This is a genomic window from Bacillus cereus group sp. BfR-BA-01408 (assembly GCF_022663305.1).
Lineage (GTDB): Bacteria > Bacillota > Bacilli > Bacillales > Bacillaceae_G > Bacillus_A > Bacillus_A pacificus.
The window spans coordinates 1-53264 of record NZ_JAKUFF010000025.1 but is presented as its reverse complement, the minus strand read 5'-3'; the positions used below and the strand labels follow the sequence as shown (position 1 = coordinate 53264).

Here is a 53264-nt window from a genome sequence, read left to right as displayed (position 1 = left end):
ATATATCGTTATTGCTCATTGCCATTGGGTTTCCTCCTGAAATGTTGATTATCATAATGCTTTTAGCATGTGTAAATGAATGTCGTCAAATTACTACTTTAACACTTTAGGGGAAGGTTTTGTAGTCTTAGATGGATTAATGCTTGTGGAGATGATTTTAAAACAGCAACATATGCTTTTAGGCACTTTAAATTATCTATTTAAAACCAATTGGATTATAATGATACTAGAGTTCATATAGGAGGGAATCAATAATGAATTATCTAATTGGTTATAAAGATGCTGAACGAAATTTCGGACATGAGGACCCGATGCTAACAGAATATACATATGGAGAGTCAGGGGCTAATACCGACAAACTCCAAAAAGTACAAAAGGGAGATTTTCTATTCTTTCATAAAACAATACATAACAAGCGCTATATAACCGCATATTATCTGGTCGAAGAAGTCGTGATTGTAAAAGATATCAAACAGAATCGTTTAATCATGAATAAATATGATAATCCCCACCTAAAGAAAGAGATACACCAACTAACACCAAGCGAATGTATTGCGTTTGGAAATCCTATTCAATCTAAAGCCCTTCAAGTTCCTTTGGAAATTACCCCTGAATTATTGAGTAAATTATCCAGACCTGCAAACCTTAATCCTAATCAATCTTTATTAAGTGCAATTTCTTCTGCTCTTCGTACTTGGAAAGAATTGAATCCATCTGATATCAATTTATTGTTAGATTTAATTGAGCAAAATGAGTCCAAGGGTAGACTTACTAATAGAGTTTTAACCGCTGAAGAAGTATTTCAAATTTTAGAAAGAGATATCGAGAAATTCATCATTTCTAACCCTTCAATACTTGATGTAAACTATAAAATTGAAAAATCACAACATATCTTCTCAGATGAATCACGTTTAGATTTGTTATTAAGAGATACTACTAATAACGAATTTATTGTAGTAGAAATTAAGAAAGGACCTATTGATAGAAACGCTTTAAATCAAATTAAACATTATATTAAACTATGTAAAAAAGAATTAAAATTAAATACTGTAAAAGGTATTTTAGTTGGTAGTGGGATAGCACCTTCCTTTGAGGATGATATTAATAAAGCAAAAAGGGATGGAATAACCGTGCGAAATTATGGTTGGGGCTTTACTATTAATTAACACACTTAAAAATGGACAAATCTAATATAGGTTTGTCCATTTTTTTATACTACTCAAATATAAATATTTGTAATACAGTTCAACAAAACTAATCTAAATAAGATTAGTTTTTATTATTTTCATAATTAAATTTAACAAAAAAGGTAGTGCCTTCGGATCCTGTTTGAATTTCTATTTTTGCATTATGACGGGCAGCAATGGCATAACATACGCCTAATCCCAATCCAGTTCCATTATCTTTGGTTGTGTAAAATGGAGTCCCCAGTTTCTCTAATACTTCAGGCCTGATACCATTCCCTTCATCCCGCACTGCAAGCACCACACATTTTTGCCCTTCTTTATAGGTGCTAATGGTTAGAGTTTTCCCTGTACTCATCGCTTCTAAGCCATTACGGTATAGGTTCATTAATAATTGCCTGATCTCATTACGATTTAAGAGTAATTCTGGAACGTCATTTGTATCGACTTGAATATATTTATTTTGATTATGCGTATCAATCTTTATTAAAGGAATAATATCACGGATAATTGAGTTTAAATCTAACATCTGCAAATCTGATTTCTTTGTATTACCTATTGAGAGAAATTCAGTAATAATAGAATTGGCACGATCAAGTTCTTCAACCATTAAATTAAAGTAGTTATTATGTTTCTCATAGTTGTTCTCTTCTTTTAATAACTGCAAAAATCCTCGTACTGTTGTCATTGGATTTCTAATCTCGTGGCTAATACCTGCTGCCATTTGCCCTATTAACTCTATGTTGGATAACCTTTTCAATTCCTGCTCATATTGCTTTTTTTCCGTTATATTTTTACAAATACAACAAATGCCATCATCATACGGATATGCAATAACTTCATACCAATATTCATCAGAGGTAGAAAGAAATTCGAAATGAACTGTATTTCGCTCTGACATTACACGATGAAGCTCCTTATATATAACTGTATCGATGCTACTTGGGAAGACCTCCCATATATTCTTACCTAATACATCTTTTGCTGTTTTTCCTTGCGGGAAATGTTGATGCTTATTTACGTACGTAAATTCCCATTTATTATTCAAAGTCAAGAATCCATCCGTAATACTTTCAATCACACTTGTAACTTTTTCATTAGCAACAGCTAGTTCTCTCGTTCTTTCTTCCACCATACTTTCAAGTTGATCCATATATAACAAGTTTGAAAACGTAGGAGCTGTAGCATCAACGATAGACTTTGCCAGTTGAATTCGGGAAGCATCGTAATTATGAGCTTTTGCCCCTTTACCAACGACGATTACCCCTAATACTTCTCCCATCGAAACTAATGGCAGCATCAGTAGGCCCTTACTATCTATATTTTTTGTTTGAATAACCTTTCGAAGCTTGGCTTCATAGGTTTTCTCCATCCAGTCAGTTTCTGCCCAATCACAGTCCGCGCTTAATTTCGTTGTTTTAATCGTTGTTTTATCTAGCCGGTCTAAAAGGTGGGCAGCCATGTTTTTACTCTCTAAAATCTGTCCTAAGTAAAAAAAACATTTATCAAAAATCTCCTGTACCGAGGAACACACTGATAAATCACGGGTAACATTTAGTAACAGCTGCTTCTCGGCAATAAGATTTTCTTTTTGGGTTAAATTTTTTGCGTTTTGAATGGCGACCGCCGCCATATTTACATAAGCTTCAACACTTTGAATTTCTGAATCTGTTAAGTTCATTGGAACTCCATAATCAAATAAAAAAACAAGACCAAATAACTCTTGCCCAAATGAGATAGGCAGAGCTAATAAAGACTTAATTTTGAACGCATCGACTGGTCTCGGATCCGGTCGATAATCCTTTGAGGTATCAGGAATATAGATCGTTTTTTTAGTTTCAATAACTTCTTTTGCCAGTAAGTCTATTTCAGGATCAATTACCTGCGTATCGAGCGTTACGCCATTTATGGTCTCTGGTTTTCCCGCAAACCCTCTAAATGTTCCATCTTCTTCAGGTAAATAAATTCCAACAGCGTCACACCTAACAATCTCCTCTGATATCGCCATTGTTACACGCTGCAATACTTCACGTAGTTCTAATTTTGTATTTATTATTTTTGTTATATTTGCGAGCCTAGAATATCTCGTCTGATCACTTAACATTTACATAGCCTCCAATTATAGGCGTAATAAAGTGAAACTTTATTTAATAAGTGGGGGTTTTGTTCATCCCCCACTTATTATTAGTTGAACCAATCAGGCTTTTATGGGCAGTCCGACCCCCACCTAACTTCTTTGCTTCCGCTGAATTTTGAGGTGGGGGTCTTACTGCTCGTTAATGCGGGATAAAATTGCTACACTCCATCCCTTCTAACTTTCAAAAGTTACACAGTTTCACTCCCCTGTGTCTCACTAACACTCGCCTCAAACTGATTAAGCAATGTACGCACTTCATCCGTCGACTTCGTACTCATCAACTGATTTCTCAATTCAGCAGCTCCAGGGAAGCCTTTTACATAAATTTTGAAGAAGCGATGTAGTCCTGTGATAGAGCGTGGTAATACTTCTGCATATTGATCTTGAAGATCGAGCTGTAGTCTTAAAAGATCTAGATGTTCTTTACTACTATGCTCTCTTGGTTCTTTTTCAAAGGCAAATGGATTTTTAAAGATGCCTCGTCCAATCATAACACCATCAATACCGTATTTTTCAGCAAGTTCCAGCCCAGTTTTACGGTCAGGAATGTCTCCGTTTATCGTTAGGAGCGTATTTGGTGCAATACGATCACGTAATTTTTTAATCTCCGGAATTAGCTCCCAGTGTGCATCTACTTGGCTCATCTCTTCTCTTGTACGTAAGTGAATAGAAAGGTTTGCAATATCTTGTTTGAAAATATGCGTTAACCAATCTTCCCACTCACTTAATTCTTTAAAGCCAAGTCTTGTTTTTACGCTGACAGGTAGTCCGCCTGCTTTTGCAGCTTGAATAAGTTCTGCCGCAACGTCTGGACGTAGAATAAGGCCACTACCTTTTCCTCTTGATGCTACGTTCGGTACAGGACAGCCCATATTAATATCAATACCTTTAAATCCTAACTCTGCCATACCAATACTCATTTGACGGAAATATTCAGGATTATCTCCCCAAATATGTGCCACCATTGGCTGTTCATCTTCTGTAAAAATTAAACGACCACGTACGCTTTTCATACCTTCTGGATGACAATAGCTATCTGAGTTTGTAAACTCTGTGAAGAATACGTCCGGACGACCAGCTTCACTTACTACGTGACGGAAAACAACGTCTGTCACATCTTCCATTGGTGCAAGTACGAAAAATGGTCGTGGTAAATCACGCCAAAAATTATCTATCATTTCAAATTCAAATCCTCTCACTATGAATACAATTTCAAACTCTCAATAAACCAAAAAGCAGATGGTATAGTTTTTCCTATATCAACTGCTTTCCTATTATACCAACTTCAGCCAAGCTACACACTCCACATGAGTCGTATGCGGGAACATATCAACAGGTTGTACTTCCTGCGTCTTATATCCGCCTTCTTCTAGTACTTTTAAGTCACGTGCTAATGTTGCTGGGTTACATGATACGTATACGACGCGTTTTGGTTTCATGTCGATGATTGTGTTAAGTAGTGCCTCATCACAACCTTTACGCGGTGGATCTACGACCATTGTGTCAGCGATTACGCCTTCTTTGTACCATTTTGGAATAACTACTTCTGCTTCTCCTACACCAAATTCAGCGTTTGTCATGTTGTTTAGTGCTGCGTTACGCTTTGCGTCTTCGATCGCTTCTGGGACGATTTCAACACCGTACACTTTTTTCGCTTTTTGTGCTAGGAATAAAGAGATTGATCCAATTCCACAATAGGCATCAATTACTGTTTCATTGCCATCTAATTTTGCATATTCTAACGTTTTATCGTATAACACTTTCGTTTGTTCTGGGTTTACTTGGTAGAATGAACGTGCTGAAATCGCAAATTTAATATCGCCGATAAAGTCATAAATATATTCTGATCCGTACAGTACTGTCGTTTTGTCTCCGAAGATTACATTTGTACGTTTCGGGTTTACGTTTTGAACAATTGATTTTACTTCTGGGAATTTCGTAGCAATTTCTTCAATGATTGCTTTTTTGTTTGGCAGTTCTGCTGTACGAGTAATGAAGACAAGCATAATCTCCCCTGTTACTTGTCCGTAACGAGCCATTACGTGACGAAGTGTTCCTTTGTTACGCTCTTCGTTGTACGCCGAAATACCGTGTTTTTCACAAATACGTTTTACTTCTTGAATCAATGTATCGTTTTCTTCTGCTTGAATTAAACATGATTCCATATTAATAATGTCATGCGTTCCTTGACGATAGAAACCAGCTACAAGTCCGCCTTCACGTTCTCCAATTGGTACTTGTGCTTTATTACGGTATACCCACGGATTCTTCATGCCGAGTACAGGGTGAACAGGAACATCGCTTAGTCCTCCGATGCGCTGCATAACGTCGCGTACTTGTTTTTCTTTCGCTTGTAATTGTCCTTCATATGTTAAATGCTGAAGCTGACAACCGCCGCACTGATTGTACACTGGGCATTCGGCATCTTTACGATATGGGCTCTCTGTATGAAGCTTCATTAAACGACCGAATGCGAAGTTTTTCTTCACTTTAATAATTTTAATTTGCGCTTCTTCACCTGGTAATCCGTTCTTAACGAAAATAGGATAGCCTTTTACTTTCGCAACACCGGCACCATCATGTGTTAAATCTTCAAATACTACATCTATAAACTCGTTTTTTTCAACTGGTGGCGTCATTTTTGTACTCATTTTCCGACCTCTCTTTTTCATAACACTGCGTTACATTTTATCATACTTATATGGTCTATTTCTATTGGAAGAAAAAAAGCTATTGACGATAGTTCTCTGTTAATGTTACGCTACTACTAATTTAATACGGACGATGTTACCTCATATATACTCGATAATATGGATCGAGAGTTTCTACCCGGCAACCTTAAATTGCTGGACTATGGGGAAAACTAATGAATATTAGCCTATGTGCAAAAAAGGACTCATATTGATTAGCTTTCTCTCATAGATGAAAGTGAATCCATATGGGTCTTTTTTTATTTCCATTTTTCTAAAAGGTCAGACATCTTACGTATGACATAAAGCCTCTTTGTTTTATTTTTAGTAATACAACGAGCGTTTTATGTACAAACTTTATACGAACTTCTGAAAGGGGCAACTACATGCAATATGTAATGAGCATTATCGGTATTCTTGTCGTTTTAGGTTTATGTTTTGCTTTGTCAAACAACAAAAGTAAAATCAACTTCCGTGCAATTGCTATTATGATTGGTTTTCAAATTTTAATCGGTTGGTTTATGTTTGGCACAAAGATTGGTCAACAAATCATTATTTTCATTGGTAAAGTTTTCAACAAACTAATTAAACTTGGTACGACAGGTGTTGATTTTCTCTTTAATGGAATTCAAAGAGACTTTGTCTTTTTCTTAAACGTACTATTAATTATCGTATTCTTCTCAGCACTACTTTCTATCTTTAGTTATTTAGGTGTTTTACCATTCATCGTTCGTGTTGTCGGCGGTGCGATTTCAAAAATTACTGGTTTACCACGCGTTGAATCGTTCCATGCGGTAAACTCTGTATTCTTCGGTTCAAGTGAAGCGTTAATCGTTATTAAAAATGATTTACAACATTTCAATAAAAACCGTATGTTTATCATTTGTTGTTCTGCAATGAGCTCAGTTTCTGCTTCTGTTACAGCATCATACGTAATGATGTTAGATGCAAAATACGTACTAGCAGCTCTTCCGCTAAACTTATTCTCAAGCTTAATCGTTTGTTCGTTATTAACACCAGTTGATACGAAAAAAGAAGACGAAGTGATTCAAAAATTTGATAGAACGCTATTCGGAGACAGCTTTATCGGTGCGATGATTAACGGCGCGCTTGATGGTTTAAAAGTAGCTGGTATCGTTGCAGCATTAATGATCGCCTTCATCGGTGTGATGGAAGTTGTAAACTACGTAATTAGTGCAGCTTCAGGGGCAATGGGACATGCTGTTACGTTACAACAAATCTTCGGTTACGTACTTGCTCCATTCGCATTCTTAATGGGGATTCCAGCTCAAGATATTATCCCAGCTGGCGGAATTATGGGTACGAAGATTGTATTAAACGAGTTTGTAGCAATCCTTGATTTAAAAGGTGTTGCAGCAACATTATCTCCACGTACAGTTGGAATCGTTACAGTATTCTTAATTAGCTTCGCGAGTATTAGCCAAATTGGTGCGATTGTTGGTACAATCCGTGCCCTTTCTGAAAAACAAGGAAGCGTCGTATCGAAATTTGGTTGGAAAATGTTATTTGCATCAACACTTGCTTCTATTTTATCTGCTACAATCGCTGGATTATTCATTTAATAAAAATCACCTTACTCGTTGAAGTAAGGTGATTTTTTTATCTATTGTTACTTTTCTCATTCCATCCATTTTATTCAAATGATATGATGAACAAGGGTATATCCCCACCTCTCTTACAGCGGTGGGGATTTTAAATAGAAGTATGTAACATAATACACAATAGAAGGTGATTTTATGAGAAAATATGCTGCAATCGCTTTATGTACATCTGCCATTTTAGCAGGTTGTAATACTAACAATGTAAGTCAAGAACCTAAAAAAGAGAAAAAAGTTCAAGAAACTAAGAAACAAGAAGAGACCGTGAAAGAACAAGGGAAAATTTCTTATAACCAAATTACACATGAATCTACAAACACTACTATTCATATGACAGATATAAAAGATGCTTTAACTGAAGTACAATATAAAATTTGGCGTACTGCTGATGGAAGGGAACACACTAAATCTTTTTCTTCTAAAGAAAAGGAGAAACAGTTTACACTTCCTTTTGATATAAAAGAATTTGAAGGAAAACGCGGTGAGTTTCAAATTGAAGCAATAGGTATAAAAGAAGATGGGAAAACCATTCCACTCACAAAATCTGCTATTACTTTCGAGCAAAAAGTTCCCGTTCTTATGTACCATGCAATCGATGATTATCACGGACAAGGCATTAAAGACTTATTCGTATCACCTGCTAACTTTGAAGCCCAAATGAAATATTTAAAAGACAACGGCTATACATTACTAACTTTTGAACGTTGGGGTGATATTAATAAAGTAAATAAACCTATCTTTGTTACATTTGATGACGGTATGAAAAATAATATGAATGCATTCCATGTTTTACAAAAGCTAAAAGACGATACATTTAAACCAACAGCAACAGAATATATGATTGTTGATAACGTTGATGTAGAAGGATCACTGTCTACTTCTGAAATAAAAGAAATGGTCGATTCCGGCATTTTCTCAGTGCAATCTCATACAGCGACGCATGCAGACTTACCGAAAATTACAAACTATGAAGAGGAATTAAAAGGATCAAAAGAAAAGTTAGAAAAAATAACAGGTAAGCCCGTTATCGCAGTTGCTTATCCATTCGGTCATGTAGATGATAAAGTCGTTGCAGAAACGAAGAAATATTATCAATTTGCGACGACAACAAAACCCGGAAAATTCATTACAAAAGGTGAACCCGATGAATTGTTAAAAATGAAGCGTGTTCGCATACACCATACGACGACCGTAGAACAGTTTGCTTCTTCGATTCAATAACGATGAGGGCTCAATATATTTTGAGCTCTCTTTTTACGCTATATTTATATATATTTTTTGAATTTTCTTGTATTATATATAGTAAGAAATCTTTCAAATTAAAGGAGATTATACATATGTCATTTGAACAAACGTTAGAGAAATATGCTGCCCTTGCAGTCAATGTTGGTGTTAATATTCAACCAGGACAAACATTATCAATTAGCGCACCTCTTGAAGCTGTACAATTTGTACGCCTCGTTACAGAAAAAGCATATAAATCTGGTGCAAAACACGTATATGTGGATTGGAATGATGAGACGTTAACACGCTTAAAGTTTGATCTAGCTCCTGAAGAAGCATTCGCTGAGTTCCCATCTTGGAAAGCACACGCTCGTGAAGAATTAGCAAAAGAAGGCGCTGCATTTATGTCTATTTATGCAGAAAACCCTGATTTATTAAAAGGTGTAGAACCAACGCGTATCGCAACAGCTCATAAAGTAGCTGGTGAAGCAATGAAAGTATACCGTGATTACGTACAAGCTGATAAAGTAAGCTGGTGTGTCATTTCTGTTCCTACGAAAGAATGGGCTGCGAAAGTATTCCCTGACGTTGCACCAGAAGAACAAGAAGCAAAACTATGGGATGCTATTTTCAAAGCTACTCGTGCTGATTTAGAAAATCCTGTGGAAGCATGGAAAGAACACGATAAAACATTACATACAAAAGTTGATTACTTAAACGAAAAGCATTATAAAGCTCTTCACTATACAGGTCCTGGAACAGATTTAACGATCGAACTTCCAGAAAAACATGTATGGGCTGGTGCTGGTAGCTTAAATGAAAAGAACGTACCATTTATGGCGAACATTCCAACTGAAGAAGTGTTTACAATGCCACTTAAAACAGGTGTAAACGGCCAAGTATCTAGTACAAAACCGTTAGCATTTGCAGGTAACATTATCGATAACTTCACGTTAACATTTGAAAACGGACGTATCGTAGATTATAAAGCTGAAGTTGGAGAAGAAGCTTTAAAACATTTAGTAGAAACAGATGAAGGTTCTCACTTCTTAGGAGAAGTAGCTTTAGTACCTCATGATTCACCAATTTCAAACACAAATATTTTATTCTACAACACGCTATTTGATGAAAACGCATCTTGCCACCTTGCAATCGGAAATGCTTATGCATTTAACTTAGTTGGCGGAAAAACGATGTCTAAAGAAGAACTTGCTAAAAATGGCGCAAACGCTAGTATTACACACGAAGATTTCATGATTGGATCAGCTGAGCTTGATATTGACGGTATTACTGCTGATGGCAGACATGAGCCTATCTTCCGTAAAGGTAACTGGGCGTTTTAAATTTATTACCATAAAGAAACACATTGGATAATCCAATGTGTTTCTTTATTTATTTGGTTTCAATTCAAATTTTATTGTTCTATTTTCACGCGTAAACTCTGGTCTATACGTAGCGATATACGTATTTTCTTTCGCTACGTCAAATAGCATGATATCTTGAATTTTTTCTTCTGGTGCTAACTTTTTACTAATAAAGCTATCAGGGTTATTATATTCTTTAAATCTTGTACCTTTCTTATCGGTAATCTCAAATTCATAAAATGCAAAAGGTATTTCCTTTTTACTATTATTTTCTACTTTGAAAATAATCCCCAAAATCTCCTCTTTCTTTTTATCCTCATCATAATCCGGATATCCTAATTTAACTGAATCGATAGTTACTTGCAAACCATCTACGTCTACTGTCTCCCCTATTTTATACACTTTATCTTGAACATCTTCTTGTTTACTTTCATTACTATCTTTAGTCTCAGTGCAAGCACTTAAACTAAAAGCTATGCCAAAAATTAAAACAATTTGACTTACCTTTTCTAACATACTCTTTCCTCCACATAAGACAAAATTCCATATATATCATAACAAAACGCTTTACTCTTTCTTGTCATATTTTGTCGTATTAATTGCTAACTGCACAAATAGAAAAAAGCTATCTTCTACAAAAGATAGCTTTCATGATGCCGATGAAACCTTAAGCCCAATTACTCCTAACACGATGAAAAGAATACAAAATGCTTGGAATAGGCTAATGTGCTCTTTAAAAAAGTACACACTAATAATCGTAATAAGTAACGTCCCAACACCAGACCAAATTGCATAAGCAATACTTAAATGAATCTTTTTTACAACGATGGCGAACACGCTGAAACAAATTCCGTAAAATACAAAAATAAGTACACTTGGAACGAACTTTGTTAAACCGTTTGATAATTTCATCGCAATTGTTCCAGCTACTTCAAAAATAATTGTTACAAGTAATAATAGCCAATATACCATACTAGAATCTCCTTCTCTGTTACCTTATAGAGATTCTAGTATACTACTTATAGTCCTAATGAAATATATTTAATTTCTAAATATTCCTCGATACCGAAATGACCTCCTTCACGGCCAATACCACTTTCTTTAAAGCCACCGAACGGTGCTTGTGCAACTGATGGAAGTCCATCATTTAATCCGATAATACCGTACTCTAACGCTTCGCTAATTTGGAATGCTTGACTAATATCTTTCGTGAAAATGTACGCTGCTAAACCGTATGGCGTATTGTTTGCACGTTCAATTACTTCTTCAACCGTTTTAAATTTCGCAACAGGTGCAACTGGTCCAAATGTTTCTTCATTCATACAAAGCATCGTATCGTTCGCTAATCCGATTACAGTTGGTTGCATAAAGTGTCCATCTAGCTCTGCAACCTTTTGGCCACCATATAAAACTGTTCCACCCTTTTGAATAGCATCTGCAATATGTTCCTGTACTTTCGAAACTGCATTCTCGTCAATAAGTGGTCCTACAGTCGTTCCGTCACCGAAACCGTCTCCTACTTTCAACTGCCCTACTGACTTTTGAAACTTCTCTGCGAATACTTCGTAAACTTCTTCCTGAACAAATACTCGGTTTGTACATATACACGTTTGTCCTGCGTTACGGAATTTCGAACCGATTACTGCCTCTACTACTTTATCTAAGTCTGCATCATTCATAACAATAAACGGTGCGTGACCACCTAACTCTAGTGAAACTTTTTTCATCGTTTGTGCAGCACTGGCCATTAACTCTTTCCCAATTTCCGTTGATCCTGTAAAGGAAACTTTTCGAACACGTCCATCTTCCATCCACGTATCAGCAATTGCTTTTGCACTACCTGTTACAATGTTTATTACACCTTTAGGAATGTCCGCTTCATGGGCTAATTCAGCTAATTTCAACGCAGTTAACGGCGTTTGACTTGCAGGTTTTACAACCGCTGTACAGCCTGCTGCAAGCGCCGGAGCTACCTTTCTCGTAATCATAGCAGCAGGGAAGTTCCAAGGCGTAATAGCTGCCATAACTCCGACTGGTTGCTTCATAACTAAAATACGTTTATTTGGATGAGAAGCAGGAATCATTTCACCATACACGCGTTTTCCTTCTTCTGCATACCATTCGACAAAACTATTTGCATAATTCACTTCACCAAGCGCTTCTGCAAACGGCTTTCCTTGTTCTCTCGTCATAATCGCTGCAATCTCTTCTTTATTTTCATCGATAAGTGTAAACCATTTTTTTAATTTCACTGCACGGTCTGCCGCTGTTAACTTAGACCATGATTTAAAAGCTTCATGTGCAGCATCAACGGCTTGCTTTGCCTCAGTTACCCCACCCTTTGGTACAGTCGCAAATATTTCCTTCGTTGCTGGATTATTTACTTCGATTTGTTCTTGCAATGTAATCCACTCACCATTTATATACATCGCCTTTTTCTCTACATTTACAAACGTCGCTTTTTTATCCAATGTTCTCTTCCTCCTCTATAAGTTTCTTTATTTTCCTCGTGGCAGCAGATTGACTTATTTTTAAAAACTCCGCTACTTTATAACTCGATCCATATGTTTTATATGCTTTCAAAATAATATTCCGTTCTACTTCTTCTAACATTTTATAGAGACTTTGACCAGACTGTTCAACTGTTGATTCTTGCATCGCTATTGGCAAATCCTCTATCGTAACGATATCATCAGCAGTTATAACAATTCGCTCAATCACATTTTCAATTTCTCTATTATTTCCTTCCCACGGGTAACCAACAAACATTTGCAATGTGCTAGGCGCTAATTTTACATTCCGACCATATTTCTCGTTAAAGTGTTGTAAATAATGATAAATAAGTGGCAAAATGTCTTCTGTTCTTTCCCGTAGTGGCGGGATTACAATGGGAATGACATTCAGACGATAATATAAATCTTTCCGAAATGTTCCTTGTTTCACCATCATACTTAAATCTCTATTTGTTGCCGCTACAATTCTAACGTCCACCTTTTTTAATTCTCTTCCGCCTATAGGGCGAAACGTTTTTTCTTGCAACACTTGCAAAAGCTTCGCTTGAATTTCAAGCGGCATTTCACCAATTTCATCTAAGAAAAGAGTTCCTTTATGCGCTGATTCTAATAGTCCCTTTTTCCCTTCACGATTCGCACCTGTAAAAGATCCGCCTGAGTATCCAAAAAGCTCTGATTCAATTAAATTCGTTGGCAATGCTGCACAGTTAATTTCATAGAAACTTTCATTCTTCCGGTTACTCACTTCATGTAAATGACGCACCAATCGACTCTTTCCTACTCCTGTCTCACCTAAAACGAGAACAGTACTATCTACCACGGATACTTTCTTGATTGTCTCGACTATTTTTTGCATAGCGATACTTTTAAAAATAAGTCCTTCATGTTCATATGTTTCTCTTAATTCTTTTTTATATGTTTTTAACTGATTATCCATTTCTTCTACCTTTTGACGTAATTGATAGAGTTCTGTAAGATCACGAGAGTAACTGATCACCCTTCTTAAATTGCCCTCTTCATCAAAAACAGGCCTTGTACGAACGTGTAAATACTCTCCTGATTTTGTCGTTTGAACGAGTTCAATCGGTCTCTTTTTTTCAATTACTTCTAACGTTGCCGATGGATAAAAGATACCATCCTTCTGCAATTCTTTTACATGTTTACCTACTAACTCTTTAGCAGCCAATTGATAGTGCCTTTCACATGTACTATTTACACGTACAACGATTCCCTTTTCGTCAGTCACAAAAATTTCGTCAAACGCATATTCAAATACATCTTGTAAATCCATTAACACTCGTTCCTTTTCTGCAACCATCCTAGCCACCCCTAACTTCCAATCCGTCGATTCACTTCACTACCTTTATTATAAAGTGAATTTTCTGGATTTTATATAGAGTCAGCTAGAATGTTTGCTGTTTTATTATTTAACTTTTAAACACGAGCAATATTTGCTTTCTCATAACAGACTTGCAATGATTCTTCAATGATTGTTAATCCTTCTTCAAGTTGCTCATCTGTAATCACTAATGGCATTAGCACACGAATAACATTACCGTATGTTCCTGCTGATAGTAGAAGTAAGCCGCGTTTATTTGCTTCTGCGCATAAATTAGCTGTTAACGTTTTATCAGGTGCTTTCGTCTTACGATCTTGAACGAGCTCAAATGCACACATTGCTCCTAAACCGCGCACATCACCGATGCAATTATATTTATTTTTCATCTCTTCGAATCGGTTTATTACGACCTTTCCTAATTCTATCGCTCTATTATTTAAATTCTCTTTTTCTATTACATCAAGTACTGCTAATGCTGCCGCACATCCTAGCGGGCTTCCTGCATACGTTCCACCAAGTTCTCCTGGTGCAGACTCATTCATAATTTCTTTGCGCCCAATAACACCACTAATCGGTACACCAGCACCTAATGATTTAGATACCGTAATTAAATCCGGAACGACATCATAATGATCAATGGCGAAATATTTTCCTGTACGGCTAAATCCAGTTTGAATTTCATCCGCTACAAATAAGATGCCGTGTTCTGAACAAATATTGCGTACTTCTTGCACAAACTTCTTACTTGGGACGATAAATCCACCTTCCCCTTGAACAGGTTCCATTACAACAGCTGCAATCGTTTCTGGTGCTACTTCTGATATGAAGAAATTCTTAAACTCTTCAATCATAAAGTTATCGTACTGCTCTTCCGTTAATCCTTCTGGGCGACGGTATTCATACGGAAATGGCGCTTTATAGACTTCAGGCGCAAATGGACCAAATCCAAATTTATATGGTTTTACTTTACTTGTCATTGTCATTGTCATTAATGTACGCCCGTGGAATCCTTTAGAAAATGCGATAATACCAGGTCTTTTTGTATATTTACGAGCGATTTTCACAGCGTTCTCGACTGCTTCTGCACCACTATTTAAAAATAGTACTTGCTTATCAAAACTTCCCGGCGCTAATGCCGCAAGTTTTTCTGCTAATTCAATATATGGCTCATACATCATGACATTAAAGCCAGTATGAATGTATTGATCTACTTGTTTATGGAGCGCTTCTTTAACAGCTGGGTGACAATGTCCTACGTTAATTGTTCCTATCGCTCCAGCGAAATCAATGTACTGATTACCATCAACATCAGTAACAAGAGCACCATTTGCAGATTGTACAAACGTTGGGATGCCGTTACTTACTCCTTTTGGTACTATATTTTGGCGGCGTTCTAGTAAAGACGCTGCTTTCGGTCCAGGAATTTGTTCATTTACTTTAGCAAATTTTTTTGTATTCATTACGTACCCCATCCTTTTCTTTACATTGTTTTCTCTTTTCATTGCAAAATGTATGCCAATATTCTTTTTCAGTATTCATCCTACACACCTTCTATTTCGCCATAAAAAATAAGTCTATAAAGACTCATTCAGAGTCTTTATAGACTTATTTTTCTTACACATTAGACTTTCCTTTTTCCCAAACAAACTCACCTGAATGAGAAATAAAGTCCCCAACAGATTGTACTACTAAATCAGCAAGTGGTTCTAATGTTTGACGATTCCCTGTACCAGATAGTACTCCAATTGCATAGCAATCACCATTTTTCGCTAAATATAAATCAGTCGGTGTATCCCCAACGACCGCTACTTCACATGCCTTTAAATGAAACCTCTCACAGAAGGATTCTATAATTCTTTTATCGGGTTTTTGTGCCGCAAATGTATCTGAAGCTACAACATAATCAAAAAAGGTCTCTAATTGATACTGTTTTAAAAATAATTCTGTCGGTGCGAAATCATCAGCTGTAACAACACCTAAAATAAATCCTCTATCCTTTAAGCTTTGTAAAATTCTCGGTAAATCTGCCGTCATTTTCATGTAAGAACGATGCTCGTACATAAGGGCAAACAGTTTTTCACTTACCCATTCATGCATTTCCTCTTCCTTAGATGACGTAATATACTTACAAAGCCCCTTTGCCACATCAAGGCTTGTTCCTGCCGCTATTGCGCTACGTGGGTGAACAAATACCCCATCCACACCGATCTCTTTTAATAAAGTCGGCTGCATTGACTGTGGCAGTTGGTATAATTTTATACATTCAGCCACAAGTTCTTCAGCCACTTTTATCCAAATTGAATGAAAATCCATTAATGTCCCATCTTTATCAAATAGTATTGCTTTTACTTTCTCCATAACACCCCACCTCTCATCTCTTATCTCCTCCAGTGTATCAATAAAGTATGGATATAAAATAAACGAATTGTAAAAATACCATAAAAATCAAACTAACTTCAAATTTACAATTCTTCTATATAATAAAAAAGGATGCCTTTACAGGGCATCCTCTTGATGTTCAGGAACAAATAGTTCCAGACAATGATACATATTTTCGAATTCCATCGGTGCATCTCCACCATATTCACCATCTAAATTAATCATTAGTTTATCTGGTGAATGCACTTTAATTCGGTTCGCTTGTGTGTATAGTACTTTTGGATTGTTAATATGTTCACCACGCTGCGCTTGTGTTGCAGCTTTAATTAAGTCGGCAATGGAACCTTTTTTCAGCACTAACAAATCAAATAAGCCATCATTAATCGATGCATATGGTGCTACCTTTTCGAAGCCGCCCACTGAACGAGTATTCGTAATTAAAAACATCGTAATTTCTTCTTGTAGTAATTTTCCATCATACTCAATTTCAACATATGTTGGATGGAGTGATGGTAGCATTTCGATACCTTTTAAATAATAAGCAAGTTGTCCTAATACAGTCTTTAGCTTACTTGGTACTTCATATGTTAATTCTGTAATACGACCGCCACCAGCGATGTTAATAAAATATGTATCGTTTGCTCTACCAAGGTCTAATGGCACAGTTTTTCCTTCACAAATAATATCCGCTGCCTCTTCAATAGAACGAGGTACACCGATTGCACGTGCAAAGTCATTTGTTGTTCCAACTGGAATAATTCCAAATTTCGGACGGAATTCATGACCAACTAGGCCGTTTACGACTTCATTTAACGTGCCGTCACCACCAGCCGCAATAACAACATCAAATTTACGCTCTACAGCTTGCCTCGCCGCCACAGTTGCGTCTCCAGGACCCGTTGTCGCATGACAAGATGCTTCATATCCAGCTTGTTCTAATTTTTGTAATACTTCCGGTAAGCTCTTCTTAAATAGCTCACGCCCAGAAGTAGGATTATAAATAATTCTTGCTCGCTTCATCATTTATTAGCACAGGAAATTTCTTTATGTATCGACAAAGAACATACCGAACTTCTATTCAGTATTCCCGTGCCTACCTCCTCTCATCTTCCTATCCTTCTTTTATCTCGCTCAAACAGGCAGTAAGAACCCGATTCGTGTAGCCCATCAAAAGTAAATATTCATTTCAATGGTTTTGTTTTATTTGACAAAAAATTTATGTCCATCTATTTCTTCACAACAATTTACATATAACGAATAATAATTATCTATTATTTCATGAGATGAAAAAACCTCTATTTCTAGATTTATCATTATTCCCACCTTTTTGCAACTATCATACCATAGTTGCTATACAAACATTTTTCCACTTTTGACAGTTAATCAAACGTTTGTTTAAATAATTTTCTCTCATTTAAACAAACGTTTGATTAACCTAGAAAAACACCCATGTACGGGTGTTTTTCTGCTTAATCTTTAAAAGTTACTACTATTATCGCTTATTAATCTCTTCAAGTAAGATTTTGTTAACAAGCGGTGGATTTGCTTGTCCTTTTGTAGCTTTCATAATTTGACCAACTAAGAAGCCAATTGCACGGTCTTTACCGTTTTTAAAGTCTTCGATAGATTGCTCATTATTATCAAGAATTTCTGTTACAACTTTACGAAGTGTACCCTCGTCAGAAATTTGAACAAGGCCTTTCGCTTTAACGATTTCTTCTGGGTCTCCACCTTTTTCAATTAATTCGTTAAATACTTTCTTCGCAATTTTAGAAGAAATTGTACCTTTTTCAATTAATTGAACCATTTTAGATAAACCAGCAGGCGTTAATGCAACGTCTTTTAATTCTTTTTGTTGTTTGTTTAAGTACGCAAGCACTTCACCCATTAACCAGTTCGATGTTAATTTCGCATCAGCACCATCTGCAACAGTTGCTTCAAAGAAATCAGACATTTCTTTCGTTAATGTTAATACGTGTGCATCATAAGCCGGTAAGCCTAATTCTGCAACGTAGCGAGCTTTACGTGCATCTGGAAGTTCTGGAATAGAAGCACGAACTGCTTCTTTCCACTCATCGTCGATGTAAAGTTCAACTAAGTCCGGCTCTGGGAAGTAACGGTAATCATCAGATCCTTCTTTCACACGCATTAAGATTGTTTTCTTCGTTGCTTCATCATAACGACGTGTTTCTTGTTGGATGATACCACCAGATAATAATTCTTTTTCTTGGCGAGCTTGCTCAAACTCAAGACCTTTTTGTACGTAAGTGAAAGAGTTTAAGTTTTTCAGTTCCGCTTTTGTACCGAACTTCTCTTGTCCAACTGGACGAAGGGAAATGTTCGCATCACAACGCAAGGAACCTTCTTCCATCTTACAATCAGATACGCCAGTGTATTGAATGATTGATTTTAACTTCTCTAAGTATGCATATGCTTCTTCTGGCGTACGCATATCTGGCTCAGATACGATCTCAATCAAAGGCATACCTTGACGGTTGTAGTCTACTAATGAGCCGTCAGCTGTATGCGTTGATTTACCAGCATCTTCTTCTAAATGAAGACGTGTAATACCGATACGTTTCTTTTTACCGTCTACTTCAATTTCAATCCAACCATTTTCACCAATTGGCTTATCAAACTGAGAGATTTGGTAAGCTTTCGGATTATCTGGATAGAAATAGTTTTTACGGTCAAACTTCGTTTCTGTTGCGATTTCACAGTTTAATGCCATTGCAGCTTTCATTGCAAAGTTAACTGCTTCTTTATTTAAAGTAGGAAGTACTCCTGGGTATCCTAAGTCAATTACACTTGTTTGTGTATTTGGTTCCGCTCCGAATTCTGTTGGACTCGCAGAGAAAATTTTCGAATTTGTTTTTAACTCAACGTGAACCTCTAAACCAATAATTGTTTCTAAATTCATCTATGCTCGCCTCCTTACAGACTTGCTTTTTTTGTATGATGGTCTGTTGCTTGCTCAAACGCATGTGCAACGCGGTAAATTGTCGCTTCATCGAAGTGTTTACCAATGATTTGTAAACCAAGTGGCATGTTGTTAGCACCGAATCCACATGGAACAGAAATCGCTGGAACACCTGCTAAGTTTACTGGGATTGTTAAAATGTCATTTGCATACATTGTCATTGGATCATCAACTTTTTCGCCCACTTTAAATGCCGGAGTTGGCGTTGTTGGTCCAATAATAACATCGTAGTTAGCAAATACATTTTCAAAGTCGTTTTTAATTAATGTACGTACTTGTTGTGCTTTTTTGTAATATGCATCATAGTAACCAGAGCTAAGAGCAAATGTACCAAGCATAATACGACGTTTTACTTCATCACCGAAGCCTTCGCTACGTGTGTTTTTGTAAAGATCCATTAAGTTATTCACATTATCAGAACGAACACCATAACGTACGCCATCAAAGCGTGAAAGGTTAGCTGATGCTTCAGAAGAAGATAATAAGTAATACGTTGCTAGAGCGTATTTAGAGTGTGGAAGAGATACTTCCTCCCAAGTTGCGCCCATACCTTCTAATACTTTTAAAGCAGCTAGTACTGACTCACGAGCTTCTTCGCCAACACCTTCTCCTAAGTATTCTTTCGGTACAGCAATGCGTAAACCTTTAACGTCGCCTGTTAAACCAGCTAAGTAGTTTCCTACTTCAACGTTAGCAGAAGTTGCATCCATACGGTCAAGACCTGAAATAGCTTGTAATAAGTATGCATTGTCTTCTACTGTACGTGTAATCGGTCCGATTTGATCAAGTGAAGATGCAAATGCTACTAATCCGTAACGAGATACACGTCCGTAAGTTGGTTTTAAACCTACAACGCCGCAATATGCAGCTGGTTGACGGATAGAACCACCCGTATCAGAACCTAGAGAGAATAATACTTCTCCTGCTGCTACAGCTGCTGCAGAACCACCACTAGATCCGCCTGGAACGTAATCTAAGTTCCACGGATTTTTCGTAGCGTAGAAACCTGAGTTTTCATTTGAAGAGCCCATTGCGAACTCGTCCATATTTAATTTACCGATTGTAATTGTGTCAGCAGCTTTTAGCTTTTGCACAACTGTCGCATCATAAATTGGATCGAAGTTTGCTAACATTTTGCTTGCACAAGTCGTACGAAGACCGTTAGTTACAATGTTATCTTTAACACCGATTGGCATACCGAATAATAAACCGTTATCTTCAGCACCAATTTTCGCATCTAATTCTTTCGCTTTCGCGCGTGCGTTTTCTTCATCTAATGTAAGAAAAGCTTTTACGTTATCTTCAACATCCGCAATACGTTTGTAAGATTCTTCTACTAAATCCGTAACGGAAATTTCTTTGTTGTTTAATTTCTTATGTAACTCTGATACTGAATGATCAAATAATGACATCGAAATTCCCCTCCTCTATTCTAATACTGCTGGAACACGGATTTGATTATCTTTGTGATCCGGTGCATTTTTTAATACTTCTTCAACTGGTAAACCTTTTTCTGGTACATCTTCACGCATAACATTTTTCATAGTTAATACATGAGTTGTTGGTTTTACATCTGTTGTATCTAATTCATTTAACTGTTCTGCAAATGTAACAATTGCATCTAGTTGTTTTTGAAATTTTTCTGCTTCTTGATCAGTAATTGCAAGACGTGCTAAATGTGCTACGTGCTTTACATTCTCAACGGAAATTCTTGACACGGCTAGGCCACCTCCATAATATATCGTTCAATCTACAATACTATTGATGATACCAAATTTTCAGTACTTCAAGCAAGTCAACACACGGCACTTACAGCATTTTTACATAAAAAAAGAAAGGCAAACGCCTTTCTTTACGATTTACTCTTTATCTAACGGTTTATTTTTCGGAAATCTCTCGTTATCTTCTTCATTATCACGAATTGTTTTTTGTAATACAAAACAAGACATCGTTAAAAATAATGTTCCAAGTAAATAATATCCTTTTACACTAAGCGTTTCATCTAGCGTATAAATTCCAATTAGCATACCTGAAAGCGCGCAAACAAATGAAGTCCATGCTAAAAACGTGAACGCTTGCGTATTACGTCTTCTCATCGTTCTCCCCCTCGTTAGCTGTACATCCATTATAGATAAGTATATTTACCATGATGGATTTTTATGTAAATTCTAGTTTACTATTTATAAATCTATCACAAAAAAATATTATTTTAAAGATAGTTTTCTTTCTAATCTGAAAAAACAGTTAAAAACATTGACATTTATTTCAATTCTACATAAAATAAAAATAAATATTACGAACCTCGAAATATACGGGAGTGGAATTAATTGTTGCAATACGAACATTTTTTAGACTTACTGCTAGATAACGCCAAGAAACTTTTCTATCCTGAAGAATGGGTAAGCTTAGATTTAACACTTTCTAAAACTGAAGTATTTTGTTTACTTTGGATGGAGCGAAATACGGATATTACAATGACAAAAATCGCTGATCTTCTTGATATACCGATGAGTACAACGACAGGTGTTGTAAATCGCCTTGTAAAAAAAGGATATATTGAAAGATACCGTGATGAAAACGACCGACGCATTGTATTAATTCGTTTAACAGAAAACGGTGTAATGCTCGTTCAAGAAGTAAAACAAAATGCAGCCCATTATTTTAACCTAGTGACCGAAGCATTATCGGAAGAAGAAAAAGCATTTTTACTACAAATCTTCCAAAAGATTATGAATCACATTGCTACATCACAGCAAAAAACAGAAGAAAAGGTTTCTGCACCTAAAATGAAAAACATTCCGATTGAATAAAAACCTTAATAGGGTTTTTATTCAAAAAAATATTTCGTTACTCGTAATATTCGATGCTCGAAACAAAGGGGATATGAATGATGAGAATTATTTTGTATACAGGTAAAGGCGGCGTAGGAAAAACTAGCATTTCAGCGGCAACTGCACTTCAAAGCGCAAAACAAGGATTAAAAACTTTAGTAATGAGCACAGACCCAGCTCATAGTTTAGGAGATTCATTTGGTATAAAACTATCTTCTGAACCATTAGAAATTCGTGAAAACCTATGGGCACAAGAAATTAATACAATTTATGAAATGGAAAAGGGCTGGGGAAAGTTACAGAAATATATTACACTACTTTTCACTTCCAAAGCAGCTGATGATATTACAACCGAAGAGTTAACGATGTTTCCCGGTATGGAAGATTTAATTAGTTTACTTCGCGTACTCGATTATTATAAACAAAACACATATGACGTTATTATCATTGATTGTGCTCCAACAGGAGAAACATTAGCAATGCTCAGTTTTCCAGACATGCTCGGCTGGTGGATGGAAAAACTCTTCCCTATTAAAAGAAAAGTTTTAAAAGTTGTTCGCCCTGTAGCTCAACCACTTCTTGGTGTCCCCCTTCCAACCGATGATATTATGGACGAATTAACAAATACACTTGAACAACTTGGAGAAATGAGAGATATTTTATCAAACCGAGACGTAACAAGTATCCGCATCGTTGTAAATCCCGAAAAAATGGTCATTAAAGAGGCTCAGCGTAGCTTTACGTATTTAAATTTATACGATTATAACGTAGATGCGATTATGATTAACCGCGTCATCCCTAACACTGTCATCGATCCTTATTTTCAAGCTTGGAAAGATACTCAAAAGAAATATAAAACATTAATTCAAAATAGTTTTGATCCACTTCCTATTTACGAAGCTCCAATGTTTGAACAAGAAGTTGTTGGCTTACCTATGTTAGAACGCGTTGGAGATGCTTTATTTAAAGAAGATTATTGTCCTACTGAAGTAAAATTTAACGGTCGCACTCAATATGTAAAAAAAGATGGCGATGAGTATATTTTCGTTCTGTCCATTCCCTTCTCTAACAAAAGTGAACTTGCATTAAATCAAAAAGGTGACGAGCTTATCATTCGTGCTGGTTCTGTTAAACGAAACATCACATTACCCAAAACGTTAACACACCTTTCTATTCAAGGAGCAAAATTTGAAGATGATGTACTAAACATTCGTTTTGGAGGTGTCGTGCATGCATGAGGAATTAATAAGGAAGGTAATTCGTACAAAAATAAAAATGGGTATGCATATATTAGAAGAGTTACCTGCACCCATCCAGCAATCAGCTAAGCAAATACTAAATATTTTACAAGAGGAGCTAGCTGCTTATCCGAAAGAACAAGGGCATCATAAAAATAATTTAAAAAATATTATAATCGAATGAATATCTCTGGATAGAGGGCCTTTTTAGGCTTTCTATCTCTATATTGGAGCGATGTAAGTTGTTTAAAAAACATTCCACTATTATGCTTTGGATGATTCCCTTGTTATTTCTCATTCATAACCTTGAAGAATCTTTCCAAATGCCACAATATCTTGCTAATCAATTTTCAATTACTTTTATAACTAGCCAACAATTTTTCATTGCAATTTCTGTATTAACTCTCTTTGTCTTACTTATCGTCTTTCTATATCAACTAAACTTCTTGTCTTCTATATACTGGATTATTTTTATACAAGGAGCTATCTTCTTCAACTCTGTTCAACATATTATTTTGTTTTTTATTTACCGCTCCTATAATCCGGGCGTAATATCAGCTGTTTTCATTGTTATCTTTTCTATTTTCTTTTTTTCATCCCAAAAACACTTAATTCAAAAAAAGCAATTCGTAATTACACTCGTGTTCAGCTTATTTTCTTACCCCATTATAATTTGGATTACCTTACTACTTGCTAGTTGCTTTCAGTAATAAAAAAAAACCAGGAAAACTCCTGGTCCATTACTCTACTTAACAAACATTGGATTCTATGTTATACAGAATTGGAAGGTACAGAATTAGGGTTTGTTTTGTTTGTTAAGTAGATTATATGTTGAACGAACTAACAGCGGAGGGGTTCCTTCTGTTAGTCCATTAAACCCAATCATTATTTTACGATCTTTTCAAGCTCATCAAGTGAAAGATCTACTGAAATGGAACCATCATTTGTTTCTTTCTTAATTGCCTCTGTTACTTCTTTTGAATGATATAGTTCAATTACTTTTTTCAGTGTTGGATCATCTTTATCTTTCGTACGAGCTGCGAAAATATTAATATATGGCTTCGCATTTTCATTCTTTGGATCTTCTAAGAAAATTGGATCCTTAGCTGGATCTAATCCAGCTTGACCAGCAACACCGTTATTAATAACTGAAGCTGCAGCATCTTTTAATACACGAGGTGTTTGCTGTGCGATAACCGGTGTAATTTTTAATTTCTTCGGATTTTCAGCAATGCCGCTTGAATCTCCAAATAAGCCAAAGTCTTTCTTAAGCTTTAATAACCCAGCTGCATCAAGAAGTTTTAATGCACGTGCTTGGTTCGTTGGATCATTGGGAATCGCAATTTCAGAACCATCTGGAATTTCATTTGCTTTCTTATGTTTTTCAGAGTATAAACCCATTGGTGCAATTTGCGTTGTACCAACAGCTGTAATATCTAATTTATGCTCCTTTTTAAATTGCTCTAAGAAAGCAATATGCTGGAATGAGTTTAGCTCAATATCTCCATCAGCTAACGCTTTATTTGGCGTCGTGTAATCAGAGAACTCAACCAGTTTAACTTTAATTCCTTCTTTTTCAGCTTTCCTCTTCAAAATTTCCCAAGCGTCTCCATCCGTTCCAGTTACACCGACACGAACTACTTTTTCTTTCGCCCCTGCCCCCGTGTCTCCACTTGAGCAACCGCTTAACGCTGAAACCCCTACAATCGCTGATAATGCAAACGCTAAAATTTTCTTCATTTTCTTTCCCCTCTTTCTTTTTATGATCTGCGTAAAAAGACTTTCGCAAAGTAGTTTCCTAAATTTTGAGCTAACTGTACGAGAATAATAAGTAAAACGACCGTTACGAACATAACTGATGTATCAAAACGTTGATAACCATATGTCATTGCTAAGTCACCAAGACCGCCACCACCGACAAGCCCAGCCACTGCAGAAAATTCAATTAAACCAACTGTCATAAATGTAACACCTAAAATTAATGGCGCTAACGCTTCTGGTACAAGGATTTCAAAAACAATTCTAATTGGTGAAGCACCCATCGCTTGAGCTGCTTCGATTACCCCTTTCGGAACAGAAACAAGATTTGTTTCAACCATTCTAGCAATACCGATTGATGCAACTAACGTCATTGGGAAAATTGCTGCCGCCGTTCCAATTGTCGTTCCGATAACACTTCTTGTTAGCGGGCTTAAAGCTACTAAGAAGATGATGAATGGAATCGGACGAATTGTATTAATGATAATATTAAGAATAGAAAAGACCCATTTATTTTCTAAAAAGTTTCCTTTTCTCGTTACATATAGAAGTAAACCTAGAGGTATACCAAGAATTGTAGCAAATATAAGGGTTACAATTACCATTAAGAGAGTATCCCCCGTCGCATCTACTATGCGCGGCCAAAATATACTCCAATCAACTCGCATGAGCTTCTACCTCCTTCAGCTGCACTTGCAGTCTTAGATGTTGTAATGCTTTTTGAATTTCCCTCTGTTCACCTTGCAATTCTACAAGAAGATTTCCAAATAGCACATTTTGAAGTTCAATAATATTTCCGTACAGTACATTTACATCGACATTATAGTTTTTTGCGATATATGATAGTACTGGCTGTCCTGTCTCCTCGCCAGTAAATGTTAGACGATAAATCTGACCACCATTTTGAATTTTTGCTAAAACACTTTCCGGTAAATGATCATTAATAACAGAACGTACAAAGTTTTGAGTCGTCTTTGTTTTTGGTTGTGTGAAAACATCAAACAGTTTTCCTTCTTCAATAACTTTTCCTTTCTCCATTACAGCTACACGGTGACAAATTTCTTTCACAACATGCATTTCATGTGTAATAAGAAGAATTGTTAAGTTGTATTCTCGATTTACTTTCTTTAATAAGTTCAAAATTTCTGTCGTTGTTTCTGGATCTAAAGCTGATGTTGCTTCGTCACATATAAGAATATCTGGTGATGTTGCGAGCGCTCTAGCAATACCAACACGCTGCTTTTGTCCACCTGATAGCTGCTCTGGGTAATTGTTTGCTTTATCTTCTAACCCTACAAACTTCAGCAATTCATTTACTCTTTCTTTTATCTCATTCTTTGGTACTTTCGCTAACTTTAATGGATAAGCAATATTCCCAAATACTGTTCTTGAATTAAATAAATTAAAACTTTGAAAAATCATCCCGATTCTTTGTCTTAGCTTCCGTAATTCTTTCGTCGATAATGATGTAATCTCTTTATCATCTATTGAAATCGTTCCTGCCGTTGGTCTCTCTAACATGTTTACTAGGCGTAATAACGTACTCTTTCCAGCGCCACTAAAACCGATAATGCCAAAAATTTCGCCTTTCTCAACTGATAATGTTACATCCTCCACCGCATGAACAGATTGCCCACCTGTTTCATATACTTTACTTACATTGTTAAAAGAAATCATTTTTTCCCCTCCTATATGCTGTGAAAACTTGAAGCAGAGCTCTCGAGGTAAAATAAAAAGTGCTCTCCTTCTTATCAACCATAAAGATAAGAAGGAGAGCACTTATATGTACTCGTTCACATCTTCTCATCTTCCAAGCCTTTCATAGGCTTGCTGGAGTTAGCACGGTATTAAAAAAACCCGTTGCTGAGGTATCGTAGGGCCAGTCCCTCCACCTCTCTGGATAAGAATGTATCGATTTAATTGTCGTTTAATTAATTCTCATTATAGAACTCAGAATAATAAGAGTCAATACATTTTTTAGAAAAATATTAATTATTTCTTTATTAAAATTTTCAGATGAAAAATTCAAGAAAAAATAGTAATCTTTAAAGTTATGTAAAATTCTCCTCTTGCATATTTTTTAAAAGGATAATCTTCTCTACTAATTGAATACCATTATTTGAATATGAAATCGGAGGAAGATAAATATATGAAAACAGCTCTTTTACTCATTGATATTCAAAATGATTATTTTCCACACGGCAAAATGGAATTACGTAATCCAGTCGAAGCAAGCGCATATGCCCGTCGGCTACTACAGCTCTTTAGAAAGAAAAACGAACCTATTTTTCATATCCAACATGTAGCAATAAAAGAGGACGCTACTTTTTTCCTCCCCAATACAGAAGGTGTACATATTCATGAAAGTGTACGCCCACTTAGAGAAGAAACGGTTATACTCAAGCATTATCCAAATAGTTTTCGCGAAACTGATCTTCTAAAGCAATTACAACGTTTAGCTATTGAACACGTTGTCATATGCGGGATGATGACTCATATGTGTATTGATGCTACCGTAAGGGCTGCCTTTGATTTCGGCTTGCAATGTACTGTTATACATGATGCTTGTGCTACAAAAGACCTTTCTTTTAAGAATGCTACTATACCAGCCGTTTATATTCATAACACAATTTTAGCTAGTTTAAATGGTGTCTATGCAAATGTAATGAGTACAGAGGAGTTTTTAGCTACAAAAAAACACTCTCTTCAGTGAGCAAAACCGAAAAGAGTGTTTCTTGTCAAACCATAGATTTTCTTTCAAATTGTATTATACAGGAAATCCTTAAAATGAATACAAAAAAATGTGACTAATAAGTCAACTTTTCTCATTGTTTTGTTTCTATTTACATGTTTATCCTGATATGAATAGGGTTTAGCTAGTTCCACTTACCAAATAGTAATATATGGTAAGTGTTTTTTATTCAAATTAACTAGTTTCTCCTACTATTTATCTGTTTGTTTTTGTTTCTTTTTCAAATACTCCGCACGCAATTTTTCAATTTGCTGCTTTTTATCAAATTTGACAGGCGTCTGTTTTTCATGAAACTTTGCGACAGCTACCTGACCTTTATAATCCAATTGATATTTTCCCATTTTGTTCACCTACTTTTCTTATCTTGAAAGAGAATTTATTCAACCAATATAATATACCTTATTTTACTGAAGTAAACCTTATATTATTTTTTCTGCTTATATGTATCTTAATCCACATATAAGCAGAAAAAAGAGATCTTCGCATACTGCGAAGATCTCTCTTACTATTTCTTATAAAGTTTCAGAAGTAGTTTTTGCTTGCATGTGAAGTGCTAAGTAGTCAGGGCCACCAGCTTTAGAGTCTGTACCAGACATATTAAAGCCACCAAATGGTTGGTATCCTACGATTGCACCAGTACATCCACGGTTGAAGTATAAGTTACCTACGTGGAAGTCTTCACGTGCTTTTTCAATATGGTCACGGTTGTTAGAGATAACTGCTCCTGTTAAACCGTATTCTGTATTGTTTGCAATCGCAAGTGCATGGTCAAAGTCTTTTGCTTTACAGAATGCTACTACTGGTCCGAAGATTTCTTCTTTCATTAGGCGAGCATCTTCTGCAACGTCAGCAACGATTGTTGGTTGGATGAACCAGCCTTTAGAATCGTCTCCTTCGCCACCTGCTAAGATTCTACCTTCTTCTTTACCAATTGCAACATAGCTCATTACTTTATCGAATGCAGCTTGGTCATTAACAGGACCCATGTTTGTACCTAATACAGCTGGGTTAGCAACTGTTAATTCTTTCGTTAATTCAACAGCACGATTTAATACGTGATCGTATACATCTTCGTGGATTACTGCACGAGAACATGCAGAACATTTTTGTCCTGAGAATCCGAATGCTGATGCAACGATAGATTTAGCTGCTAATTCAAGATCTGCTTCTTTATCAACAACGATTGTATCTTTACCACCCATTTCAGCGATAACGCGTTTTAACCAAATTTGGCCTGGGTTTACTTTCGCTGCACGCTCATAAATACGGATACCTACATCACGAGATCCAGTGAAGCTAATGAAACGTGTACGAGGGTGATCTACTAAGTAATCACCAACTTCAGAACCACTACCTGGTACGAAGTTTACTACGCCAGCTGGTAAGCCAGCTTCTTCTAATACTTCCATGAATTTCGCTGCTACTACAGGAGTTGTACTAGCTGGTTTTAGTAATACTGTATTACCAGAAACTAAAGCAGCTGTTGTCATACCTGCCATAATTGCGAATGGGAAGTTCCAAGGAGAAATGATAACACCTACTCCTAATGGAATGTAAGAGAAACGATTATATTCAATTGGACGGCTTTCTACTGGAATTCCGTCTTTTAATTTCAACATTTGACGACCATAATATTCCATAAAGTCGATTGCTTCTGCTGTATCAGCATCTGCCTCATTCCATGGTTTACCTGCTTCTTTTACAAGAATAGCAGAGAATTCATGTTTTCTACGACGAACGATCGCTGCAGCACGGAATAAAATGTCTGCACGCATTTCTGGTTTTGACTTTCTCCAAGTTTGGAATGTTTCATCCGCTACTTGCATTGCTTTTTCAGCTAACTCACGGCTTGCTTTTGAAACGCGACCAACAAGTTCCTCTTTATTTGCAGGGTTTACAGAAACAATTTTGTCTTCTGTAGTGATTTTTTCTCCCCCAATAATTAATGGATAGTCTTGTCCAAGATAAGATTCTACTTTCTTTAAACCTTCTTCAAACGCTAATTTGTTAGCCTCTACTGAAAAATCTGTAAATGGCTCATGTTTGTATGCTACTACCATTATTTTTAGCCTCCCCTTAGAAAAACGTTTACATTTTACAACATTATTCTACACGATAATTTAGATTTATTCAAATATTCCTAGACTTATATTTTAAAAATTAATTAATTTTTAAAATATAATAAAAAAATAGAGTTATACAAATGTATAACTCTACAAAATATGAGTATATTCCAAAACGTTTTTGCTAATCAATAAAATAGTTACTAACAAGAATAAAGTTCTTACATATCCAACACCTTTTTGAACTGCAAATTTCGATCCAAAATAAGCGCCCAAAATCATCGATAATCCCATAATAATACCGTATTCAAAATGAATTACGTCTAAAAATAAAAAAGTGATTAACGATACGATATTACTAACAAAGTTCAAAAGTTTTCCAGATGCTGCTGCTTGAATAAAATCCAAACCAATTAATAAAAATGCAAAAATTAAGAAGGATCCTGTCCCTGGTCCAAAAAACCCATCGTAAAACCCTATCATTAAAATAACAAAGAAAAATATTAATGTTTTTCTTTTCGTCATCTTCTTATAGGTAGATACACTTCCCCAATCCTTTTTCGCAATAATATAAATGGCAATAAACACCAACATCACAAGCACTAACGGACGTAAAATATCCGGCGGAATAAACTTTACTACTAAAGCACCTGCGACTGCCCCTATAATAGTTAACGGGATTAACTTTCCTACAATTTTAAAATCAACCTTTCCCGATCGAATAAAGTAAATCGCACTCGTAAACGTCCCCATCGTTGCAGCTAATTTATTCGTTGCAATTGCCGAAGCTGGTGGTAAACCAACAAACATAAGTGCCGGAAGCGAAATTAATCCTCCACCACCAACAACTGAATCAATAAAAGCTGCTAAAAAACCGAATGCAATTAATAAAATAATGACTTGAAAACTTAATTCGTCCATGCGCTTTACCCCTTACCCCATTATTTACAACATTTTAAATTATAACAAAATTACCCAAGAAAAAAAGCCGTTCCATAAAGGAACAGCCCTTGTATTTAATCTAAAATTTTCACATACGGTTCATCTTGCTTCGCTTCACGTATAATAATCGCTTCTGGACGCTCTACAGATTTAATCGTTACTTGTACTTTCATATAATTCGGGAAGTATTCCATAACAAGCCCGGCTACATATTGTGTAAAGCCAATTATTTCTGCTTTCCCATTAAACTGGACAGGAATATCGAGCTTTATTTCTCTTAATTCATCGTCTCTATACATACCAGTACCGATAACAGCTGTATAGTCGCCTTGGAAATAATCGCTTAATTTTGCCTTGAAGTTTGATACTCTCGCCAGATCTTCACGTTTATTATCTGTTTTCGCTTGTTCAGATGGGAACAAATAATATTTCTCATTAATTTGTTTCCAATCCTCAACTGTTTCACTGCCTTTTTCAACATTCGCATAAGAAACAAAGTTACCTGGCACGAGCGAAGACTTTGGAGCCTGACGATAAATCGCAAATGTTATTGGAAGGTTTTTTGTCTCAGGATCTTGTTGATGCATAACTTTCAAGATTTCTGGCACCATTTTTTTCCCTTCCGCTAACATCTTTTCATTCGAAATTGCAGCCTCACGCGGATAACCATGCTCTTCCTCATAATAATGAACCGAATTCATCGCTAATCCAACTACAATGCCGCTACGCTCATTTTTTTCGCCTTTGTTCACATAATAATCATGCTCTAAAATATTTGAAATATATATTGGATTTTTTTTATTTTTCACTTCTAATGATTCGGATCCTGTACCTAATGCAGGATTCAACCCTATGTTCGGGAATTTAACCGCATCTTTTTTTAGTGTATCTTCTAGTTCCTTTTGTTCTGCATCTGTACGTTTTCTTTTAACAAGCATCTGTATATGCTGAGTATCTAGGGCCTTTCCGCCTTTTAAAACATTATCTTTCGTACTAAATGATTCTTTCGCAATACGCATTAATCCTGTTTCAAATTCATCTATATCAAGACGATTACTTACTCCTTGCACAACTAAGCCACGTGCGTTTCCTCCCTCAAATGGAATAGTCGTCTTATAATATTCATCCGAAATAGAGTAATTCGGGACGATTGCTTGCTCTTTTGCTTTCCCCGATTTCTCAACCACTTTTTCATCTTTGTCGGCACCTGCACTACACCCACTTACAAGTAGGCCAAGGCTTAATACCGCTAATGCTATTTTTTTCATGGTAAGTTTGCACCTCTTACTTATTTAGCTCTTGTAAGAACCTCTCTTCATTCCAAACCTCAACATTATGTTTCTCCGCTTGTGCTAATTTCGAACCTGCCGCTTCACCTGCAACAACTAAATCCGTACTTTTACTAACACTTCCTGTTACTTTTCCACCTAATGCCTCAATTTTCTTCTTCGCTTCACTACGTCCCATAACTTCTAATTTCCCTGTTAAAACGACAGTTTTTCCTGCGAAGTACGACTCAACGTTTTGTAAATCAGCAATTTTCATGCCTTTATATGTCATGTTCACGCCGTATTCTTTAAATTGTTGTAATAACTCTAATACGTCTTCATTATCGAAATACGTTACTACGGATTGAGCCATTTTTTCACCAATTTCATTAATTGCTTTTAGTTCTTCTTCCGTTGCCTTCACAAGCGCATCCATCGTTTCGAAATGCTCTGCAAATGTACGTGCTGCTTTCGCTCCGACATGGCGAATACCTAGACCGAATAATAATCGCTCTAATGAGTTTTCTTTAGAATTCTCAATTGCTTTTACTAAATTCGTTGCTGATTTTTCTCCAAATCGTTCTAGCTGTAATAATTGCTCTTTCGTCAACGAATATAAATCAGCAAATGTACGAATATAATCTGCCTCAAAGAGTTGTGTAATGACACGTTCTCCAAGTCCATCAATATTCATTGCATTTCTTGAAACGAAATGGATTAACCCTTCTCGAATTTGAGCAGGACAAGTTGGATTTATACAACGAAGTGCTACCTCTTCTTCTAAACGAACTAGTTCACTCTCACATGCTGGGCAATGCGTTGGCATATGATATTCTTCTTCCTCACCAGTACGCTTATCGAAAATAACATTCACAACTTCAGGAATAATATCTCCAGCCTTCTTCACAACAACGTAGTCACCAATTCGAATATCTTTTTCACGAATTAAATCTTCGTTATGTAAAGAAGCACGACGAACGATCGTACCAGCCACTCGCACTGGCTCTAGCTCTGCAGTCGGTGTTACAACCCCTGTACGACCAACACTTAATTCAATCCCTGTTAATCTTGTTACAACTTCTTCAGCTGGGAATTTATAAGCAATTGCCCATCTTGGACTCTTTGCTGTAGTGCCTAGACTTTCTTGAAGAGCAACATCATCTACTTTTATAACGATCCCATCAATCTCATAATCAAGATGCGGACGTTTTTCTTGCCATTCTTCTACATAAGCTATAACTTCTTCAATTGTTTCACATGTGCGTCGATTTGGATTTGTTTTGAATCCAAGTTCACCTAAGAAATCAAGCGATTCACTATGTGATAGGATTGTTTTTTCTTCTACATTCGCAAGACCGTATACAAACATAGATAAGTTACGCTTCGCTGCAATTTTCGGATCAAGTTGGCGGATTGAACCTGCTGCCGCATTACGCGGATTTGCAAATACATCTTCACCATTTTGCTCTTTTTCTTCATTTAACTTAACGAATGAACGCTTCGGCATATAAGCTTCGCCTCGTGCTTCTAACGTTACTTCTTCATTTAAACGAAGCGGGATTGCTTTAATCGTTTTTAAATTTTGAGTAATATCTTCACCTGTTACACCATCACCACGTGTTGCCCCTTGAATGAAGCGTCCTTTTTCATAATGAAGTGAAACAGCAAGTCCGTCAATTTTTAATTCGCATATATATCTTACATTCGCATCATCAATTCCTTGACGTACTCGTCGGTCAAAATCACGTAAATCTCCTTCGTTAAATGCATTTCCTAAACTTAACATCGGTGACTTGTGTGTTACTTTTTCAAATATATCAAGAACCGTTCCCCCAACGCGAACGGAGGGAGAATCTTCACTCATAAACTCTGGGTTCTCTGCTTCTAATTTTATAAGCTCCTGCATATTACGGTCATACTCCGCATCAGAAACAGAAGGATTGTCTAACACGTGATATTGATAGTTAAATGTATTTAACAAATCACGTAGTTCTTCTATACGTTTTTTTGCTATCTCTTTTGACATATCCTCATTCCTTTCCTATTGTTTCGTCACAGGTGCAAATTTTGCTAACAAACGTTTAACACCAATTGGGCTTGGGAACGCAATATCTAATTCTTTTGCATCACCTTCACCTTTTACACTTACGACTGTACCGATTCCCCATTTTTGGTGGGAAGCTTTATCGCCTACCGCCCAGCCGATTTGTTCGCCGCCTGTCGTCTTAGCTGCAGGACGCGCGAAAGCTGAGCGAGAACGTGTTGTAGTTGTCATTTTACTGCTACTTGCCGTTCTTCCTTTTGCACCAAACGAAGTTTCACGCTTCGGCGCTGTTTCATTTAATGATTCTACTAGTTCTGTCGGGATTTCTGTAATGAATCGGGATGCGGCATTCATACTTGTTCTACCAAATAAAGTACGCATTTGTGCATTTGATAAATACAACTCTTCTTCTGCACGAGTAATACCTACATAAGCAAGACGACGCTCTTCTTGCATTTCATCTTCTTCCATTAGGGAACGAGTATGCGGGAATATTCCTTCCTCTAAACCAACAATAAAGACAACTGGGAATTCTAATCCTTTCGCTGAGTGCATCGTCATTAAAATAACTTCCTCACCAGCAGTCGGGTCTTCATCTACACGATCAATATCTGCAACAAGTGCTAAGTCTGTTAAGAATGCAACAAGGCTCTTATCTTCGCTTTGAGATTCAAATGTTTGCGTAACAGATAAAAACTCATCTAAGTTCTCTAGACGACCTTCCGCTTCTAACGTACGCTCGTTTTTCAACATGTCGCGATAGCCGGTTTTTTCAATAACTTCTTCTACCAATTCTGTAACAGATAAATACTCTTGCATATTTACCCAGTTGTGTAATAAACCTGCGAATTCTTTTACTGCCTTTGTAACCTTTGCACTTACTCCAACATGCTCAATCTCATCGAATACAGCTGTTAATGAAATTCCATTTTGTACACCGTAATTAATAATTTTATCGATAGAAGTCGCACCAATTCCGCGCTTTGGCACGTTAATAATACGTGCGAAACTAATCTCATCATCTGGATTCCCAATTAAGCGTAAATACGCCAAAATGTCTTTAATCTCTTTACGGTCGTAGAACTTCGTACCGCCGACAATTTTGTAAGGAATATTAGATTTCAGGAAAATCTCCTCGACCATACGAGACTGCGCATTTGTACGATATAACACCGCAAAATCAGTATATTTTCGTTTTCCCATTTGAATATCGTCGCGAATTTTTTTCGCAACAAAGTATGCTTCGTCCTTTTCCGTTGCAGCACGATAGTAAGAGATTTTGCTTCCAACTTCATTATCTGTCCATAATTTCTTCGGTTTACGATTCGTATTTCTTTCAATAACAGCATTCGCTGCATTTAAAATATTTTGTGACGAACGATAGTTTTGTTCTAACAGAATAACTTGCGCATTCTCATAGTCTTTTTCGAATGACAAAATGTTAGAAATGTCCGCACCACGCCAGCGATAAATTGACTGATCTGAGTCACCTACAACACATAAATTTTTAAAACGTGCTGCCAAATGTTTAACAAGAAGGTATTGCGCTTTGTTCGTATCTTGATACTCATCCACGTGAATATACTGAAATTTACGCTGATAAAACTCTAGTACTTCTGGAACACGTTCAAATAGTTGAATCGTCGTCATAATTAAATCATCAAAGTCTAGTGAGTTATTTTTCAAAAGACGTTTTTGATATTCTGTATATACATCGCTCGTTAATTTTTCATATGGATCAGCAATTGTAATTTTCTTCGCATATTTATCCGCAGATAACAATTCATTTTTCGCATTACTAATACCAGCTAAAATAGAGCGCGGCTCAAATTTCTTCGGATCAATATTGCGCTCTTTCATAATTTTTTTAACTACAGTTAACTGATCACCTGAATCTAAAATTGTAAAGTTACGATTAATACCAATGCGATCGATATCACGTCGTAAAATACGTACACACATAGAGTGGAACGTAGAAATCCAAATATCTTCAGCTTCTGGTCCGACAAGTGTATCAATACGCTCGCGCATTTCACGAGCCGCTTTATTTGTAAAGGTAATAGCTAGTACGTTCCATGGTGCTACTCCTTTTTCACCAAGTAAATACGCAATACGATGTGTTAACACTCGTGTTTTACCACTACCTGCGCCTGCCATTAATAGAAGTGGTCCGTTCGTTGTTTGTACTGCTTTTTGTTGCTGCGGATTTAAACCATTTAATAATCTATCTGTCATACTCATATACGCCTGCACCTACTCTCCTTTTACTGCTTTAACCGTTTTTAACGCTGCTTTTATATCATCATAAATAATATTTCCAACAACTACTGTATCAGCATGCTGTGCCATTTCCTTCGCCTGTTCCGCATTAGAAATACCACCGCCATAATATAACTTAGCTTGTTTCAATTGTGCTTTTACATTTTTAACAAGTTCAACATCTCCATACGTACCGCTATACTCTAAATAAAATATCGGTAAACGTAATAGCTTGTCTGCTAAACGCGCGTATGCAATCACATCATCTTCTGTTACATCACACTTTGCATCTGTAAGCTGGGCTACTTTCGCTTCAGGATTTAAAACACAATATCCTTCCATAAAAATTTCGTCCCAATCCATAATATCCCCAAATTCTTTCAAAGCCTCATGATGAACGCCTGTTACCCATTCCACCTTTCGGCTATTTAAAACGCTTGGGATATAATAAAAATCGAATCCTGGTGTAATTGCTTCCACATCAGAAACCTCTAACACACAAGGAACTGCATATCTACGAATGCTAACTAGCATGTGTAGTACATTATCAATTGTCACCCCATCACTTCCGCCTACAATAACAGCATCTGTTCCAGACTCACAAATCATTTCTAAATGTTCGTCACTTAATTCCTTATTTGGATCAAGCTTAAATACATGTTTCCATCCGGAAATATCGTACATGAAAACACCCTTTCTTTTCTCAAGTTGTATATATTTCTGTTTAAAATAACAGTTTATTTTCATTAGGATTTTTTAAGTTCACCTTAAATATTTGTTTAAAGCGGAGAATTAAGTTTGAAATCCCCTCTTCGACATTTTTTAAACGAGAGGATTTAATTTTGAATTTCCTTTTATGCATTCTTTCATTATAACAAAAAAAGCTACTTACACACACGCACAATCCAACATCTTTTTCCACGTCAAATGTTGGATTACATATCCGAAAAATCAAAAGGGATACTAATAAAAGAAATAGTATTATCTATTTCAACTTTCATAAAAGGAGTGTTTTTCTAATGAAGCAAAATATCGGTACAATAAATGCCCTAATTCGAATTACACTCGGACTTGTCCTCTTCGGTTGTAGTGCAACGAAACTCGTGCGCAAACCTTGGTGCACTTGGTCTAACATTTTGCTATGGATTGGTGCAATGAAAGTTGCAGAGGGAATTGTTCGTTTCTGCCCTATTGTTGAAATGTGGAAATTCGGAAAATACATGAACATGGGGGCATTTAAAATGCCTAGCATGAATTTTGCTGAGAAGGGACATACTAAAGAAGAAGCGAATCAAACTTCCAAGCACGACAAACCACAGTCAAATGGAAGTTATGACGCTTCTGACAAAGAGATTGAGTCAGCGATTGAAGATATAATCCTGGCAAAACCGCTTTGAATCATTTGTCACGATGCAAGATGCTCTCAAAGGGACTTAGCTGCTGCAGTGGGCGGTTAAGTCTTCTTTATTTTATCACAAAAATAGAACATACATTCTCATTTCAGACATTAAAATATACATAATCAATAAAATTCAGAAAATTAGGTGTACACCTCTTGCTTAAAATGATATAAAAGTGATATCATTTTTATATCAGGAGGCGATCATATGAAAGAAAAACAAGTGTTTTATGTTAATGGTTTTCTTGGGATTATTGGAATTTTGATTTTAGCCGCTATCGGTGTATTTTTCCTCGTGCAAGAAATTTTCATAGGAGCAGCATTAACTATTATTTTAGCTGCAGTTCTTGCTACAGGTATTGGTATTGTTCAACCAAATCAAGCAAAAGTCATTACGTTTTTCGGTAATTATTTAGGAACAATTCGTCAAAACGGTTTATTTTTAACGATTCCGTTCGCGTTCCGTCAAACTGTATCATTACGTGTTGAGAACTTTAATAGTAAGAAATTAAAAGTAAATGATGTTGACGGAAATCCAATTGAAATTGCAGCTGTTATCGTCTATAAAGTTGTTGATTCTGCAAAAGCGATGTTCGGCGTTGAACATTATGATCGATTTGTAGAAATTCAAAGCGAAACGGCAATCCGCCACGTTGCAACGAAATATCCTTATGATAATTTCCAAGATGAAACTTGCATTACGTTACGTGGAAATACTGAAGAAATCTCTGAAGAATTAAAACGTGAATTAGAAGCACGCCTTGAAATTGCTGGCGTAGAAGTGTTAGAAACTCGTTTAACACATTTAGCTTATGCAACAGAAATTGCCCATGCAATGCTACAACGCCAACAAGCAAAAGCAGTATTAGCTGCTAGAAAAGAGATTGTTGAAGGTGCTGTGAAGATGGCAAAAGATTCAATCCATATGTTAGATGAAGAAGGCGTACTTGAATTAGATGACGAGCGTAAAGCGAATATGGTGAACAACCTATTAGTTGCCATCGTTTCAGATAAAGGTGCGCAACCAGTTATTAATACAGGAAGCCTATACTAAAAGGTTGTAAATCACTATGGCTAAAAAGAAAAGCTTTCCATTACGTATTGATCCTGAATTACACGCAGTCATCGAAAAATGGGCGAATGATGAGTTTCGTAGCGTCAATGCACACATCGAGTATTTACTTCGAGAAATGGCAAAGCAAAAAGGGAAATTGAAGAAAGATAAAGATGTATAAAAAATCTCGCTGATTTCTCAGCGAGATTTTTTACATATTAGCTTCTCATCATCTCATGCCCAATTGCACGATATCCTATATCACTTCGGTAAAATAGACCATCACTCTCAATTTTACCGATTTCTTTATACACCTTATCTTTCGCTTCTTGTAAACTATTCGCCTTACAAGCAACAAATAGTACACGACCACCGTTTGTTACAAAATCACCATGTTTCATCGTTGTACCTGAATGAAACACAATTACATCTTGCAATGCATCTAACCCGTTAATAATGTCACCTTTTTTATATACTTCTGGATATCCTTTCGAAGCAAGTACAACACCAATAACTGCTTCTTCTGACCATTGTAACGTTAGTTCACTCTCATCTAATACAGCATTACATACATCAACTAAATCATTTTCTAGGCGTGGTAATACAACTTCCGTTTCAGGATCACCAAAGCGAGCATTAAACTCAATTACCTTTGGACCATCATTTGTTAAAATAAGTCCCGCATATAAAATACCTGTAAACGATCGATTTTCTGCAATCATCGCTTTAGCAGTTGGATGCAATACATTTTTTATCGCCTCTTGAACTGCTGATTCCGGAATTTGTGGTACTGGAGAATATGCACCCATTCCACCTGTATTTGGACCTTTATCTCCATCAAAAGCTCGTTTATGATCTTGCGCGATTACCATCGGATGCACATTTGTTCCATTCACAAATGCCATTAATGAAAATTCTTGTCCATCTAAGAACTCTTCAATAACAACCTTCTTACTTGCTTCACCGAACTTTACATCTTGTAGCATTTCCTTCACAGCCTGTAATGCTTCTTCAAGCGTCATCGCTACTGTTACACCTTTACCAGCAGCTAATCCATCTGCCTTAATAACAATTGGTGCACCAACTTTTTGAATGTACTGTACCGCTTCTTCATAATCTGTAAAAGTTTCATATGCCGCAGTTGGAATATTATATTTTTCCATCAATTCTTTCGTAAAAGCTTTACTACCTTCAATAACAGCAGCCGCTTTATTCGGACCAAATACGCGAAGTCCCTCTTCTGTAAAACGATCAACAATTCCATTCATAAGCGGAATTTCTGGTCCAACGAAAGTTAATTCAACCCTATTCTCTTTAGCAAATAAAACTAATGCATCAAAATCATTTTCATCAATATCAACTGGTGTTGCAACATCGCGCATACCTTCATTGCCCGGTGCTACATACACCTTTTTCACTTTTGTAGATTGTGCAAACTTCCAAGCTAAAGCATGCTCACGCCCACCGCGGCCAATTACTAAAACATTCATATTTCATCCCCCAATACTTAAATAAGTACAAACTAGAAGCTATGCTCCTAGTTTGTTTTCATATCACTGTAAGTTTAAAAAGGAGGATTAAGAGAACCGAGCAGGTCGAGGCGCATTTGCCAGGAGGACACGGAGTGTAGTTTTCCTACATGAGTACCGCACTGGCAATGCAACGACGACATGCGAAGGTTATCTTAACCGGACTTTTTAAACACCCTCTATTAGTGTTTGAAATGACGTACGCCAGTGAACACCATCGCAATCCCATACGTATCCGCCACTTTAATAGAATCTTCATCACGGATTGATCCGCCTGGTTGAATGATTGCTGTAATTCCTGCTTTTGCTGCTTCTTCTAATGTATCTGGCATTGGGAAGAAAGCATCAGATGCAAGCGCGCTACCTTGTGCTTTTTCACCAGCTTGTGTAATTGCAATTTTTGCAGAACCTACACGGTTCATCTGTCCCGCACCGACACCAATTGTCATATCATCTTTCGCTAAAACAATTGCATTTGACTTCACATGTTTTACAACTTTCCAAGCTAGTTTTAAATCTTTCCATTCTTGCTCTGAAGGTTCACGTTTTGTTGGAATTGAAATTGTACTTTCATCTAATGATAACGTATCTTCCTCTTGAACAAGAAGTCCGCCTTGTACAGAAGTTAGTTTTTTGCTCGCACTTGTCGATTTTTCAATATTTACAGTTAGTAAACGTAAGTTTTTCTTACTTTGCAACACTTCCAAAGCTTCTTTTGAGAAAGAAGGTGCAATAATAATTTCTAAGAAAATTTCATGTAACTTTTCAGCTGTAGATTTGTCAATCTCACGATTCGCTGCAATAATCCCTCCAAAGATTGATACTGGATCCGCTTCATAAGCACGTGTGTATGCTTCATGAATATCAGTTCCTACTCCAACACCACATGGATTCATATGTTTTACTGCTACTACTGCTGGTTCTGTAAATTCTTTTACAATGCTAAGTGCTGCATCTGCATCATTAATATTGTTATATGATAATTCTTTACCATGTAATTGTTCTGCGTATGCAACAGAAGAAGTTGCTGCAAATGGCGCTTTATAGAAAGTTGCCTTTTGATGTGGGTTCTCGCCATAACGTAAGTCTTGCTTTTTCTCAAATGTCACAGTTAATGTTTCTGGGCTTTCTTCACCCATTTGCTCTGTTAAGTAGTTAGAGATTAACGCATCATATGCTGCTGTATGGCGGAATACTTTCGCTGCTAATTTACGTTTCGTTTCTTCTTTTACTTCACCGTTCTCTTTCAGTTCTGCTAATACAACATCGTAATCTACTGGATCTACAATTACCGATACAAATTTGTGATTTTTCGCAGCAGAGCGAATCATTGTTGGGCCACCAATATCAATATTTTCAATTGCATCAGCAAATGTTACATCAGGCTTAGCGATTGTTTCTTTGAATGGGTATAAGTTAACGACAACAAAATCAATTGGCTCTATACCTAACTCATTCATTTGTGCTACATGCGTTTCATTATCGCGAACTGCTAATAGACCACCATGAATATTTGGATGTAATGTTTTCACACGACCATCCATAATTTCTGGGAAACCAGTTACTTCAGAAATACCGATTACTTGTAAGCCGTTTTCTTCTAGTAATTTTTTTGTACCGCCTGTTGATATAACTTCGATTCCTTGTTCTAGTAAACCTTTAACAAATTCTACTACTCCTGTTTTATCTGAAACACTTACTAATGCACGCTTTTTCATTTACCCTTCACCCCTGGTTGTATGTTAGTTAACAGTTGGTTCTTTCGTAGATTGAACAATTTGATTCACTGTATTTACGTATAATTTATGTTCAACTTGTTGAATTTTCTTTTGTAAGCTTTCTCTCGTATCCCCTTCAGAAACAACTACTGCTTCTTGTGCAATAATTGGCCCTGTATCCATACCTGCGTCTACATAATGAATCGTTACTCCAGTTACTTTCACACCTGCTTCTAACGCTTGACCAACAGCATCTTTCCCTGGAAAACTCGGTAATAGTGATGGATGAATATTAATAATCCTTCCGCCGTAAGCTTCTAGTAAAGTTGGTCCAATTAAACGCATATATCCAGCTAAAATAACATAATCAATTTCATACTCTTCTAGCTTCTTTAATATCTCTTTTTCAAACGCTTCTTTTGACTCATATGCTTTCGCTGAAAAAGCGAAACACGGGATATGATGATAATGTGCTCGCCCAACAGCGCGTGCTTCTGGTTTATCACATACTAATAAACTAATTTCTGCATCCAATCTTTTTTCTTCTACTGCATTAACGAGAGATTGAAAGTTAGATCCGCTTCCAGAAGCAAAAACTGCTAATCTACTCATAGCGCTGTGCCTCCATTAAAAGTAACGCCAGCTCCTTGTACAGTGCGTCCAATAATACGAGCAGTTTCTCCTTGCTCTTCAAGAAGACGAACAACATCTTTTGCATCTTCTTCCTTCACCGCTACTACCATACCAATACCCATGTTAAAAATATTGAACATTTCTTTCTCTTCCAGCTTGCCAACTTCTTGAAGTAAACTAAAGATCGGCTGAATTTCCCAAGATCCTAATTCAATTTCTGCACCGATTTCTTCTGGTAACATACGTGGAATATTTTCAATGAATCCGCCACCTGTAATATGTGCCATACCGTATACTTCATATTTCTTCAATAGTTCTAAAATAGGTTTGACATAAATTTTCGTTGGTTTTAATAATTCTTCACCAAGAGGTAGCTCTAAGCGTCCGTAAATGCGATCTAAAGATAGTTCTCCATCTTCTAGTAATACTTTTCGTACTAAAGAATAACCGTTACTATGAATACCGCTAGATGCTAAGCCAATTAATACGTGACCAGCTTCAATTTTTTCACCTGTTACAATTTTCTTTTTATCAACGATCCCAACTGTAAAACCAGCTAAATCGTATTCTTCTGTAGAATACATTCCTGGCATTTCAGCTGTTTCTCCACCAATTAAAGCACAACCTGCTTGGCGACAGCCCTCTGATATACCTTTGACGATGTTTTCAATTTTACTAGGTTCAGCTTTACCACAAGCAATATAATCAAGGAAGAAAAGCGGCTCTGCTCCTTGGACAACAATATCATTTACACACATTGCTACCGCATCAATACCAATTGTGTCATGTTTATCTGCCATAAAAGCGAGCATCAATTTCGTTCCCACGCCATCTGTTCCAGATACTAATACAGGTTCTTCTAATGCAAATTTTGATAGGTCAAACATACCTCCAAAACCGCCTAAACCGCCTAGTACTTCTTTTCTCATTGTTGTTTGTACGTGTTTTTTCATGCGAGATACCGCTTCATATCCAGCTTCAATATCTACTCCTGCTTGCTTATATGCATTCGCCATCGTTATCTACACCTCGTCTTTTAATTTCTCCCTATCCTGTGCGGGCCGTTTTAAGAAAGAAGCTAGCTTCTACATCAAAAAGAAGTAGAAGCTTTTTTCTTCTTATTTCATACTTTCTAAAAGCTCTTGCTCATAATCATAAAGAGCTGTTGGATAATCTCCATTGAAGTACGCCATACATAGGCCACCGTATTTCCCTTCATATGGACGTCCAATTGCATCTACTAATCCATCTTCACTTAAAAATGTTAATGAGTCTGCACCGATCATTTCACGAATTTCTTCTACCGTATGATTTGCTGCAATTAATTCTTTTCTCGTTTGAATATCAATGCCATAGAAACATGGATATTTCAAAGGTGGTGAAGCTATTCTTACGTGAACTTCTGTCGCTCCAGCCTCGCGAAGCATACGAACAATTCGTTTACTCGTTGTTCCTCGTACGATAGAATCATCAATCATAACAACTCGTTTTCCTTCAACTACACCTCTTACTGCTGAAAGCTTCATCTTAACCCCTTGCTCTCGCAGTTCCTGAGAAGGTTGAATAAACGTACGTCCAACGTAACGATTTTTAATTAATCCTAACTCATATGGAATACCTGTCGCCTCCGCATAACCAATTGCTGCTGAAATGCTAGAGTCTGGTACACCAGTAACAACATCAGCTTCAATAGGAGCTTCTGCCGCCAAACGTTTCCCCATGTTTTTACGTGCTGCATGGACATTAACACCAGCGATATTTGAATCTGGGCGTGCGAAGTAAATGTATTCCATACTGCAAATTGCATGTTCTACATCATTTGTAAAACGATCTACGTGAATTCCCTCATCATTAATGATAAGTAATTCACCCGGTTCTACATCACGAATGTATGTTGCACCTACTACATCAAAAGCACATGTTTCTGATGCTACAACGTAAGCATCTCCCATCTTTCCAATTGAAAGGGGACGGAATCCATTTGGATCTAGCGCAACAATCATTTCATTTCCAGTTAGTAAAAGATATGCAAACGCACCTTTCACTTTATTTAGAGCTTCTTTTACACTTTCAATTAACGAATCTTTCGTACTACGTTTAATAAGGTGTAAAAGTACTTCTGTATCTGAACTTGTTTGAAAAATACTTCCCTCTGCCTCTAATTCGCGGCGAAGCATTTTTGCATTAATTAAATTCCCGTTATGAGCTAATGCCATACTATGATCAGAAAAACGGAATAGTAATGGTTGAACATTAGCCACTTCACTTCCACCAGCCGTCGCGTATCGTACGTGTCCGATTGCTGATTTCCCGTTCAATCCTTCTAGCTCTCCTCTTGAAAACACTTCCGATATTAAACCTAACCCCTTGTGACCGACGATTTTTTCTCCATTATTTACGACAATGCCTGCGCCTTCTTGCCCACGGTGCTGTAAACTGTGCAATCCGTAGTATGAAACTTGTGCCGCATTTTCATGCCCCCAAATTCCGAAAACGCCACATTCTTCGTTTAACCCCTTTATTTCAGCAAGCATGGGATTGCCCCTTTCCAAGCCTTTCTCATTTCATCTACATTTGCTGTAAGTAACACTTCATTTTCTTCATTATGAATTGTCACTTCATTTGTATTTGTTACTTCTCCAACTTGAGTTGCTTCTACCGCTTTCTCGAACGCTTCTTTATTTTCACGTTTTACAGTTATCACGAAGCGAGATTGCGATTCCGCAAATAATGCCGCTGTTGCTTCCCCGTCTAATTTCACAGTAGCACCTAAGCCGTTAGCACCAATTGCACTTTCTGAAATTGCAACTGCTAAACCACCTTCAGCAACGTCATGTGCAGATTGAACAAGGCCAGCTTGAATTGCTGCTAATACTTGTTTTTGACGTTTTAATTCTACGTCCAGATCGATACTTGGTGATTGGCCGAAAATTTTGCCGTGAAGCATTTTCTGTAATTCACTTCCACCAAACTCAGCTTTCGTCTCTCCGATAATATAAACTAAATCGCCAGCTTGCTTAAATTCTTGTGTTGTTACATGTTTTAAGTCATGTACTAGTCCGACCATCCCAACTGTCGGTGTTGGATATACCGCTTCACCACTACGTTCGTTATACATTGATACGTTTCCGCCTATAACTGGTGTTTGTAATGTGCGACAAGCTTCACTCATACCATCTACTGATTTCTCAATTTGCCAGAAGATTTCTGGTTTCTCTGGATTACCGAAGTTTAAGCAATCTGTAATTGCAAGTGGCTCTCCTCCAGAACATACGATATTACGTGCTGCCTCTGCTACTGCAATTTTACCGCCCATTTCTGGATCTAAATAAATGTAGCGAGAGTTACAATCTGTCGTCATTGCTAATCCTTTTTCTGTACCGCGTACACGTACAACTGCTGCATCTGAACCCGGTGTAACAACTGTGCTTGTGCGAACTTGATAATCATATTGATCATAAACCCACTCTTTACTTGCAATCGTCGGTTGTTGTAATAGAGCGAATAACGTTTCTTTATAATTTTCTACTTTTGGTGTTTCCATTTTCATCTGCTGGAATTCAGCAAAGTATGCTGCTTCTTGTGATGGTTTATGATAAATTGGCGCTTCTTCTGCAAGAGCATCCGCTGGTACTTCAGCTACCATTTCACCTTTATGGAATAAACGAAGCATTTTGTCTTCCGTTACTTTCCCCATCGTAACGGCTGCAAGACCATACTTCTCAAATAAATCTACTATCTCTTGCTCTCTACCTTTTTTCACAACAATTAACATACGCTCTTGTGATTCAGATAGCATCATTTCATATGGTGTCATTCCTGTTTCTCGTTGTGGTACATCATCTAAGTACATTTCAATACCCATTCCTGCTTTACTTGCCATTTCTGCAGAAGATGATGTTAAACCAGCTGCACCCATATCTTGAATTCCAACAAGTGCATCCGATTGAATAAGTTCTAAACAAGCTTCAATAAGAAGTTTCTCCATAAATGGATCTCCTACTTGAACTGCTGGACGCTTCGCTTCTGAGCTTTCAGATAACTCTTCAGATGCGAATGTAGCACCGTGGATACCATCACGACCAGTTGATGCTCCTACGTACATTACTGTGTTTCCAGCACCGTGCGCTTGCCCTTTTTTAATGTCTTCGTGGTTAATTAAGCCTACGCACATTGCATTTACAAGTGGATTTCCTTCATAACATGGATCAAACTGTACTTCGCCGCCAACAGTCGGAATACCGATACAGTTACCGTATCCCGCAATTCCTGCTACTACTTCTTCGAATAAGTATTTCACACGTGGTGATTGTAATTCTCCAAATCGAAGTGAGTTTAATAGAGCTACTGGACGTGCTCCCATAGAGAATACGTCACGAATAATACCGCCAACACCTGTTGCTGCTCCTTGATATGGCTCAATAGCAGAAGGGTGGTTATGACTTTCCATTTTAAATACAACCGCTTGATTATCACCGATGTCTACAATTCCAGCACCTTCCCCAGGCCCTTGCAAGACTCGCTCACCTGTTGTTGGGAATTTTCGAAGTACTGGTTTTGAATTTTTATAACTACAATGTTCAGACCACATAACAGAGAATAATCCTGTTTCTGTATAATTTGGCAGACGGCCTAAAATCTTTTCAACCATGGCGAACTCTTCGTCTGTTAGCCCCATTTCCGCATATATGCGCTCTTCTTTAATTTGTGTTGGATTTGGTTCAAGCATTAACGACATATGTTTCCCTCCACTGTTTTAAGATAGATTGAAAGACTTTTAACCCTTCAGCACCGCCAAGTAATTCATCTACAGCACGCTCTGGGTGTGGCATCATACCCAGTACATTCCCTTTTTCGTTTACAATACCAGCAATATCTGAAACGCTTCCGTTCGGGTTTTCTACGTAACGGAATGCGATTTGATTATTCTCTTCTAATTGTTTAAGCGTCTCTTCATCACAATAGTAATTCCCCTCACCATGTGCAATTGGAATATTGATTACTTCATCTTTTTCATATTGTGATGTAAACATTGTTTCATTATTTTCAACACGTAACTGAACTGTTCGACACATAAATTTTAAGTTTTCATTTCTCATTAATGCTCCTGGTAATAATCCTGATTCAACAAGAATCTGGAATCCATTACATACACCTAAAATTGGCTTTCCTTGCTCAGCAGCTTTCTGTACTGCTTTCATTGCATTCGCAAAGCGAGAAATAGCACCGCAGCGTAAGTAGTCACCATAAGAGAAACCACCTGGTAGTAGAATTGCATCATATTCATCTAAATTCTCTGTATCGTGCCAAACGTAATCTACTTCTTCGCCAAGCTCATCTTTAATTGCATGGAACATATCGACATCACAGTTCGAACCTGGAAATACTATTACGGCAAATTTCACTGTGCGACAACCTCCTCAACTTCATAACGGAAGTCTTCCATTACAACGTTTGCTAATAGTTTTTCACACATTTCCTTTACCTTGCTATCTAAGTCGGTTACCGATTTATCAATTGTTAGTTCCATGTACTTTCCAATTCGAACATCCTGTACTTCTGTGAATGAAAGGCTATGAAGTGCTCCTTTTACTGCTGTTCCTTGTGGATCTAATACGCTTTCTCTTAATGTTACATATACCTTAACTTTATACATGTGAAATTCCCCCTAAACGTTTTAAAATCTCTTCATAAGCATCTGTTAAATTTCCAAGATCACGACGGAATACGTCTTTATCAAACTTCTCATTGCTCGTTTCATCCCATAAACGGCAAGTATCTGGTGAAATTTCATCTGCTAAAATGATTTCTCCTTCATCCGTTACACCAAACTCTAATTTGAAATCTACTAATCTTACACGACAGCTTGCGAAATGATCAATCAACACTTGATTGATTTGTAGAGCCATATCTCGTAATACGCTTACTTGCTCTGGCGATGCAACGTTTAATACACGAATATGATCTTCCGTTACAAGCGGATCTCCTAAATCATCATCTTTGAAGTAAAATTCTACGATTGGTTCTGCAAGTACAGTTCCCTCTTCCATTCCTAATCGTTTTGAAAGACTTCCTGCAATTACATTTCTTGTGACAACTTCTAAAGGAATAATACTCACTTTTTTAACAAGTTGTTCTGTTTCAGATAGCTTCTCAACAAAGTGTGTTTTAATTCCTACTTCTTGTAACTTTCTGAACAATAAAGTTGTAATCTCATTGTTCAAACGACCTTTTCCTGTAATCGTCTCTTTTTTCTCCCCATTGAAAGCAGTCGCACTATCTTTGTACTCTACCCAAACCATATCTGCTGATTCTGTACGATAAATTCTTTTTGCCTTACCTTCATACAGCAATTCTAGCTTTTGCATTTCGCAAGCCCCCTGTAGTTTGAAAAATGTGAATAATGTTTTTATAAAGAATGGCACAGAATGACTCTATTCTGTGCCATATGAAATTTTACGCTTCGTTTAATCCAAGGCGTTCAAAGATTGTATCAACGTGTTGCATATGATGCTCATAGTTGAAGCATTCATTAATTTCTTCTTGTGTTAACTTGCTCGTAATACGCTCATCAGCTTCTACAAGCTCTTTAAATTGTACTTGTGTTTCCCAAGCTTCCATCGCTTTAGGTTGTACGATATCGTAAGCTTCCTCACGTACCATACCTTTATCGATTAATGTAAGCATTACGCGCTGAGAATAAATTAAGCCGTATGTTCTTGTCATATTACGTTTCATATTCTCTGGGTATACAGTTAAGTTTTTAACAATATTACCAAAGCGGTTTAGCATGTAATTTAACGCGATTGTAGCATCTGGTAAAATTACGCGTTCTGCTGAAGAGTGAGAAATATCACGCTCATGCCATAATGGAACATTCTCATAAGCTGTCATCATATAACCGCGGATAACACGAGCTAAACCAGTCATATTTTCAGATCCAATTGGATTACGCTTATGCGGCATTGCAGAAGAACCCTTTTGACCTTTTGCGAAAGCTTCTTCAACTTCACGTGTTTCACTCTTTTGTAAACCACGAATCTCAACTGCCATCTTTTCGATAGACGTTGCGATTAATGCAAGTGTTGACATGTAATGTGCATGGCGATCACGTTGCAATGTTTGTGTTGAAATTGGTGCTGCTTCTAATCCTAAGTTTTCACAAACATACTTTTCTACGAATGGATCGATATTTGCATATGTACCAACCGCACCAGATAATTTACCAACACGAACTGTATTAGCAGCTTGTTTGAAACGCTCTACGTTACGTTTCATTTCTTCATACCAAAGACCAAGTTTTAAACCGAATGTTGTTGGTTCTGCATGAACACCGTGTGTTCTTCCCATCATGATCGTGTATTTATGCTCTTTCGCTTTGTTAGCTAAAATACTTACAAAGTTTTCTAAGTCTTTTAATATGATTTCATTCGCTTGTTTTAAAATGTAAGATAACGCTGTATCTACTACGTCTGTAGATGTTAAACCGTAATGAATCCATTTACGTTCCTCGCCTAATGCTGGTGTTTCTGATACAGCACGAGTGAATGCAACTACGTCATGACGTGTCTCTTTTTCAATTTCATAAATACGATCAATATCAAATGATGCATGCTCACGAATTTTTTTAACATCTTCTTTCGGAATATCGCCAAGCTCAGCCCATGCTTCACAAGCTAAAATCTCAACTTCTAACCACGCTTTAAATTTGTTCTCTTCCGTCCAAATTGCACCCATTTCTGGGCGTGTATAACGACTAATCATCTTTTTCCCTCCAACAGTTGTTCTTGATGGTCCCAAATATGCAAACTCTTCGCTTTTTCTAGAGCGACTTCAATATTATCATTTAAAATATTAACATGCCCCATTTTTCGCTGCGCTTTTGCTTCTTCTTTTCCATACAAGTGTAAATAGCACCCGGTTAATCTATTCACTTGTCTTAGGACCCCTTCTATATGTTCGCCTAAAATGTTTACCATGACAACTGGTTTTAACAAATTTGTTTCTCCAAGAGGTAAATTACAGATTGCTCGAATATGTTGGCCGAATTGACTCGTTTCACATGCATCCTGTGTATAGTGTCCTGAATTGTGAGGTCTTGGTGCTAATTCATTAATGTAAATCTCACCATCAGCTGTAGCAAACATCTCTACCGCTAGTGTTCCCACAAGTTCTAGTTCATCCGCAAGCACTTTTGCATAAGCAATAGCTTTTTGAGAAAGTTCTTCTGTAATGCGAGCTGGAACGATGGATTCATGCAAAATGTTATTTACATGAATATTTTCCGCTACCGGAAATACTTTCGTTTCACCACTTACACTACGAATGACAATAACTGATACTTCTTTTTCAAAAGGCACCCATTTCTCTAAAATACACTCTGCTGCATTCGCAAGCTCTCGCGCTGTATCAACGTCATCCTCACTTCTTAAAACAACTTGCCCTTTCCCATCATATCCACCTGTCGTCGTTTTTAAGACAGAAGGATATGATAACTCAGCGATTGCTTCAGTAAGCTGACCTTGATTTTGAACTAATCTATACGTTGCTACTGGTAATCCTGCTTTCTCAATCGCATTCTTTTCTGTAAAACGATTTTGCGTTTTACTTAACAACTGACTGCCTTGCGGTAAGTAAGCATGTTTTTCAAGCCATTGTAAACATCTATAATCAATATTCTCAAATTCATATGTGACAACATCACTGATCTCTGCTAAATGCTGAATTGCTTTTAAATCGTCATATGATGCAACAATTTCAATATCAGCAACTTGTGCACATGGTGAGTTTTTTGTAGGATCTAAAACAGCAATTTTATATCCCATCTCCTTAGCCGCCAATGCCATCATTCTTCCTAGCTGGCCGCCTCCAATAATACCGATTGTTTTTCCAGGTAAAATGATTCTCGTCATACTAGCTCACTACCTTCGCGCACATCTTTTTCAATTGCTTCTCTTCTCAATTCTAATGCATCATATATGTCATCATGGAATGATCCAAGTATTTGTGCAGCAAGTAAACCAGCATTTGTTGAACCAGCCTTACCAATTGCAACAGTTGCAACTGGAACCCCTCCTGGCATTTGGACGATGGATAATAATGAATCTAAGCCGTTTAACGCTTTTGATTGAACTGGAACTCCGATTACAGGAAGATTCGTCTTCGCTGCAACCATTCCTGGTAAATGTGCTGCTCCACCAGCTCCCGCAATAATAACTTTCAATCCACGTTCACGAGCCGTCTCTGCATATTCAAACATATAATCCGGAGTCCGATGAGCGGATACAACCTTTTTCTCATACGGTATATTTAATTCATCTAAAATGTCACAAGCATATTTCATTGTTTCCCAGTCTGACGTGCTTCCCATTATGACTCCAACTAGTGATTTCATATTAGAATCCCCCCGATTCAAATAAAAAAAGCCTGAAATAGAACAGTTTCTCTTTTACTATGAGAGAAAGCGCTCTACTCAGGCATACGTATCCCTTGTGAATAGAAAAATACCGAGTGACTTTCCCTCATAGTCTAACGAATAACGGTCGTTAGGTAGAGACTTGCAGGCCATATCCCCGCGATTATATGAGGTCTTATATATTATTCTTTCTATGGCTATATTAACAATATTTCATAAACAATGTCAACAAATAATCGAATGTTTTTTTATTACTCATCAATAACGTTCGTGTTTTAGTTATATTCAAAAGAATAATTGTAACTATATGCAAGAAGGATAAGCAATTAGAATATATATTTCTAGAGATCTACCATACACAAAACGGTTTGTATATTAATTCCGTACGCTTTTATATAAAGTGAAACTTTAATCAACCCTCACCAATCGGGCTTTTACGGGCAGTTGATCCCCCACCTAGCTTCTTTGCTTCCGCTGAAATTTGAGGTGGGGGTCTTACTGCCCGTTAATGCGGAATAAAGCATATCGTTTCTATTCCTTTGTATCGCATTCATTACTGTAAGGATTGAATACTTATTTTCATCCCGCTTTTCTTACTCTCATTATGTAAAATATATACTTGTAGTAAGAAATAACAGTTCCTATCATAAGGATTGTTTGGGAGCACTTAGAAAGCCTGAAAAGCAAAAAAATCATTACTATTACCCTCAATAGCCTCATTTTCATTCTTTTCTCTCATTAAGATTACTAAATTTACGGATTATGACATTTGATATATAAAAATAAACACAAAAAAACCTAAGTCGAAACGACTTAGGTTTTTGCTTGGCGACGTCCTACTCTCACAGGGACAAGGTCCCAACTACCATCGGCGCTAGAGAGCTTAACTTCCGTGTTCGGTATGGGAACGGGTGTGACCTCTCTGCCATCAT

General features: G+C 36.9%; 48 protein-coding genes, 1 rRNA gene and 3 riboswitches. Of the genes, 12 read left to right on the top strand and 37 right to left on the bottom strand.

The window, feature by feature from the left end:
* Positions 1–254: 254 nt before the first annotated feature.
* The gene (locus tag MR083_RS13075) at positions 255–1166 is read left to right on the top strand and encodes an endonuclease NucS domain-containing protein (protein WP_242269455.1); all 912 of its coding nucleotides are present in this window, start codon (positions 255–257) and stop codon (positions 1164–1166) included.
* A 103-nt stretch (positions 1167–1269) separates the two neighbouring features.
* On the opposite strand, the gene MR083_RS13070 is transcribed toward MR083_RS13075, so the two are convergent.
* The 3 genes from MR083_RS13070 to rlmD form a co-directional block, all read right to left on the bottom strand.
* Positions 1270–3288 carry a GAF domain-containing sensor histidine kinase gene (locus MR083_RS13070; RefSeq protein ID WP_242269454.1) on the bottom strand — a complete coding sequence of 673 codons (2019 nt, stop codon included), beginning with the start codon at positions 3286–3288 and terminating at the stop codon, positions 1270–1272.
* 221 nt (positions 3289–3509) lie between these two features.
* Positions 3510–4499, bottom strand: a complete 990-nt coding sequence (locus MR083_RS13065; RefSeq protein ID WP_000566692.1) for a tRNA dihydrouridine synthase — start codon at positions 4497–4499, stop codon at positions 3510–3512.
* A gap of 96 nt (positions 4500–4595) precedes the next feature.
* Complete coding sequence (rlmD, locus tag MR083_RS13060) at positions 4596–5972, bottom strand: 23S rRNA (uracil(1939)-C(5))-methyltransferase RlmD (RefSeq protein ID WP_000105046.1); 1377 nt, start codon at positions 5970–5972, stop codon at positions 4596–4598.
* A 121-nt stretch (positions 5973–6093) separates the two neighbouring features.
* Positions 6094–6195, top strand: a riboswitch (purine riboswitch).
* Between the two features lie 202 nt (positions 6196–6397).
* Between rlmD and MR083_RS13055 the strand changes: the two genes are divergently transcribed.
* The 3 genes from MR083_RS13055 to MR083_RS13045 all read left to right on the top strand — a co-directional run bounded on the left by MR083_RS13055 (position 6398) and on the right by MR083_RS13045 (position 10197).
* Positions 6398–7594, top strand: a complete 1197-nt coding sequence (locus MR083_RS13055; protein WP_001200497.1) for a NupC/NupG family nucleoside CNT transporter — start codon at positions 6398–6400, stop codon at positions 7592–7594.
* Positions 7595–7768: 174 nt separating this feature from the next.
* The gene (locus MR083_RS13050) at positions 7769–8851 is read left to right on the top strand and encodes a polysaccharide deacetylase family protein (protein ID WP_001233718.1); all 1083 of its coding nucleotides are present in this window, start codon (positions 7769–7771) and stop codon (positions 8849–8851) included.
* A gap of 116 nt (positions 8852–8967) precedes the next feature.
* A complete protein-coding gene (locus tag MR083_RS13045; protein ID WP_000007361.1) occupies positions 8968–10197 on the top strand; it encodes an aminopeptidase in 1230 nt (409 codons plus the stop codon).
* A 45-nt stretch (positions 10198–10242) separates the two neighbouring features.
* Here the strand turns inward: MR083_RS13045 and MR083_RS13040 are convergent, their stop codons facing one another.
* The 11 genes from MR083_RS13040 to MR083_RS12990 form a co-directional block, all read right to left on the bottom strand.
* A complete protein-coding gene (locus MR083_RS13040; protein ID WP_000891129.1) occupies positions 10243–10734 on the bottom strand; it encodes a DUF4352 domain-containing protein in 492 nt (163 codons plus the stop codon).
* 132 nt (positions 10735–10866) lie between these two features.
* Entirely contained in the window at positions 10867–11190 is a 324-nt protein-coding gene (locus MR083_RS13035; RefSeq protein WP_000263253.1) for a DMT family transporter, read from the bottom strand.
* A 47-nt stretch (positions 11191–11237) separates the two neighbouring features.
* A complete protein-coding gene (gene gabD, locus MR083_RS13030) occupies positions 11238–12689 on the bottom strand; it encodes an NADP-dependent succinate-semialdehyde dehydrogenase (protein ID WP_000358113.1) in 1452 nt (483 codons plus the stop codon).
* Entirely contained in the window at positions 12682–14049 is a 1368-nt protein-coding gene (locus tag MR083_RS13025) for a sigma-54 interaction domain-containing protein (protein ID WP_000225163.1), read from the bottom strand. Before MR083_RS13025 ends, gabD begins: the two co-directional genes overlap by 8 nt.
* Before the next feature lie 116 nt (positions 14050–14165).
* Entirely contained in the window at positions 14166–15530 is a 1365-nt protein-coding gene (gene gabT / locus MR083_RS13020; protein ID WP_242269453.1) for a 4-aminobutyrate--2-oxoglutarate transaminase, read from the bottom strand.
* 154 nt (positions 15531–15684) lie between these two features.
* On the bottom strand, positions 15685–16428 hold the full coding sequence (locus MR083_RS13015; protein WP_000416638.1) for an HAD family hydrolase: 744 nt from the start codon (positions 16426–16428) through the stop codon (positions 15685–15687).
* A gap of 138 nt (positions 16429–16566) precedes the next feature.
* Positions 16567–17472, bottom strand: a complete 906-nt coding sequence (locus MR083_RS13010) for a diacylglycerol kinase (RefSeq protein ID WP_000977677.1) — start codon at positions 17470–17472, stop codon at positions 16567–16569.
* A 469-nt stretch (positions 17473–17941) separates the two neighbouring features.
* On the bottom strand, positions 17942–19369 hold the full coding sequence (gene gatB / locus MR083_RS13005; protein ID WP_001047674.1) for an Asp-tRNA(Asn)/Glu-tRNA(Gln) amidotransferase subunit GatB: 1428 nt from the start codon (positions 19367–19369) through the stop codon (positions 17942–17944).
* 14 nt (positions 19370–19383) lie between these two features.
* Positions 19384–20841, bottom strand: a complete 1458-nt coding sequence (gene gatA, locus MR083_RS13000) for an Asp-tRNA(Asn)/Glu-tRNA(Gln) amidotransferase subunit GatA (protein WP_000051445.1) — start codon at positions 20839–20841, stop codon at positions 19384–19386.
* A 15-nt stretch (positions 20842–20856) separates the two neighbouring features.
* Positions 20857–21147: an Asp-tRNA(Asn)/Glu-tRNA(Gln) amidotransferase subunit GatC gene (gene gatC / locus MR083_RS12995; protein WP_000086999.1), complete on the bottom strand. Its 291-nt coding sequence runs from the start codon at positions 21145–21147 to the stop codon at positions 20857–20859.
* 141 nt (positions 21148–21288) lie between these two features.
* Entirely contained in the window at positions 21289–21525 is a 237-nt protein-coding gene (locus MR083_RS12990; protein ID WP_001254396.1) for a YiaA/YiaB family inner membrane protein, read from the bottom strand.
* 231 nt (positions 21526–21756) lie between these two features.
* Here MR083_RS12990 and MR083_RS12985 point away from each other — a divergent pair, with 231 nt between their 5' ends.
* The 4 genes from MR083_RS12985 to MR083_RS12970 all read left to right on the top strand — a co-directional run bounded on the left by MR083_RS12985 (position 21757) and on the right by MR083_RS12970 (position 24208).
* Positions 21757–22239, top strand: a complete 483-nt coding sequence (locus tag MR083_RS12985) for a MarR family winged helix-turn-helix transcriptional regulator (protein WP_000942476.1) — start codon at positions 21757–21759, stop codon at positions 22237–22239.
* A 77-nt stretch (positions 22240–22316) separates the two neighbouring features.
* Entirely contained in the window at positions 22317–23498 is a 1182-nt protein-coding gene (locus tag MR083_RS12980; protein WP_002026876.1) for an ArsA family ATPase, read from the top strand.
* Positions 23491–23682: a DUF3926 domain-containing protein gene (locus tag MR083_RS12975; RefSeq protein ID WP_000544085.1), complete on the top strand. Its 192-nt coding sequence runs from the start codon at positions 23491–23493 to the stop codon at positions 23680–23682. Before MR083_RS12980 ends, MR083_RS12975 begins: the two co-directional genes overlap by 8 nt.
* 58 nt (positions 23683–23740) lie before the next feature.
* Positions 23741–24208 carry an HXXEE domain-containing protein gene (locus tag MR083_RS12970; protein WP_011039940.1) on the top strand — a complete coding sequence of 156 codons (468 nt, stop codon included), beginning with the start codon at positions 23741–23743 and terminating at the stop codon, positions 24206–24208.
* 175 nt (positions 24209–24383) lie between these two features.
* On the opposite strand, the gene MR083_RS12965 is transcribed toward MR083_RS12970, so the two are convergent.
* Genes MR083_RS12965 through MR083_RS12955 form a run of 3 tightly spaced genes read right to left on the bottom strand, consistent with a single transcriptional unit; the run spans position 24384 to position 26933 of the window.
* Positions 24384–25238: a MetQ/NlpA family ABC transporter substrate-binding protein gene (locus tag MR083_RS12965; protein ID WP_000721608.1), complete on the bottom strand. Its 855-nt coding sequence runs from the start codon at positions 25236–25238 to the stop codon at positions 24384–24386.
* Positions 25239–25258: 20 nt separating this feature from the next.
* The gene (locus MR083_RS12960; protein ID WP_001261879.1) at positions 25259–25924 is read right to left on the bottom strand and encodes a methionine ABC transporter permease; all 666 of its coding nucleotides are present in this window, start codon (positions 25922–25924) and stop codon (positions 25259–25261) included.
* Complete coding sequence (locus tag MR083_RS12955) at positions 25914–26933, bottom strand: methionine ABC transporter ATP-binding protein (protein WP_000622992.1); 1020 nt, start codon at positions 26931–26933, stop codon at positions 25914–25916. The genes MR083_RS12960 and MR083_RS12955 overlap by 11 nt, the downstream gene beginning before the upstream one ends.
* Before the next feature lie 123 nt (positions 26934–27056).
* Positions 27057–27163, bottom strand: a riboswitch (SAM riboswitch).
* Between the two features lie 242 nt (positions 27164–27405).
* Here MR083_RS12955 and MR083_RS12950 point away from each other — a divergent pair.
* The gene (locus tag MR083_RS12950; protein ID WP_000844890.1) at positions 27406–27969 is read left to right on the top strand and encodes a cysteine hydrolase family protein; all 564 of its coding nucleotides are present in this window, start codon (positions 27406–27408) and stop codon (positions 27967–27969) included.
* A gap of 230 nt (positions 27970–28199) precedes the next feature.
* On the opposite strand, the gene MR083_RS12945 is transcribed toward MR083_RS12950, so the two are convergent.
* The 7 genes from MR083_RS12945 to pcrB all read right to left on the bottom strand — a co-directional run bounded on the left by MR083_RS12945 (position 28200) and on the right by pcrB (position 37268).
* The gene (locus tag MR083_RS12945) at positions 28200–28349 is read right to left on the bottom strand and encodes a hypothetical protein (RefSeq protein WP_000521648.1); all 150 of its coding nucleotides are present in this window, start codon (positions 28347–28349) and stop codon (positions 28200–28202) included.
* Between the two features lie 171 nt (positions 28350–28520).
* Positions 28521–30068, bottom strand: coding sequence for an L-glutamate gamma-semialdehyde dehydrogenase (gene pruA, locus MR083_RS12940; protein WP_000259559.1), 1548 nt, complete (start codon positions 30066–30068; stop codon positions 28521–28523).
* Between the two features lie 153 nt (positions 30069–30221).
* Positions 30222–30992, bottom strand: coding sequence for a TSUP family transporter (locus MR083_RS12935; RefSeq protein WP_000343961.1), 771 nt, complete (start codon positions 30990–30992; stop codon positions 30222–30224).
* A 95-nt stretch (positions 30993–31087) separates the two neighbouring features.
* A complete protein-coding gene (locus tag MR083_RS12930) occupies positions 31088–32281 on the bottom strand; it encodes a CamS family sex pheromone protein (RefSeq protein ID WP_000717040.1) in 1194 nt (397 codons plus the stop codon).
* Between the two features lie 16 nt (positions 32282–32297).
* Positions 32298–34307 (bottom strand): NAD-dependent DNA ligase LigA, encoded by a 2010-nt coding sequence (gene ligA, locus MR083_RS12925; protein ID WP_242269452.1) that lies wholly within the window; start codon positions 34305–34307, stop codon positions 32298–32300.
* A gap of 15 nt (positions 34308–34322) precedes the next feature.
* Positions 34323–36566, bottom strand: coding sequence for a DNA helicase PcrA (gene pcrA / locus MR083_RS12920; protein ID WP_011039939.1), 2244 nt, complete (start codon positions 36564–36566; stop codon positions 34323–34325).
* 12 nt (positions 36567–36578) lie between these two features.
* The gene (pcrB, locus tag MR083_RS12915) at positions 36579–37268 is read right to left on the bottom strand and encodes a heptaprenylglyceryl phosphate synthase (protein WP_000272093.1); all 690 of its coding nucleotides are present in this window, start codon (positions 37266–37268) and stop codon (positions 36579–36581) included.
* Between the two features lie 335 nt (positions 37269–37603).
* Here pcrB and MR083_RS12910 point away from each other — a divergent pair, with 335 nt between their 5' ends.
* The 3 genes from MR083_RS12910 (at position 37604) to MR083_RS12900 (ending at position 39218) form a co-directional block, all read left to right on the top strand.
* Positions 37604–37981: a YgaP family membrane protein gene (locus tag MR083_RS12910; RefSeq protein ID WP_002026867.1), complete on the top strand. Its 378-nt coding sequence runs from the start codon at positions 37604–37606 to the stop codon at positions 37979–37981.
* A 210-nt stretch (positions 37982–38191) separates the two neighbouring features.
* Positions 38192–39037 carry an SPFH domain-containing protein gene (locus tag MR083_RS12905; RefSeq protein ID WP_000660683.1) on the top strand — a complete coding sequence of 282 codons (846 nt, stop codon included), beginning with the start codon at positions 38192–38194 and terminating at the stop codon, positions 39035–39037.
* Between the two features lie 16 nt (positions 39038–39053).
* A complete protein-coding gene (locus tag MR083_RS12900; RefSeq protein ID WP_001085173.1) occupies positions 39054–39218 on the top strand; it encodes a type II toxin-antitoxin system antitoxin in 165 nt (54 codons plus the stop codon).
* Positions 39219–39255: 37 nt separating this feature from the next.
* Here the strand turns inward: MR083_RS12900 and purD are convergent, their stop codons facing one another.
* The 13 genes from purD to rrf form a co-directional block, all read right to left on the bottom strand.
* Entirely contained in the window at positions 39256–40527 is a 1272-nt protein-coding gene (gene purD, locus MR083_RS12895; RefSeq protein ID WP_242269450.1) for a phosphoribosylamine--glycine ligase, read from the bottom strand.
* A gap of 221 nt (positions 40528–40748) precedes the next feature.
* Positions 40749–42284, bottom strand: a complete 1536-nt coding sequence (gene purH, locus MR083_RS12890) for a bifunctional phosphoribosylaminoimidazolecarboxamide formyltransferase/IMP cyclohydrolase (RefSeq protein ID WP_074615324.1) — start codon at positions 42282–42284, stop codon at positions 40749–40751.
* A gap of 24 nt (positions 42285–42308) precedes the next feature.
* Positions 42309–42896, bottom strand: coding sequence for a phosphoribosylglycinamide formyltransferase (gene purN / locus MR083_RS12885; protein WP_000088580.1), 588 nt, complete (start codon positions 42894–42896; stop codon positions 42309–42311).
* Positions 42893–43933, bottom strand: coding sequence for a phosphoribosylformylglycinamidine cyclo-ligase (purM, locus tag MR083_RS12880; RefSeq protein WP_001262431.1), 1041 nt, complete (start codon positions 43931–43933; stop codon positions 42893–42895). Before purM ends, purN begins: the two co-directional genes overlap by 4 nt.
* Before the next feature lie 102 nt (positions 43934–44035).
* Entirely contained in the window at positions 44036–45451 is a 1416-nt protein-coding gene (gene purF, locus MR083_RS12875; RefSeq protein WP_000879025.1) for an amidophosphoribosyltransferase, read from the bottom strand.
* The gene (gene purL, locus MR083_RS12870; protein ID WP_242269448.1) at positions 45436–47655 is read right to left on the bottom strand and encodes a phosphoribosylformylglycinamidine synthase II; all 2220 of its coding nucleotides are present in this window, start codon (positions 47653–47655) and stop codon (positions 45436–45438) included. Before purL ends, purF begins: the two co-directional genes overlap by 16 nt.
* On the bottom strand, positions 47639–48322 hold the full coding sequence (gene purQ / locus MR083_RS12865; protein ID WP_000666779.1) for a phosphoribosylformylglycinamidine synthase subunit PurQ: 684 nt from the start codon (positions 48320–48322) through the stop codon (positions 47639–47641). The genes purL and purQ overlap by 17 nt, the downstream gene beginning before the upstream one ends.
* Positions 48319–48573, bottom strand: coding sequence for a phosphoribosylformylglycinamidine synthase subunit PurS (purS, locus tag MR083_RS12860; RefSeq protein WP_000278826.1), 255 nt, complete (start codon positions 48571–48573; stop codon positions 48319–48321). The genes purQ and purS overlap by 4 nt, the downstream gene beginning before the upstream one ends.
* Positions 48566–49285, bottom strand: a complete 720-nt coding sequence (gene purC / locus MR083_RS12855; protein ID WP_001170542.1) for a phosphoribosylaminoimidazolesuccinocarboxamide synthase — start codon at positions 49283–49285, stop codon at positions 48566–48568. The genes purS and purC overlap by 8 nt, the downstream gene beginning before the upstream one ends.
* 88 nt (positions 49286–49373) lie before the next feature.
* On the bottom strand, positions 49374–50681 hold the full coding sequence (gene purB, locus MR083_RS12850; protein ID WP_000625677.1) for an adenylosuccinate lyase: 1308 nt from the start codon (positions 50679–50681) through the stop codon (positions 49374–49376).
* Complete coding sequence (gene purK, locus MR083_RS12845; protein WP_000196798.1) at positions 50678–51829, bottom strand: 5-(carboxyamino)imidazole ribonucleotide synthase; 1152 nt, start codon at positions 51827–51829, stop codon at positions 50678–50680. The genes purB and purK overlap by 4 nt, the downstream gene beginning before the upstream one ends.
* Positions 51826–52311: a 5-(carboxyamino)imidazole ribonucleotide mutase gene (gene purE, locus MR083_RS12840; protein WP_000839371.1), complete on the bottom strand. Its 486-nt coding sequence runs from the start codon at positions 52309–52311 to the stop codon at positions 51826–51828. Before purE ends, purK begins: the two co-directional genes overlap by 4 nt.
* A gap of 110 nt (positions 52312–52421) precedes the next feature.
* Positions 52422–52523: riboswitch (purine riboswitch) on the bottom strand.
* Positions 52524–53155: 632 nt separating this feature from the next.
* Positions 53156–53264: ribosomal RNA gene (gene rrf / locus MR083_RS12835) — 5S ribosomal RNA — on the bottom strand; the annotation flags it as partial.

Coding starts and splice junctions, on each gene's coding strand:
- MR083_RS13075 (WP_242269455.1), top strand. CDS start 255: ATGAATTATCTAATTGGTTATAAAGATGCTGAACGAAATTTCGGACAT.
- MR083_RS13070 (WP_242269454.1), bottom strand. CDS start 3,288: ATGTTAAGTGATCAGACGAGATATTCTAGGCTCGCAAATATAACAAAA.
- MR083_RS13065 (WP_000566692.1), bottom strand. CDS start 4,499: ATGATAGATAATTTTTGGCGTGATTTACCACGACCATTTTTCGTACTT.
- rlmD (WP_000105046.1), bottom strand. CDS start 5,972: ATGAGTACAAAAATGACGCCACCAGTTGAAAAAAACGAGTTTATAGAT.
- MR083_RS13055 (WP_001200497.1), top strand. CDS start 6,398: ATGCAATATGTAATGAGCATTATCGGTATTCTTGTCGTTTTAGGTTTA.
- MR083_RS13050 (WP_001233718.1), top strand. CDS start 7,769: ATGAGAAAATATGCTGCAATCGCTTTATGTACATCTGCCATTTTAGCA.
- MR083_RS13045 (WP_000007361.1), top strand. CDS start 8,968: ATGTCATTTGAACAAACGTTAGAGAAATATGCTGCCCTTGCAGTCAAT.
- MR083_RS13040 (WP_000891129.1), bottom strand. CDS start 10,734: ATGTTAGAAAAGGTAAGTCAAATTGTTTTAATTTTTGGCATAGCTTTT.
- MR083_RS13035 (WP_000263253.1), bottom strand. CDS start 11,190: ATGGTATATTGGCTATTATTACTTGTAACAATTATTTTTGAAGTAGCT.
- MR083_RS13025 (WP_000225163.1), bottom strand. CDS start 14,049: ATGGTTGCAGAAAAGGAACGAGTGTTAATGGATTTACAAGATGTATTT.
- gabT (WP_242269453.1), bottom strand. CDS start 15,530: ATGAATACAAAAAAATTTGCTAAAGTAAATGAACAAATTCCTGGACCG.
- MR083_RS13015 (WP_000416638.1), bottom strand. CDS start 16,428: ATGGAGAAAGTAAAAGCAATACTATTTGATAAAGATGGGACATTAATG.
- MR083_RS13010 (WP_000977677.1), bottom strand. CDS start 17,472: ATGATGAAGCGAGCAAGAATTATTTATAATCCTACTTCTGGGCGTGAG.
- gatB (WP_001047674.1), bottom strand. CDS start 19,369: ATGAATTTAGAAACAATTATTGGTTTAGAGGTTCACGTTGAGTTAAAA.
- gatA (WP_000051445.1), bottom strand. CDS start 20,841: ATGTCATTATTTGATCATTCAGTATCAGAGTTACATAAGAAATTAAAC.
- MR083_RS12990 (WP_001254396.1), bottom strand. CDS start 21,525: ATGAGAAGACGTAATACGCAAGCGTTCACGTTTTTAGCATGGACTTCA.
- MR083_RS12980 (WP_002026876.1), top strand. CDS start 22,317: ATGATGAGAATTATTTTGTATACAGGTAAAGGCGGCGTAGGAAAAACT.
- MR083_RS12975 (WP_000544085.1), top strand. CDS start 23,491: ATGCATGAGGAATTAATAAGGAAGGTAATTCGTACAAAAATAAAAATG.
- MR083_RS12965 (WP_000721608.1), bottom strand. CDS start 25,238: ATGAAGAAAATTTTAGCGTTTGCATTATCAGCGATTGTAGGGGTTTCA.
- MR083_RS12960 (WP_001261879.1), bottom strand. CDS start 25,924: ATGCGAGTTGATTGGAGTATATTTTGGCCGCGCATAGTAGATGCGACG.
- MR083_RS12955 (WP_000622992.1), bottom strand. CDS start 26,933: ATGATTTCTTTTAACAATGTAAGTAAAGTATATGAAACAGGTGGGCAA.
- MR083_RS12950 (WP_000844890.1), top strand. CDS start 27,406: ATGAAAACAGCTCTTTTACTCATTGATATTCAAAATGATTATTTTCCA.
- MR083_RS12945 (WP_000521648.1), bottom strand. CDS start 28,349: ATGGGAAAATATCAATTGGATTATAAAGGTCAGGTAGCTGTCGCAAAG.
- pruA (WP_000259559.1), bottom strand. CDS start 30,068: ATGGTAGTAGCATACAAACATGAGCCATTTACAGATTTTTCAGTAGAG.
- MR083_RS12935 (WP_000343961.1), bottom strand. CDS start 30,992: ATGGACGAATTAAGTTTTCAAGTCATTATTTTATTAATTGCATTCGGT.
- MR083_RS12930 (WP_000717040.1), bottom strand. CDS start 32,281: ATGAAAAAAATAGCATTAGCGGTATTAAGCCTTGGCCTACTTGTAAGT.
- ligA (WP_242269452.1), bottom strand. CDS start 34,307: ATGTCAAAAGAGATAGCAAAAAAACGTATAGAAGAACTACGTGATTTG.
- pcrA (WP_011039939.1), bottom strand. CDS start 36,566: ATGAGTATGACAGATAGATTATTAAATGGTTTAAATCCGCAGCAACAA.
- pcrB (WP_000272093.1), bottom strand. CDS start 37,268: ATGTACGATATTTCCGGATGGAAACATGTATTTAAGCTTGATCCAAAT.
- MR083_RS12910 (WP_002026867.1), top strand. CDS start 37,604: ATGAAGCAAAATATCGGTACAATAAATGCCCTAATTCGAATTACACTC.
- MR083_RS12905 (WP_000660683.1), top strand. CDS start 38,192: ATGAAAGAAAAACAAGTGTTTTATGTTAATGGTTTTCTTGGGATTATT.
- MR083_RS12900 (WP_001085173.1), top strand. CDS start 39,054: ATGGCTAAAAAGAAAAGCTTTCCATTACGTATTGATCCTGAATTACAC.
- purD (WP_242269450.1), bottom strand. CDS start 40,527: ATGAATGTTTTAGTAATTGGCCGCGGTGGGCGTGAGCATGCTTTAGCT.
- purH (WP_074615324.1), bottom strand. CDS start 42,284: ATGAAAAAGCGTGCATTAGTAAGTGTTTCAGATAAAACAGGAGTAGTA.
- purN (WP_000088580.1), bottom strand. CDS start 42,896: ATGAGTAGATTAGCAGTTTTTGCTTCTGGAAGCGGATCTAACTTTCAA.
- purM (WP_001262431.1), bottom strand. CDS start 43,933: ATGGCGAATGCATATAAGCAAGCAGGAGTAGATATTGAAGCTGGATAT.
- purF (WP_000879025.1), bottom strand. CDS start 45,451: ATGCTTGCTGAAATAAAGGGGTTAAACGAAGAATGTGGCGTTTTCGGA.
- purL (WP_242269448.1), bottom strand. CDS start 47,655: ATGTCGTTAATGCTTGAACCAAATCCAACACAAATTAAAGAAGAGCGC.
- purS (WP_000278826.1), bottom strand. CDS start 48,573: ATGTATAAAGTTAAGGTATATGTAACATTAAGAGAAAGCGTATTAGAT.
- purC (WP_001170542.1), bottom strand. CDS start 49,285: ATGCAAAAGCTAGAATTGCTGTATGAAGGTAAGGCAAAAAGAATTTAT.
- purB (WP_000625677.1), bottom strand. CDS start 50,681: ATGATTAGTCGTTATACACGCCCAGAAATGGGTGCAATTTGGACGGAA.
- purK (WP_000196798.1), bottom strand. CDS start 51,829: ATGACGAGAATCATTTTACCTGGAAAAACAATCGGTATTATTGGAGGC.
- purE (WP_000839371.1), bottom strand. CDS start 52,311: ATGAAATCACTAGTTGGAGTCATAATGGGAAGCACGTCAGACTGGGAA.